This window comes from Pseudomonas sp. Hp2 (assembly GCF_006386585.1).
Lineage (GTDB): Bacteria > Pseudomonadota > Gammaproteobacteria > Xanthomonadales > Xanthomonadaceae > Pseudomonas_S > Pseudomonas_S boreopolis.
Genome location: NZ_VAHJ01000001.1, coordinates 1 through 57,347, shown reverse-complemented (window position 1 = coordinate 57,347; position 57,347 = coordinate 1). Strand labels below are relative to the sequence as shown.

The 57,347-nt window shown below is 68.4% G+C and carries 49 protein-coding genes and 3 tRNA genes; 35 read left to right on the top strand and 17 right to left on the bottom strand.

Features of this window, described 5'->3' with window-relative positions; genetic code table 11:
• Positions 1–10 precede the first annotated feature (10 nt).
• From surE to FD678_RS00245, 4 genes are read left to right on the top strand one after another with little or no spacing between them, the layout of a single operon-like run.
• Positions 11–790, top strand: coding sequence for a 5'/3'-nucleotidase SurE (surE, locus tag FD678_RS00260; protein WP_140718614.1), 780 nt, complete (start codon positions 11–13; stop codon positions 788–790).
• Positions 787–1,464: a protein-L-isoaspartate(D-aspartate) O-methyltransferase gene (locus FD678_RS00255; RefSeq protein ID WP_140718613.1), complete on the top strand. Its 678-nt coding sequence runs from the start codon at positions 787–789 to the stop codon at positions 1,462–1,464. The genes surE and FD678_RS00255 overlap by 4 nt, the downstream gene beginning before the upstream one ends.
• 17 nt (positions 1,465–1,481) lie before the next feature.
• On the top strand, positions 1,482–2,096 hold the full coding sequence (locus FD678_RS00250; RefSeq protein ID WP_140718612.1) for a YqaA family protein: 615 nt from the start codon (positions 1,482–1,484) through the stop codon (positions 2,094–2,096).
• Positions 2,093–2,866, top strand: coding sequence for a peptidoglycan DD-metalloendopeptidase family protein (locus FD678_RS00245; RefSeq protein ID WP_218569397.1), 774 nt, complete (start codon positions 2,093–2,095; stop codon positions 2,864–2,866). Before FD678_RS00250 ends, FD678_RS00245 begins: the two co-directional genes overlap by 4 nt.
• Before the next feature lie 574 nt (positions 2,867–3,440).
• Here FD678_RS00245 and FD678_RS00240 read toward each other — a convergent pair.
• Together FD678_RS00240 and yhbY are read right to left on the bottom strand one after the other, a co-directional pair.
• Positions 3,441–3,815: an Mth938-like domain-containing protein gene (locus FD678_RS00240; protein ID WP_140718611.1), complete on the bottom strand. Its 375-nt coding sequence runs from the start codon at positions 3,813–3,815 to the stop codon at positions 3,441–3,443.
• 8 nt (positions 3,816–3,823) lie between these two features.
• On the bottom strand, positions 3,824–4,129 hold the full coding sequence (yhbY, locus tag FD678_RS00235; protein ID WP_140718610.1) for a ribosome assembly RNA-binding protein YhbY: 306 nt from the start codon (positions 4,127–4,129) through the stop codon (positions 3,824–3,826).
• A 64-nt stretch (positions 4,130–4,193) separates the two neighbouring features.
• Between yhbY and rlmE the strand changes: the two genes are divergently transcribed.
• The 17 genes from rlmE to FD678_RS00150 all read left to right on the top strand — a co-directional run bounded on the left by rlmE (position 4,194) and on the right by FD678_RS00150 (position 20,699).
• A complete protein-coding gene (gene rlmE, locus FD678_RS00230) occupies positions 4,194–4,823 on the top strand; it encodes a 23S rRNA (uridine(2552)-2'-O)-methyltransferase RlmE (RefSeq protein WP_140718609.1) in 630 nt (209 codons plus the stop codon).
• 55 nt (positions 4,824–4,878) lie between these two features.
• Complete coding sequence (gene ftsH / locus FD678_RS00225; protein WP_177497466.1) at positions 4,879–6,810, top strand: ATP-dependent zinc metalloprotease FtsH; 1,932 nt, start codon at positions 4,879–4,881, stop codon at positions 6,808–6,810.
• Positions 6,811–6,930: 120 nt separating this feature from the next.
• Complete coding sequence (locus FD678_RS00220; protein WP_140718607.1) at positions 6,931–7,110, top strand: hypothetical protein; 180 nt, start codon at positions 6,931–6,933, stop codon at positions 7,108–7,110.
• Positions 7,110–8,006: a dihydropteroate synthase gene (gene folP, locus FD678_RS00215; RefSeq protein WP_140718606.1), complete on the top strand. Its 897-nt coding sequence runs from the start codon at positions 7,110–7,112 to the stop codon at positions 8,004–8,006. Before FD678_RS00220 ends, folP begins: the two co-directional genes overlap by 1 nt.
• Positions 8,007–8,061: 55 nt before the next feature.
• Positions 8,062–9,066 (top strand): tRNA (adenosine(37)-N6)-dimethylallyltransferase MiaA, encoded by a 1,005-nt coding sequence (gene miaA / locus FD678_RS00210; protein WP_140718605.1) that lies wholly within the window; start codon positions 8,062–8,064, stop codon positions 9,064–9,066.
• 87 nt (positions 9,067–9,153) lie between these two features.
• Positions 9,154–9,432, top strand: a complete 279-nt coding sequence (gene hfq, locus FD678_RS00205) for an RNA chaperone Hfq (protein ID WP_140718604.1) — start codon at positions 9,154–9,156, stop codon at positions 9,430–9,432.
• A 14-nt stretch (positions 9,433–9,446) separates the two neighbouring features.
• On the top strand, positions 9,447–10,760 hold the full coding sequence (hflX, locus tag FD678_RS00200) for a ribosome rescue GTPase HflX (RefSeq protein WP_140718603.1): 1,314 nt from the start codon (positions 9,447–9,449) through the stop codon (positions 10,758–10,760).
• Between the two features lie 129 nt (positions 10,761–10,889).
• Positions 10,890–12,197, top strand: a complete 1,308-nt coding sequence (locus tag FD678_RS00195; protein ID WP_140718602.1) for an MFS family transporter — start codon at positions 10,890–10,892, stop codon at positions 12,195–12,197.
• A gap of 102 nt (positions 12,198–12,299) precedes the next feature.
• Positions 12,300–12,794 (top strand): CinA family protein, encoded by a 495-nt coding sequence (locus tag FD678_RS00190; RefSeq protein WP_177497464.1) that lies wholly within the window; start codon positions 12,300–12,302, stop codon positions 12,792–12,794.
• A 40-nt stretch (positions 12,795–12,834) separates the two neighbouring features.
• A complete protein-coding gene (ubiB, locus tag FD678_RS00185; protein WP_218569396.1) occupies positions 12,835–14,517 on the top strand; it encodes a 2-polyprenylphenol 6-hydroxylase in 1,683 nt (560 codons plus the stop codon).
• A 62-nt stretch (positions 14,518–14,579) separates the two neighbouring features.
• Entirely contained in the window at positions 14,580–15,212 is a 633-nt protein-coding gene (gene lexA, locus FD678_RS00180; RefSeq protein WP_140718601.1) for a transcriptional repressor LexA, read from the top strand.
• Positions 15,213–15,383: 171 nt separating this feature from the next.
• Positions 15,384–16,415 (top strand): recombinase RecA, encoded by a 1,032-nt coding sequence (recA, locus tag FD678_RS00175; protein ID WP_140718600.1) that lies wholly within the window; start codon positions 15,384–15,386, stop codon positions 16,413–16,415.
• A gap of 146 nt (positions 16,416–16,561) precedes the next feature.
• Positions 16,562–16,915 (top strand): TfoX/Sxy family protein, encoded by a 354-nt coding sequence (locus FD678_RS00170; protein ID WP_140718599.1) that lies wholly within the window; start codon positions 16,562–16,564, stop codon positions 16,913–16,915.
• A 40-nt stretch (positions 16,916–16,955) separates the two neighbouring features.
• Complete coding sequence (gene recX, locus FD678_RS00165) at positions 16,956–17,432, top strand: recombination regulator RecX (protein WP_140718598.1); 477 nt, start codon at positions 16,956–16,958, stop codon at positions 17,430–17,432.
• Positions 17,433–17,530: 98 nt separating this feature from the next.
• Positions 17,531–20,179: an alanine--tRNA ligase gene (gene alaS / locus FD678_RS00160; protein ID WP_140718597.1), complete on the top strand. Its 2,649-nt coding sequence runs from the start codon at positions 17,531–17,533 to the stop codon at positions 20,177–20,179.
• Between the two features lie 137 nt (positions 20,180–20,316).
• Positions 20,317–20,520, top strand: coding sequence for a carbon storage regulator CsrA (gene csrA / locus FD678_RS00155; RefSeq protein WP_140718596.1), 204 nt, complete (start codon positions 20,317–20,319; stop codon positions 20,518–20,520).
• A gap of 86 nt (positions 20,521–20,606) precedes the next feature.
• Positions 20,607–20,699: transfer RNA gene (locus FD678_RS00150), tRNA-Ser, on the top strand.
• A gap of 49 nt (positions 20,700–20,748) precedes the next feature.
• On the opposite strand, the gene FD678_RS00145 is transcribed toward FD678_RS00150, so the two are convergent.
• Positions 20,749–21,453, bottom strand: a complete 705-nt coding sequence (locus FD678_RS00145) for a pirin family protein (protein WP_140718595.1) — start codon at positions 21,451–21,453, stop codon at positions 20,749–20,751.
• A 137-nt stretch (positions 21,454–21,590) separates the two neighbouring features.
• Between FD678_RS00145 and FD678_RS00140 the strand changes: the two genes are divergently transcribed.
• Both FD678_RS00140 and FD678_RS20355 read left to right on the top strand, forming a co-directional pair.
• A complete protein-coding gene (locus tag FD678_RS00140) occupies positions 21,591–22,526 on the top strand; it encodes a LysR family transcriptional regulator (protein WP_140718594.1) in 936 nt (311 codons plus the stop codon).
• Between the two features lie 429 nt (positions 22,527–22,955).
• Entirely contained in the window at positions 22,956–23,552 is a 597-nt protein-coding gene (locus FD678_RS20355; protein WP_218569395.1) for a thiosulfate sulfurtransferase GlpE, read from the top strand.
• A 36-nt stretch (positions 23,553–23,588) separates the two neighbouring features.
• On the opposite strand, the gene FD678_RS00130 is transcribed toward FD678_RS20355, so the two are convergent.
• The 9 genes from FD678_RS00130 to FD678_RS00090 all read right to left on the bottom strand — a co-directional run bounded on the left by FD678_RS00130 (position 23,589) and on the right by FD678_RS00090 (position 28,841).
• Positions 23,589–23,665 (bottom strand) — tRNA-Arg (locus FD678_RS00130).
• Positions 23,666–23,748: 83 nt separating this feature from the next.
• Positions 23,749–23,825: transfer RNA gene (locus tag FD678_RS00125), tRNA-Arg, on the bottom strand.
• Between the two features lie 116 nt (positions 23,826–23,941).
• On the bottom strand, positions 23,942–24,784 hold the full coding sequence (locus FD678_RS00120) for an alpha/beta hydrolase family protein (RefSeq protein WP_140718593.1): 843 nt from the start codon (positions 24,782–24,784) through the stop codon (positions 23,942–23,944).
• A gap of 84 nt (positions 24,785–24,868) precedes the next feature.
• Positions 24,869–25,561: a YoaK family protein gene (locus FD678_RS00115; protein WP_140718592.1), complete on the bottom strand. Its 693-nt coding sequence runs from the start codon at positions 25,559–25,561 to the stop codon at positions 24,869–24,871.
• A 22-nt stretch (positions 25,562–25,583) separates the two neighbouring features.
• Entirely contained in the window at positions 25,584–25,991 is a 408-nt protein-coding gene (locus FD678_RS00110) for a hypothetical protein (RefSeq protein WP_218569394.1), read from the bottom strand.
• 68 nt (positions 25,992–26,059) lie between these two features.
• Positions 26,060–27,457 carry a PhoH family protein gene (locus FD678_RS00105; protein WP_140718591.1) on the bottom strand — a complete coding sequence of 466 codons (1,398 nt, stop codon included), beginning with the start codon at positions 27,455–27,457 and terminating at the stop codon, positions 26,060–26,062.
• Between the two features lie 82 nt (positions 27,458–27,539).
• Positions 27,540–28,022, bottom strand: coding sequence for a peroxiredoxin (locus FD678_RS00100; protein WP_140718590.1), 483 nt, complete (start codon positions 28,020–28,022; stop codon positions 27,540–27,542).
• 31 nt (positions 28,023–28,053) lie between these two features.
• Positions 28,054–28,266: a hypothetical protein gene (locus FD678_RS00095; protein ID WP_140718589.1), complete on the bottom strand. Its 213-nt coding sequence runs from the start codon at positions 28,264–28,266 to the stop codon at positions 28,054–28,056.
• Positions 28,267–28,280: 14 nt separating this feature from the next.
• Entirely contained in the window at positions 28,281–28,841 is a 561-nt protein-coding gene (locus FD678_RS00090; protein WP_218569393.1) for a glycine cleavage system protein R, read from the bottom strand.
• Positions 28,842–29,001: 160 nt separating this feature from the next.
• On the opposite strand from FD678_RS00090, the gene dapA reads away from it, so the two are divergent.
• Positions 29,002–29,910, top strand: a complete 909-nt coding sequence (gene dapA / locus FD678_RS00085; RefSeq protein WP_140718587.1) for a 4-hydroxy-tetrahydrodipicolinate synthase — start codon at positions 29,002–29,004, stop codon at positions 29,908–29,910.
• A 16-nt stretch (positions 29,911–29,926) separates the two neighbouring features.
• On the top strand, positions 29,927–30,454 hold the full coding sequence (locus tag FD678_RS00080; protein ID WP_140718586.1) for a hypothetical protein: 528 nt from the start codon (positions 29,927–29,929) through the stop codon (positions 30,452–30,454).
• A 93-nt stretch (positions 30,455–30,547) separates the two neighbouring features.
• On the opposite strand, the gene fdxA is transcribed toward FD678_RS00080, so the two are convergent.
• The 5 genes from fdxA to FD678_RS00055 all read right to left on the bottom strand — a co-directional run bounded on the left by fdxA (position 30,548) and on the right by FD678_RS00055 (position 34,552).
• Complete coding sequence (fdxA, locus tag FD678_RS00075; RefSeq protein WP_140718585.1) at positions 30,548–30,871, bottom strand: ferredoxin FdxA; 324 nt, start codon at positions 30,869–30,871, stop codon at positions 30,548–30,550.
• A 126-nt stretch (positions 30,872–30,997) separates the two neighbouring features.
• Positions 30,998–31,876, bottom strand: a complete 879-nt coding sequence (locus FD678_RS00070; RefSeq protein WP_140718584.1) for a 2-dehydro-3-deoxygalactonokinase — start codon at positions 31,874–31,876, stop codon at positions 30,998–31,000.
• Positions 31,873–32,772 carry an SMP-30/gluconolactonase/LRE family protein gene (locus FD678_RS00065; protein WP_218569392.1) on the bottom strand — a complete coding sequence of 300 codons (900 nt, stop codon included), beginning with the start codon at positions 32,770–32,772 and terminating at the stop codon, positions 31,873–31,875. Before FD678_RS00065 ends, FD678_RS00070 begins: the two co-directional genes overlap by 4 nt.
• Positions 32,773–32,780: 8 nt before the next feature.
• Positions 32,781–33,929 (bottom strand): galactonate dehydratase, encoded by a 1,149-nt coding sequence (dgoD, locus tag FD678_RS00060; protein ID WP_140718582.1) that lies wholly within the window; start codon positions 33,927–33,929, stop codon positions 32,781–32,783.
• Complete coding sequence (locus FD678_RS00055) at positions 33,926–34,552, bottom strand: 2-dehydro-3-deoxy-6-phosphogalactonate aldolase (protein WP_140718581.1); 627 nt, start codon at positions 34,550–34,552, stop codon at positions 33,926–33,928. The genes dgoD and FD678_RS00055 overlap by 4 nt, the downstream gene beginning before the upstream one ends.
• 426 nt (positions 34,553–34,978) lie before the next feature.
• Here FD678_RS00055 and FD678_RS00050 point away from each other — a divergent pair, with 426 nt between their 5' ends.
• The 10 genes from FD678_RS00050 (at position 34,979) to xylA (ending at position 57,342) form a co-directional block, all read left to right on the top strand.
• Complete coding sequence (locus tag FD678_RS00050) at positions 34,979–35,935, top strand: LysR family transcriptional regulator (protein WP_140718580.1); 957 nt, start codon at positions 34,979–34,981, stop codon at positions 35,933–35,935.
• A gap of 370 nt (positions 35,936–36,305) precedes the next feature.
• The gene (locus FD678_RS00045) at positions 36,306–39,299 is read left to right on the top strand and encodes a TonB-dependent receptor (RefSeq protein WP_218569391.1); all 2,994 of its coding nucleotides are present in this window, start codon (positions 36,306–36,308) and stop codon (positions 39,297–39,299) included.
• A gap of 438 nt (positions 39,300–39,737) precedes the next feature.
• On the top strand, positions 39,738–42,374 hold the full coding sequence (locus FD678_RS00040) for a TonB-dependent receptor (RefSeq protein WP_218569390.1): 2,637 nt from the start codon (positions 39,738–39,740) through the stop codon (positions 42,372–42,374).
• A gap of 614 nt (positions 42,375–42,988) precedes the next feature.
• Complete coding sequence (locus FD678_RS00035) at positions 42,989–45,172, top strand: sialidase family protein (RefSeq protein WP_140718578.1); 2,184 nt, start codon at positions 42,989–42,991, stop codon at positions 45,170–45,172.
• Between the two features lie 16 nt (positions 45,173–45,188).
• Positions 45,189–47,111, top strand: a complete 1,923-nt coding sequence (locus FD678_RS00030; protein ID WP_140718577.1) for a sialate O-acetylesterase — start codon at positions 45,189–45,191, stop codon at positions 47,109–47,111.
• A 130-nt stretch (positions 47,112–47,241) separates the two neighbouring features.
• Complete coding sequence (locus FD678_RS00025) at positions 47,242–48,936, top strand: GH35 family beta-galactosidase (RefSeq protein ID WP_140718576.1); 1,695 nt, start codon at positions 47,242–47,244, stop codon at positions 48,934–48,936.
• Positions 48,937–48,983: 47 nt separating this feature from the next.
• On the top strand, positions 48,984–51,860 hold the full coding sequence (locus tag FD678_RS00020; RefSeq protein ID WP_140718575.1) for a TIM-barrel domain-containing protein: 2,877 nt from the start codon (positions 48,984–48,986) through the stop codon (positions 51,858–51,860).
• Positions 51,861–52,044: 184 nt separating this feature from the next.
• The gene (locus FD678_RS00015) at positions 52,045–54,426 is read left to right on the top strand and encodes a glycoside hydrolase family 95 protein (RefSeq protein ID WP_140718574.1); all 2,382 of its coding nucleotides are present in this window, start codon (positions 52,045–52,047) and stop codon (positions 54,424–54,426) included.
• Complete coding sequence (xylB, locus tag FD678_RS00010; RefSeq protein ID WP_140718573.1) at positions 54,423–55,916, top strand: xylulokinase; 1,494 nt, start codon at positions 54,423–54,425, stop codon at positions 55,914–55,916. Before FD678_RS00015 ends, xylB begins: the two co-directional genes overlap by 4 nt.
• Positions 55,917–56,007: 91 nt before the next feature.
• Positions 56,008–57,342: a xylose isomerase gene (xylA, locus tag FD678_RS00005; protein ID WP_140718572.1), complete on the top strand. Its 1,335-nt coding sequence runs from the start codon at positions 56,008–56,010 to the stop codon at positions 57,340–57,342.
• Positions 57,343–57,347 lie beyond the last annotated feature (5 nt).

Sequence of the window (57,347 nt, the reverse complement as noted above, 5' to 3'; positions counted from 1 at the left end):
GAGGAGTCCCATGCGAGTACTCGTAAGCAACGACGACGGCGTCGACGCCCCCGGCATCAACATCCTCGCCGAGGAGCTGCGCGGTGCCGGCCATGAGGTGACCGTGGTCGCTCCCGATCGCGACCGTTCCGGTGCCAGCAATTCGCTCACCCTGGACCTGCCGATCCGTACCAAGCGGATCGACCACTACACCTGCAGCGTCGCCGGCACCCCGACCGACTGCGTGCACCTGGCGCTGACCGGCATGCTGGAGTACGAGCCGGACATCGTGGTGTCGGGCATCAACAATTCCGCCAACCTCGGCGACGACGTGATCTATTCCGGCACCGTGTCGGCCGCGATGGAAGGGCGCTTCCTCGGGCTGCCCGCCGTCGCCGTGTCGCTGGTCACCCGCAACCACGAGGCGCACCACTACCGCACCGCGGCGCGCGCCGCGGTGGAGATCGTCAAGCGGCTCAAGGCCGACCCGCTTCCGGCCGACACCATCCTCAACGTCAACGTGCCGGACCTGCCGTGGCACGAGGTGCGCGGCTTCCAGGTGACCCGGCTCGGCAACCGGCACCGCTCCGAGCCGTGCATCCCGCAGAGCGATCCGCGCGGGCGCACCGTCTACTGGATCGGCCCGGCCGGACCCGAGCAGGACGCCGGGCCGGGCACCGACTTCCATGCGGTGCGCACGGGCCACATCTCGATCACTCCGATCCAGGTCGACCTCACCCGCTACCAGGCGCTGGAGAAGGTGGCGAGCTGGGTCGGCGGCCTGACGGCAGCCCTGGACGAGCCGGCATGACCCCGCGGTTGCGCCTGCAGCCGGCCGCGGTCGGCATCGGCATGACCTCGCAGCGCGTGCGCGACCGCCTGGTCGAGCGCCTGCGCGAGGCCGGCATCCGCGACGAGAGCGTGCTCAACGCCGTGCGGATCGTGCCGCGCCACCTGTTCATCGACGAGGCGCTGGCCTCGCGTGCGTACGAGGACACCGCGCTGCCGATCGGCCATGGCCAGACCATCTCGCAGCCCTGGGTGGTGGCCCGCATGACCGAGGCGGTGCTGGAGGTGGCGCCCAAGAAGGTGCTGGAAGTCGGCACGGGTTCGGGCTACCAGGGCGCGATCCTGGCGGCGCTGGGCCTGGAGGTCTATACGGTCGAGCGGATCGGCGACCTGTTGCGCCAGGCGCGCAAGCGGTTCCGGCACCTCGGCATGAACGTGCGCAGCAAGCATGACGACGGCCGCATCGGCTGGCCGGAGCACGGTCCCTACGATGCGATCGTGGTCACCGCGGCGGCGCCCGCGCTGGTGGACGCGCTGGTCGAGCAGCTCGCCCCGGGAGGGCGCCTGGTGGCGCCGGTCGGCGGTGCCGGCACCCAGTCGCTGGTCCAGCTCAGTCGCGGCCAGGACGGTAGTATCGAGCAGCAGGTTCTGGCGCCGGTCACGTTCGTGCCGTTGCTGTCGGGCATGCTGGACTGAATCCACGAGAATCCTTGATGAAGATATTCGGGCCGCTGTACGACCTGGCCATACGCTGGTCTCGCCATCGCCGTGCGCCGACCCTGCTGGGCGGGCTGAGCTTTCTGGAAGGGTTCATTTTCCCGGTTCCCCCCGAGGTGATGCTGGCGCCGATGTCGCTGGCGCAGCCGCGGCGCGCGCTCTGGTTCGCCACGGTGAGCCTGGCCGGTTCCCTGGGGGGAGCCGTGGTCGGCTACCTGCTCGGGCATTTCGCCTTCGCCGCGCTGCAGCCGCTGATCGAATGGCTGGGATGGAGCGCCAAGATCGACGAGCAGGTGGCGCACCTGCGCGCAGTGGTCGCCGAATCGCCCTGGCGGGCGTTCTGGCTGCTGGTGCTGGTGGGCTTCACCCCGATCCCGCTGAAGATCTTCACCTGGGCCTCCGGCGTGGTCGGCGTGCCGATGCTGCCGTTCCTGGCGAGCATGTTCGTCGGGCGCGGCAAGCGGGTATATCTGGTGGCCGGCGCGATCCGGCTGGGCGGCGCGCGCGCGGAGGCGGCGCTGCATCGTTGGATCGAGCCGCTGGGATGGATCGCAAGCGTGGTCCTGCTGGGCCTGGCGGGCTGGTTGGTATGGAGGGCTAAGTTCGGATGAAACAGAAGCTGGGCATGGATATCGGTCGGCACGGGGCATCGCTCCTGCTGGTGGGCGCGCTGGCGGCCTGCAGCAGCGCCACGGTGGTGCGTTCGCCTTCGGCGGGGAGCGCGGCCGCGTCGAGCGCGCCGAGGACCTCCGTCGCCAAGCCGGGGGCCGTCGTGACGGTGCAGCGCGGCGACACGCTGTACGCCATCTCGCGCCGCACCGGCATCACGCCGCAGGACCTCAGCGCCTGGAACAACCTGTCCTCGCCTGACACGATCTATCCCGGGCAGACGCTGCGGCTGTATCCGCCGGGCGCCGGCACCGCCGCGCCCAAGCCTTCGACGGCATCGTCCTCCACGGACGCGGCCACGCAACGCCCGGCGGCGCCGGTGGCCGCTCCGCCCAGCAGCGGTTTCAGCTGGCGCTGGCCGGCCGACGGCGTCGTGGTGGGCAGTTTCGTCCAGGGCGAAACCACCAAGCAGGGCGTGGACATCGCCGGCGCGAGCGGGCAGGCGGTGCGGGCGGCCGCCGATGGCGTGGTGGTCTATTCCGGCAACGGCCTGGTCGGCTATGGCGAGCTGATCATCATCAAGCACAACGAGCAGTGGCTGTCGGCCTATGGCCACAACCGCAAGCGCCTGGTCAACGAGGGCCAGAGCGTCAAGGCCGGGCAACAGATCGCCGAAATGGGCCGTAGCGGCGCCTCGCGCGACATGCTGCACTTCGAGATCCGCTACAACGGCAAGCCGGTCGATCCCTTGCTGTATCTGCCGAAGAAGTAGCCGGGACCGGGGACCCAGGGGGCGGAAAAGCGACAAGCCGGCCCCGGATCGAGTGTCGTTGTGGGAGGGACTTCAGTCCCGACGGGCTTTACTGGCCTGCTGTCGGGACTGAAGTCCCTCCCACAGAAAGCCCGAAAGACCGCAAAAAAGCATCGGGTCGCGTCAGTCAGGCCCGGGCAAGACGCGTCCCCGAGCCGCTCCCCCGCGCCCGAGCCGCCGCTCAGCCGGACAGGATCATCGCCAGCGCCACCTTATCTGCCGAAGAAGTAGCTCAAGCCGGGGCCCGGGTTCCGGGACAGCGACGGGCCTGCTCCGGGTCGATTGCCGTGGTGGGAAGGGCTTCGATGAAGCCGGGGCTCGGGGCCGGGGATCCGGACCCGGGCCAGCGGCAAGCCCGCCCCGGATCGAGTGTCGCTGTGGGAGGGACTTCAGTCCCGACGGGCTTTGCTGGCCTGCTGTCGGGACTGAAGTCCCTCCCACAGAAAGCCCGAAAGACCGCAAAAAAGCATCAGGTCGCGTCAGTCAGGCCCGGCAGGGCGCGTCCCCGAGCCGCTCCCCGCGCCCGAGCCGCCGCTCAGCCGGGCAGGATCATCGCCAGCGCCACCTTGCGGCCCTCGCTGGCGAGCACGTTGTAGGTGCGGGCGGCGGCGGCGTTGGTCATCGCCTCGATGCCGATGCCGCGGGTCAGGCAAGCCGCCATCACTTCCGGCGGCGGGAAGCCCTGGCTTTCACCCGTGCCCAGCAACACCAGCGCGGGCGCCAGCTCCAGCACCGGTCGCATGTGCGCGGCGGTGAGCTGGTCGAGCGCGGCCACCGGCCAGGCCTCGACCAGTTTCTCGGGGGTCAGCAGGAAGCTCCGCCGCAGGACCTGCTCGTTGACCTTGGCCTGGACGCCATCGGCCGAGCGCAGCGCGTAGGTGTAGTCGGGATGTTCCTGGTTCAGTTGCATGGAACCACTCAGGCGCGCGGCAGGACGATCTGGCGCTTTTCCTTGCTGGGCCGGTAGAGGATCGCGGTATGCCCGATCCGCTGGACCAGCGCGCTGCCGGTCTGCCCGACGATGTCGGCGATCATGGCATCGCGTACCTCGCGATCGTCCGCGCCGACCTTCACCTTCACCAGCTCGTGCCGCTCCAGCACCTCGTCCAGCTCCGCCAGGAACGCGGGCGTGACCCCCTTGCCTCCGGTCTGGAGCAGCGCCTTGAGGTCGTGGGCCTGGCCGCGCAGGAAACGGGTCTGGGCGGGGGTGAGAGCGATGGACATGCAGGAGAAAGGGAAGCCAAGGGGGTTCAGGGTATCATGACGCCCCCTCAGGTCCCCCAGCCCGATGTCCCGCAGCAAGAGCAGCCAGCGTTGGCTCAAGGAACATTTCTCCGACCCCTTCGTGAAGAAGGCCCAGGCCGAAGGCATGCGTTCGCGCGCGGCCTACAAGCTGGAGGAGCTGCTGGAGCGGGATCGCCTGCTGAAGCCGGACATGGTGGTCGTCGACCTCGGTGCGGCGCCGGGCGGGTGGTCGCAGCAGGTCCGCAAGCAGATGGGCGATCGCGGCCGGGTGCTGGCGCTGGACATCCTGGACATGCCGCCGCTGGCCGGCGTGGAGTTCCTGCACGGCGACTTCAGGGAGGAGGCGGTCCTGGCCCGTTTCGAGGAAATGCTCGGCGGCGAGCCGGTGGACCTTGTGCTGTCGGACATGGCCCCCAATAAGAGCGGTATGGATGCGGTCGACCAGCCGCGGATGATGCACTTGGCTGAATTGGCGATGGATTTCGCCGACAACCACCTGAAGCCGGGCGGGGCGTTCCTGATCAAGCTGTTCCAGGGCGTCGGGTTCGACGACTACGTCCGCGAGCTGCGCCGGCGCTACGACAAGGTGTCCATCCGCAAGCCCCAGGCGTCGCGCAAGCGTTCACCCGAGGTTTATGCCCTTGGCCAGGGCAAGCGTGCCCAGATCAAGTAAGCTGCCCCAAGAACCAATAGAGTAACGAGCGAGAGGGACACCGGAGCCAATGAGGATGAACGACTTGACCAAGAATCTGCTGCTATGGGTGGTCGTCGCCGTCGTGCTGATGGTGGTGTTCCAGAGCTTCTCGCCGCGGATGGCGGCCGGGGCCGGCAGCGACTCGATCAGCTATACCCAGTTCCTGGAGGACGTGGACAGCGGCCGGATCAAGTCGGTGGACTTCACCGACGAGAGCGGCTTCGCGGTCAACGCCATCCGTTTCAAGCGCAGCGACGGCAGCGAAGGGATCGTCTACGGCCCCCGCGACGACAAGCTGGTCGATGTGCTGTACGCCAAGAAGGTCGAGATGACCCGCGCCAAGCCGGCCAGCGGCCCGAGCTTCTGGTCGATCGTGCTGAACTTCCTGCCGGTCATCCTGATCATCGGCTTCTGGCTGTTCATCATGCGCCAGATGCAGGGCGGCGGCGGCGGCGCCAAGGGCGCGATGTCGTTCGGCAAGTCGCGCGCCAAGCTGCAGGGCGAGGACCAGATCAAGGTCACCTTCGCCGACGTGGCCGGCTGCGACGAGGCCAAGGAGGAGGTGGGCGAACTGGTCGACTTCCTGCGCGACCCCACCAAGTTCACCAAGCTGGGCGGCAAGATCCCGCGCGGCGTGCTGATGGTCGGCCCGCCCGGTACCGGCAAGACCCTGCTGGCCAAGGCGATCGCCGGCGAGGCCAAGGTGCCGTTCTTCTCGATCTCCGGCTCGGACTTCGTGGAGATGTTCGTCGGCGTCGGCGCCAGCCGCGTGCGCGACATGTTCGAGCAGGCCAAGAAGCATGCCCCGTGCATCATCTTCATCGACGAGATCGATGCGGTCGGCCGCCACCGCGGCGCCGGCCTGGGCGGCGGCCACGACGAGCGTGAGCAGACCCTGAACCAGTTGCTGGTCGAGATGGACGGCTTCGAGGGCGGCGAGGGCGTGATCGTGATCGCCGCGACCAACCGTCCGGACGTGCTGGACCCGGCGCTGCTGCGCCCGGGCCGCTTCGACCGCCAGGTGGTGGTCGGCCTGCCGGACGTGAAGGGCCGCGAGCAGATCCTGCGCGTGCACATGCGCAAGCTGCCGCTGGCCGACGACGTCGAGCCGCTGGTGATCGCGCGCGGTACCCCGGGCTTCTCCGGCGCGGACCTGGCCAACCTCTGCAACGAGGCTGCGCTGTTCGCCGCGCGCGGCAACGAGAAGGAGGTCCGCATGGACCACTTCGACCGTGCCCGCGACAAGATCCTGATGGGCGCGGAGCGGCGCTCGATGGCGATGAGCGAGGAGGAGAAGACCCTCACCGCCTATCACGAGGCCGGCCACGCCATCGTCGGCCGCCTGGTGCCCGAGCACGATCCGGTCTACAAGGTCACGATCATCCCGCGCGGCCGCGCGCTGGGCGTGACGATGTACCTGCCGGAAGGCGACAAGTACTCGATGAACCGCGTGGCGATCGAATCGCAGCTGTGCTCGCTGTACGGCGGCCGCGTGGCCGAGGAACTGATCTTCGGCGAGGACAAGGTCACCACGGGCGCCTCCAACGACATCGAGCGCGCGACCAAGATGGCGCGCAACATGGTCACCAAGTGGGGCCTGTCCGACGAACTGGGCCCGGTCGCCTACGGCGAGCAGGAGGACGAGGTGTTCCTGGGCCGCTCGGTGACCCAGCACAAGAACGTCTCCGACGAGACCGCGCGCAAGATCGACGAGGTGGTGCGTTCGATCCTGGACAAGGCCTACGCCCGCACCAAGCAGATCCTGACCGAGAACCTGGACAAGCTGCATTCGATGTCCCAGCTGCTGCTGCAGTACGAGACCATCGATGCGCCGCAGATCGACGCGATCATGGAAGGCCGCGAGCCGCCGCCGCCGGCGGGCTGGGGCAAGTCCGGCAAGGACGGCAACGACAAGGGATCGCCGCGGCCGCTGCCGCCGATCGCGGGGCCGGCCGAGCAGACCTGATCCGGCCGGTCGCCATGAACGGGAGGGCGCGCAGGCAGCTGCGCGCCCTTCGCTTTTGAGGGCATTGGGCATTCGCGCGCAGGTCGGCGAAAATGCCGGTCCATGCATCGCGAGGTCGCCATGTCGCCGCCATCCACGGAAACCCCGTCGTACACGCTGGAAATCGTCATCGCCACCTGCGTGGGCGCGACGCTGGGGCTGTTGACCGACAACATCCCGCTCGGCACCGGCGTGGGCATCGCGCTGGGCTGCCTGTTGAGCGTGATCAAGGTCGTCCGTACGCAGAAGAAGGACAAGTGATGTTCGATACCCGGCCGACGCTGGATTGCGGCGGGCGCCCGCTCGCGCTGGACCGCCCGCAGGTGATGGGCATCGTCAACGTGACGCCGGATTCGTTTTCCGACGGCGGGCGCCACGACACCCTGGACGCCGCCATCGCGCACGGGCTGCGGCTGGTGGAGGAGGGCGCGGCGATCCTGGACATCGGCGGCGAATCGACCCGGCCCGGCGCCGAGCCGGTCGGGGTGGAGGAAGAACTACGCCGGGTAGTCCCGGTGATCGAGGCCCTGGCCGCGCGGGTCGAAGTGCCGATCAGCGTGGACACCTTCAAGCCGGAGGTGATGCGCGCGGCGGTCGCCGCCGGCGCGGGCATGATCAACGACATCCGCGCGCTGAGGGAGCCGGGCGCCCTCGACGCGGCGGCGCAGCTGGGCGTGCCGGTGGTGCTGATGCACATGCAGGGCGAGCCGCGCTCGATGCAGCAGGCGCCCCACTACGACGACGTGGTCGCCGAGGTGCACCGTTTCCTGGCCGAGCGGATCTTCGCCGCGGAGATGGCGGGGATCGACAAGCGCCGGCTCGTGCTCGACCCGGGCTTCGGTTTCGGCAAGACCACCGCGCACAACCTGCAGTTGCTGGGCGAGCTGGAGCGTTTCGCCGGCTTCGGGCTGCCGATCCTGGCCGGGCTGTCGCGCAAGCGCAGCATCGGCGAACTGACCGGGCGCGAGGCGGCTGCCGAGCGCGTCCATGGCTCGGTGGCGGCGCACCTGATTGCGGTCCAGCGTGGCGCGGGCATCGTGCGCGTGCACGATGTCGCGGCCACCGTCGATGCGCTGAAGGTGCTGGCGGCGCTTCCGCCCAAGGCGGCAGCCACGGCATCCCCGGCCGCGGCGATCCGCTGGCCCGACGACGAATGAGCCTTCCCGCCTGCCGGCCGGCACGGCCCGGCGTGTAGGCCTTCGAATGGCGACCATGCACGACACCCGTCCCCTTGCCATCGCCTTGATGGGGCCGACCGCCAGCGGCAAGACCGCGGCGGCGCTGGCGCTCGCGCGGCGTTGGGGAGGCGAGATCGTCAGCGTGGATTCGGCCCTGGTGTACCGCGGGCTGGATATCGGCGCGGCCAAGCCGGACCGCGCGATGCTGGCCGCGGTGCCGCACCACCTGATCGATATCTGCGATCCGTGGCAGGCCTACTCGGCCGCGGACTTCGCCCGGGACGCGCGTGGGGCCATCGACGGGATCGTCGCGCGCGGGCGGTTGCCGATCCTGGCCGGCGGTACCGGCCTGTACTTCCGGTCGCTGCTGACCGGGCTTTCGCAGATGCCGCAGGCCGACCCCCAGGTGCGCGCCCGCCTGGCGGCGGAGGCCGACGCGCGCGGATGGCCAGCCCTGCATGCCGAGCTGGCCCGGGTCGATCCGGTCGCGGCGGCGCGCATCCACGCCACCGATCCGCAACGGATCCAGCGCGCCTTGGAGGTCTATCGCCTGACCGGGCGCCCGATCAGCGAGTGGCAGGCCATGCCGCCGCCGCCGCGCCTGCCGCTGCGGGTGCTCAAGCTGGTGCTCGCGCCGCGCGAGCGCGCCGTCCTGCACGCGCGCATCGAGCGCCGGTTCGACGCGATGCTGGCGGACGGATTCCTGGAAGAGGTCCGCGCGCTGAGGGCCATGCCGGAGATGACGCGGGTCGCCAGGCCGCTCGACCTGCCGGCGGTGCGGGCGGTCGGCTACCGGCAGGCCTGGGAACACCTGGACGGGCGCTGGGGCGCGGCGGAATTCCGCGAGCGGGCGATCCACGCCACCCGGCAACTGGCCAAGCGCCAGCTGACCTGGCTGCGCGGGGAGCTGGACGCGCGCTGGTTCGACCCCGAGAGCGACGCCGGACGCGTGGATGAGGCCGTCGCCGCATTCCTTTCACATCGACCCGGGGACCATAACGGGCTCCAGGACACTGCCAGCGGGCCCAAGGCCGTGTAACATCCGGGGTCCGGAAACCGGCTGGGGAAAAGCAGGTGTCGACCGGGCCCAATAAGAACAATCAATAATTAAAAAAGGGAGTCTTCAATGTCCAAGGGACAGTCCTTGCAGGATCCTTTCCTCAATGCACTGCGCCGCGAGCGGGTTCCGGTGTCGGTGTATCTGGTCAATGGCATCAAGCTGCAAGGCACGATCGAGTCGTTCGACCAGTTCGTGGTCCTGCTGCGCAACACCGTCAGCCAGATGGTCTACAAGCATGCGATCTCGACGGTCGTGCCGGCGCGCAACGTGCGCGTGGGGCCGGGCGGCGGTTACGTGCAGTCCGCGGGCGACGCTTCCAGCCAGGATGACGGCGACGTTGACTGAGTTCGAGGTGATGCGTGTTTGACCGTTCGCGCAAGGGCGAGCACGCGCTGTTGATCCAGCCCCACGCGGGCGGGCCTGCCGAGGAGGACGTGCTGGAGGAGTTCGCCGACCTGGCGCGCTCCGCCGGCGCGAGCGTGGCCGCGACGCTGACCGCGCGCATCGACCGGCCGAGCCCGTCCACCCTCATCGGCAGCGGCAAGCTGGAAGAGGTCAAGGCCGCCGCCGACGCCACCGGCGCCGACCTGGTGCTGGTGAACCACCAGCTCACCCCGGTGCAGGAGCGCAACCTGGAGAAGTACCTGCAGCGGCGCGTGATCGACCGCACCGGGCTGATCCTGGACATCTTCGCCCAGCGTGCGCGCAGCCACGAGGGCAAGCTGCAGGTGGAACTTGCGCAGCTCCGCCACCTGGCGACGCGATTGGTGCGTGGCTGGACCCACCTGGAGCGCCAGCGCGGCGGCTCGATCGGGTTGCGCGGCCCTGGCGAGACCCAGCTCGAGACCGACCGCCGCCTGCTGCAGAAGCGGGTGGAACAACTGCAGAAGCGGCTGGACAAGGTCGAGGTGCAGCGCACCCAGATGCGCCGCGCGCGCGTGCGCAGCGAGCTGCCGCGCGTGGCGCTGGTGGGCTATACCAATGCCGGCAAGTCGACCCTGTTCAACGCCTTGACCGGCGCGGAGGCCTACGCGGCGGACCAACTGTTCGCCACGCTGGACCCGACCGTGCGCCGCATCGCGCTGCCGGGCGGGCACGTGGTGCTCGCCGACACCGTCGGCTTCGTGCGCGACCTGCCGCACGAACTGGTGGCGGCATTCCGCTCGACCCTGTCGGAAGCGCGCGAGGCGGACCTGCTGCTGCACGTGGTCGATGCGGCCGATCCGTTGCGCGAGGACCGCATCCGCCAGGTCGACGAGGTGCTGCACGCGGTGGGCGCGGGCGAACTGCCGCAGTTGCTGGTGTTCAACAAGATCGACCGCATCGAGGGCGCCGAAGTGCGGCATGACGCGCAGGATGGCGTGCCGGACGAGGCGCGGCGCGAGCGGGTCTGGATTTCCGCGCGCGGCGGCGACGGCCTGGACCTGCTGCGCGAAGTGCTGGCGCGCCGGCTCAATCTCCAGCACGTGCAGGGCACGCTGCGCTTGCCGGCGTCGGCTGGCCGGCTGCGCTCGCGGCTGCATGCGCTGGACGTGGTGCGCGGCGAACGGGCCGACGAACACGGCTGGCTGATCGACGTGGACTTGCCGCTGGCCGAGGCCGAGCGGCTCGCCGCCGGGCGCGATGGCGAGCCGGTGCGGGCCTTGCTGCCGCAGCCGGCGCGGGAGTGGTAGCGCCCTGGGCATGCGCCCCGGGGCGGCAGGACCGGTAGGCGGGGGATCCGGGCGGCACGGCGTGCCGGGGCGTTCACTTCGCCTGGCGCATGATCGCCCGGAGTCCAGGGCCATCACGGAGTTCCTCCGATGTCCGAGCAGCCGGTCGCCGCGGTTCCGCACTACACCGCCGAGGAAAAACGCCATCGCGTGTTCGCGATCATGGTGGCGTCCTCGGGCAACCTGGTGGAGTGGTTCGACTTCTATGTCTATGCGTTCTGCGCGATCTACTTCGCCGCCGAGTTCTTCCCCAAGGGCGATACCACCGCGCAGTTGCTGAACACGGCCGGCGTGTTCGCGGCCGGGTTCCTGATGCGCCCGATCGGCGGATGGCTGTTCGGGCGCGTCGCCGACCGCTACGGGCGCAAGTCCTCGATGCTGATCTCGGTGTCGATGATGTGCGGCGGCTCGCTGATGATCGCGTGCCTGCCGACCCACGCCCAGATCGGCGCCCTGGCCCCGGCGCTGCTGTTGGTCGCGCGCCTGGTACAGGGGCTGTCCGTCGGCGGCGAGTACGGCACCACGGCCACCTACATGAGCGAGGTGGCGTTGCGGGGCCAGCGCGGCTTCTTCTCCTCGTTCCAGTACGTGACCCTGATCGGCGGCCAGTTGCTGGCGGTACTGGTGATCGTGGCGATGGAGGCGCTGTTGTCCGAGCAGGAGATCCGCGCGTGGGGCTGGCGCGTGCCGTTCGTGATCGGCGCGATCGCGGCGGTGGTGTCGGTGCTGCTGCGGCGCACGCTCCGCGAGACCCAGCGCGAGGACGTGCGCAAGGGGAAGGACGCGGGATCGCTCGGCGCGCTGTTCCGGCGCCACAAGGCAGCGTTCTTCACCGTGCTGGGCTACACCGCCGGCGGCTCCCTGATCTTCTACACCTTCACCACGTACATGCAGAAGTTCCTGGTCAACACGGTGCACCTGCCGATCAAGACCGCCAGCTTCGTGATGACCGGGGCGCTGTTCCTGTACATGTGCATGCAGCCGGCGTTCGGCATGCTGTCCGACCGCATCGGCCGCCGCAACAACATGCTGATCTTCGGCGCGCTCGGCACGCTGACCACGGTGCCGATCCTGACCGCCTTGCAGCATGTCGCCAACCCGGTCGCCGCCTTCGCGCTGATCGTGCTGGCGCTGGCGATCGTCAGCTTCTATACCTCGGTCGCCGGCATCGTGAAGGCCGAGATGTTCCCGCCGGAAGTGCGCGCGCTCGGCGTGGGGCTGGCCTACGCGGTGGGCAACGCGATCTTCGGCGGTTCGGCCGAGTACGTCGCGCTGGGCCTGAAGAAGCTGGGCCACGAGCCGGCGTTCTTCTGGTACGTCACCGCGATGATGGTGGTGACGTTCCTGGTCAGCCTGCGCCTGCCCAGGCAGGCGGCGTACCTCCACCACGACCATTGAGCATGAACGCCGGTGCGCCGCCGAAGGCGCCGCGGCCGCCGGCGGCAGACATGGCTTGCGAATTCGGTTAAAAGACGGGCCTGGTCCATCGGCGCGAGATCCATGCCCATTCCTTCCGATCCAGAGCTGCGCGTGCTTTCCGAAACGCTGGGGGCGCAACTGCTCGACCGGCGCGAACATCTCGTCGCGGCGGAAAGCTGCACCGGCGGTTGGATCGCCAAGGCGATGACCGATGTGGCCGGTTCCTCGGCGTGGTTCGATTGCGGCATGGTCGCCTACAGCTACGAAGCCAAGCAGGCGCTGCTGGGCGTGCGCCCGCAGACGCTGGAGACGCATGGCGCGGTCAGCCGCGAGACGGCGATCGAGATGGTGTCGGGGGCGCTGGCCAATTCCGGGGCGAGCATCGCCGTGGCGGTCACCGGCATCGCCGGCCCCGGCGGCGGCAGCGCCGGCAAGCCCGTGGGCACGGTCTGGATCGGCTGGAAGCGGCGCGGCGGCTACGCCAGCGCGGAAGTGTTCCACTTCGACGGCGATCGCGATGCCGTGCGCCGGCAGACCGTCGCCGCGGCACTGCGGGGTTTGAGCGCGCTGCTGTGAGCATCGACGGCCTGCCGCGGCAGCGTGGAGCTCGCGCCCGATGATGTGGGATGCGCTCGGCACGGTACGCGACCTGGGGCGGCTGCAGGAAATCGCCTCGGTGCTGATCCGCCATGGATTCGGCGACGTGGTGCGCCGCATCGGCCTGGCCGACGTGCTGGAACGGGCGGGGCGGCTGCTGCACTGGCACAACGGCGAAGGCATGTTGCGCATGTCCGCGGCCGTGCGGGTGCGGCGCGCCCTCGAGGAACTCGGGCCGACGTTCGTGAAGCTGGGGCAGGTACTGGCCACGCGCGTGGACCTGCTGCCGCCGGAATGGACCGACGAGCTTTCCCGCTTGCAGAACGCGGTGCCCGCGCTGCCGTTCGAGCGGATCCGCGACCAGTTGCTGGCCGACCTCGGCGTTCCGCCCGAGCAGGCGTTCGCGCGCTTCGACGAGAAGGCCCTGGCGGCGGCGTCGCTCGCGCAGACCCACCGTGCCTGGCTGCACGATGGCCGCGCCGTGGTGTTGAAGGTGCGCCGGCCGGGCATCCGCGAGGTGGTGGAAGCCGACCTGCGCTTGCTGGCGAGGCTGGCCGAGATCGTCGAGGCGCGCGCGCCGGACCTGCAGCGCTACCGACCGAAGGAGGTCGTCCACCAGTTCACGGTATCGCTGCGGCGGGAGCTGGACTTCGCCGCCGAGTGCCGCAACGCCGAGCGCATCGCCGCCAACTTCGCCGGCCATGCCGAGGTGGTCATCCCCGCCGTGCATTGGCAATGGACCTGCGAGAGCCTCAACGTGCAGGACTTCGTCGATGGCATCCCCGGGCGCGACCTGGCGGCGGCCGATGCGGCGGGCCTCGACCGCGTGCAGCTGGCCAGGCTCGGCGCCGGCATCGTGCTGAAGATGGTGCTCGAAGACGGCTGCTTCCACGCCGATCCGCATCCGGGCAACATCTTCTACATGCGCGACGGCCGCATCGCCATCATCGACTTCGGCATGGTCGGGCGCATTTCCGAGCAACGGCGCCAGCAGGTCGCGCAGCTGCTGTACGGCATGGTCGACCACGACGCCGAGATCGTCGTCGACGTGTTGCTGGAGTGGGCCGCGGGCGGAATCGAGGTCGACGAGATGCGGCTGCAGCAGGACATCGGCACCTTCGTCGATCAGTACCGCGGCGTGCCGCTGAAGGAATTGCGGATCGGCGCGATGCTGGCCGACATCACCGCGATCCTGCGCGAGCACGCGCTGACCTTGCCTGCCGACCTGGCGCTGATGATCAAGGCGTTCCTGAGCCTGGAGGGCATGGGGCGCCAGCTCGATCCCGATTTCGACATGGCCAGCGAGGCGCGGCCTTACCTGCAGCGGGCGCTGCTGCAGCGCTTCGCGCCCGGCCAGGTGCTGCGGCGGGGCCGGCGCAGCCTGACCGGCGCCATCGACCTGGTCGGCAACCTGCCGCGCGATCTCAAGCGGCTGCTGCAGGCGGCCCGCCGCGGCCGCCTGCAACTGCATGTGGAAACTCAGTCGCTCAAGGCCTTCGGCGCCCAGATCAACCGCGCCGCCAACCGCCTGACCATGGGCATCGTCACCGCGGCCCTGGTGATCGGTTCCTCGATCGTGATGAACAGCGTGGGCGGCATTTCCAGCCGGTGGCTGCTGGCGATCGGCGTGACCGGCTTCGTCGGCGCCGCCCTGTGCGGCATCTGGATCCTGATCTCGATCTGGCGCAGCGGCAGGGACTGACCGGCGGCGTCCGAGGCTATCGGGGCTTGCGACCGCCTGAATTAGTAGTAATACTACTAACCATGGACCTGACCGACACCCAGCAGGCGATCCTGGCGATGATCGCCGAACGCATCGAGTCCGATGGCGTGCCGCCGTCGCAGACCGAGATCGCGCGTGCCTTCGGCTTCAAGGGCGTGCGTGCCGCGCAATACCACCTGGAAGCGCTGGAGCAGGCCGGAGCGATCCGGCGGGTGCCCGGGCAGGCGCGCGGTATCCGCCTGGTCGCCCCGGCGGTCGAGGCCATCGAGCCGCCCCGGCAGCAGGACGATGTCCTGCGCCTGCCGGTGCTGGGCCGGGTCGCGGCCGGCCTGCCGATCGGCGCCGACATCGGTTCGGACGATTTCGTGGTGCTCGACCGGGTGCTGTTCTCCCCCTCGCCGGACTACCTGCTCAAGGTGCAGGGGGATTCGATGCGCGACGAAGGCATCTTCGACGGCGACCTGATCGGCGTGCACCGCACCCGCGATGCGTGTTCGGGGCAGATCGTGGTGGCGCGGATCGACGAGGAAATCACCGTCAAGCTGCTGAAGATCGGCAAGGATCGCATCCGCTTGCTGCCGCGCAATCCGGACTACGCCCCCATCGAAGTGCTGCCGGACCAGGATTTCGCGATCGAAGGCCTGTATTGCGGCCTGCTGAGGCCGAACCGTTGAGGCCGTCGCCCGAGGCCGGGCCGTGGGGTTTTCCCACGCTCGCGGCCGGCATGCACTGGTGCCGGCGGACCCGCCCGCCGATTAATTTCGATCGCGTCGCCGGCAGTCTCAGCCCTTGCGATACATCGACGCTAGATTGACCCCATTCCGATCACTGACGAGGAACACACGATGGACGAGAACAAGAAGCGCGCGCTGGCGGCTGCCCTGGGCCAGATCGAGAAGCAGTTCGGCAAGGGCTCGGTGATGCGCATGGGCGACCGCGTGGTCGAGCCCGTCGAGGCCGTCCCGACCGGCTCGCTGATGCTGGATATCGCCCTGGGCATCGGCGGCCTGCCCAAGGGCCGCGTGGTCGAGATCTACGGTCCGGAATCCTCGGGCAAGACCACCTTGACCCTGCAGGCCATCGCCGAGTGCCAGAAGCAGGGCGGCACCGCTGCCTTCATCGATGCCGAGCACGCGCTGGACCCGATCTACGCCGCCAAGCTGGGCGTCAACGTCGACGAGCTGCTGCTGTCGCAGCCGGATACCGGCGAGCAGGCGCTGGAAATCGCCGACATGCTGGTGCGCTCGGGCTCGGTGGACATCCTGGTGGTCGACTCGGTGGCCGCGCTGACCCCCAAGGCCGAGATCGAGGGCGAGATGGGCGACCAGTTGCCGGGCCTGCAGGCGCGCCTGATGAGCCAGGCCCTGCGCAAGCTGACCGGCAACATCAAGCGCTCCAATACGCTGGTGATCTTCATCAACCAGTTGCGCATGAAGATCGGCGTGATGATGCCGGGCCAGAGCCCGGAAACCACCACCGGCGGCAACGCGCTGAAGTTCTATGCCTCGGTGCGCCTGGACATCCGCCGCATCGGTTCGATCAAGAAGGGCGACGAGATCATCGGCAACCAGACCAAGATCAAGGTGGTCAAGAACAAGCTGGCGCCGCCGTTCAAGCAGGTCGTCACCGAGATCCTCTACGGCGAAGGCATCAGCCGCGAGGGCGAACTGATCGACATGGGCGTGGAGGCCAAGCTGGTCGAGAAGGCCGGTGCCTGGTACAGCTACGGCAACGAGCGCATCGGCCAGGGCAAGGACAACGCCCGTGCCTACCTGCGCGACAACCCGCAGGTGGCGGCCAAGATCGAGGCCGAGCTGCGCGAGAAGTTCCAGCCGGCCGAGGCTTCGCGCGACGAGGGCGAGGACCTGGACGACTGAGTCCCCGCGTGTTTTCCGCTCTGGGCGAGGGACGCTGTCAGTGACGTCCCTCGCCCGGGGCACTCCGGATGAGGCCAGGAGGACGGGCGCCAGGGAAGGCGCGCTTCCTGGTCCGAGCCGATCCGGTGTTGTTGCAGGGAACCGCCATGGCCACCGACCCAGGGTTCATCGAGTACATCCGCGAACAGGCGGACCTGCCGCAGCGGCTGACGTGCCGCAAGATGTTCGGGGAATACGGGTTGTACTGCGACGGCAAGTTCGTGGCCGTGGCCGCCGACAACTCCTTGTTCCTCAAGCCCACCGAGGCGGGACGCCGCCTGTTGCCCTCGATGACCGAGGGAAAGCCGTATCCTGGAGCAAAGGCTTGGTTCGTGGTGGACGAGGTCCTGGACGATCCCGATCTGTTGCGTCGATTGATCCTGGCCACCGCTGCCGAGTTGCCTGTTCCCACGCCAAGGGCCGGCGCGGCCGGAAAGCGACGTTCGCCTGGGACGGGATGAGCGAATGGACAGGGTGCCGCCCGGCATTGACGAACCAACGATGACTTCCAAGCCCGAGCGCAAACCGAGGACCCCGCCCACGCCGCTCCAGCGCGCCCTGGGGCTGTTGGTGCGGCGCGAACATTCGCGCAAGGAGCTGACCCGCAAGCTGCAGGCGCGGGGCGTCGAGGCGGAGGCTGCCCTCGAAGCGGTCGAGCGCCTGGCCGGGGAGGGGTGGCAGGACGATGCCCGGTTCGCCGAATCGCTGGTGCGCAGCCGTGCGGCCAGTGGCTATGGACCGCTGCATATCCGCGCCGAACTGACCACGCACGGGCTGGACGGCGATGCCGTGGCCACCGCCATGGCGGCTTTCGAAGGCGATTGGACCGAGAATGCCCGGGACCTGGTCCGCCGCCGGTTCGGCGAGGCCGGGCCAACCGATCTCGCCCAGCGCCGCAAGGCCGCGGACCTCCTGGCACGACGGGGCTTCGACGGCGACAGTATCCGGGCCGCGACCCGTTTCGATCCTGAGGACTGAACAGGCAAGGCCTGATACCCTTGGCAGTTTAGGTCGTCCCGATTCCGTGCCCGCCGGGAGTGCTGTCGTCCCGGCGGCGCCCGCCTACTGCCAGCCCCATGAACGCACCCGCCAAATTCACCACCTCCCAGATCCGCAGCGACTTCCTCGAGTTCTTCAAGGGCAAGGGCCATACCATCGTGCCGTCGGCACCGCTGGTGCCGGGCAACGACCCGACCCTGTTGTTCACCAACTCCGGCATGGTGCAGTTCAAGGACGTGTTCCTGGGCGCGGAAAAGCGCAGCTACGTGCGCGCGGCCGACGTCCAGCGCTGCCTGCGTGCCGGTGGCAAGCACAACGACCTCGATTCGGTCGGCTATACCGCCCGCCACCACACCTTCTTCGAGATGCTGGGCAACTGGTCGTTCGGCGATTACTTCAAGAAGGAAGCGATCGCCTGGGCCTGGGAACTGCTGACCCAGGTCTGGAAGCTGCCGGCCGAGCGCCTGCTGGTCACGGTCTACCACACCGACGACGAGGCCTACGCGTTGTGGCGCGACATGATCGGCGTGCCGGAAGCGCGCATCGTGCGCATCGGCGACAACAAGGGCGCCCCGTACGCTTCCGACAATTTCTGGCAGATGGCCGATACCGGCCCGTGCGGTCCTTGCACCGAGATCTTCTACGACCACGGCGAACACATCGCCGGCGGCCCCCCGGGCTCGCCGGACGAGGATGGCGATCGCTTCATCGAGATCTGGAACCTGGTGTTCATGCAGTTCGACCGCCAGCCCGACGGCACCCTGGTGCCGCTGCCGGCGCCGTGCGTGGACACCGGCATGGGCCTGGAGCGCCTGGCGGCGATCCTGCAGCACGTGCACAGCAACTACGAGATCGACCTGTTCCAGGCGTTGATCCGCAAGGCCGCGGAGCTGACCGGCACGGCCGACCTGGAGAACAAGTCGCTGCGCGTGATCGCCGACCATATCCGCGCCTGTTCCTTCCTGATCGTGGATGGCGTGCTGCCGTCCAACGAAGGGCGCGGCTACGTGCTGCGCCGGATCATCCGCCGGGCCTTGCGCCATGGCTGGATGCTCGGCGTGCGCCAGCCGTTCTTCAGCAAGATGGTCCCGACCCTGGTCGAGCAGATGGGCGAGGCCTATCCGGAACTGCCGGCGGCGGCGGACACGGTGGCGCGGGCGTTGCTGGCCGAGGAGGAGCGCTTCGCGGAGACGCTCGATGCGGGCATGAAGATCTTCGACGAGGTCGCGGCAAAGGCGGCCGACGGGGTGATCCCCGGCGCCGAGGCCTTCCGCCTGTACGACACCTACGGCTTCCCGGTCGACCTGACCGCCGATATCGCGCGCGAGCGCGGCATGAGCGTGGACATGGACGGCTTCGATGCCGCGATGGAGCGGCAGCGCGAAACCGCCCGTGCGGCCGGCAAGTTCGGCGGCGGCGTGCAACTGCCGGCCGAGCTGGTGGCGGCGCTGTCGCCGACGGTCTTCCTCGGGTACGACCTGCTGGAAGCCGACGGCCTGAAGGTGGTGGCGTTGTTGCGCGATGGCCGCCCGGTGGAGTCCGCCTCGGAGGGCGACGAGGTCATCGTGCTGACCGACCGCACCCCGTTCTATGCCGAATCCGGCGGCCAGGTCGGCGATACCGGCACACTGGCCGCGCCGGGCATGCGCCTGGACGTGACCGATACGCAGAAGTTCGCCGGGCAGTTCCATGGCCATGTAGGCCGCATCGCCCAGGGCAGGCTGAAGATCGGCGACGTGCTGTCCGGCAGCGTCGATGCGGAGCGCCGCGGCACGATCGTGCTCAACCATTCGGCGACCCACCTGCTGCACGGTGCCCTGCGCGGCCTGCTCGGCACCCACGTGGCGCAGAAGGGCTCGCTGGTCGCGCCGGATCGCCTGCGTTTCGACTTCTCGCACTTCCAGCCGGTGACGGCCGCGGAGCTTGCCGAGATCGAACGCCAGGTCAACGACGAAGTACGTGCCAACCACGCGGTGGTCATCCAGCAGATGGACATGCAGGCCGCGCTGGACGCGGGCGCGATGGCGCTGTTCGGCGAGAAGTACGGCGAACGCGTGCGCGTGGTGACGATGGGTCCCTCGGTGGAGCTTTGCGGCGGCACCCACGTGGCCCGCACCGGCGACATCGGGCTGTTCAAGATCGTTTCCGAAGGCGGCGTGTCCTCCGGAGTGCGGCGTATCGAAGCGGTCACCGGCCGGGGTGCCCTCGATCACGTGGCCGGCGAAGAGCGGCGCTTGCAGGAGGCCGCGAGCCTGCTGGGCGGCAGCGCCGCCGACGTGGTCGACAAGATCCGCCAGCTCGGCGAGCGGCAGAAGAAGCTCGAGCGCGAACTGGAAGCGCTCAAGGCCAAGGTGGCTTCGAGCGCCACGGCCGATCTGGCCGGTTCGGCCGTGGACGTGGCCGGCGCAAAGGTGATCGCGGTGCGCCTGGACGGTTTCGACGCCAAGGCGTTGCGCGAGGCGGTCGACCGCCTCAAGCAGCAGGTGCGGGACCTGGTGGTCGTGCTCGCGGGCGTCGTCGACGGCAAGGTCGCGCTCGTCGCGGGTGTGAATGGCAGCCCAATGGGCAAGGTCAAGGCGGGGGAACTCATCGCGCATGTCGCCGGTCAGATCGGTGGCAAGGGCGGCGGCCGCCCGGACCTCGCCCAGGGTGGTGGCGAGGACGGGCCCGCCCTTGCCACGACTCTCAGCGGAGTCACCGAGTGGGTCAGGCAGCACCTCTCCTGAATGTATCGGCGCCGCGCCTTGATGGTCGGTGGTGGTGCCGTTAACATTTCCAATCTTTTCCTCTGACTGTAGGGCGCTCCGTCCGGAGCGCCGATGCTGGCGGGGAAGTCCCTGCCAGTTCCTGGAGAACCACTGACATGTTGATCCTGACCCGCCGCGTTGGCGAAACCTTGATGATTGGAGATTCGGTCACCGTGACCGTGCTGGGCGTCAAGGGCAACCAGGTGCGTATCGGCATTACTGCGCCGAAGGACGTCGCGGTGCATCGCGAAGAGATCTACCAGCGCATCCAGCGCGGCGAAGAGCCGACTTCGCACGGTTCGGGCGCCGGCGAGGAATAATCTTCGCATTGAGGGTTTACGTTCGCCCTCGTTAACCGGTATTCTTCGCACCCCGCAGCGCGACGCCGCGGCGGGGACGAAAATCCGGAGTGATGCCCGAGAGGCCGAAGGGGCTCCCCTGCTAAGGGAGTATAGGGTCAAAAGCTCTATCGAGGGTTCGAATCCCTCTCACTCCGCCAGTTACGAACAACCCGCCTTCCGGCGGGTTGTTTGCGTTTGGGCGCGGCATCAGTTCAATGGCAGGTCGAACAGCAGGATCTCGGCATCCTGTCCCCCGGACAGGACGATGCGCTCCTCTGCGGTGACCTGTGCGGCATCGCCCTGGTCCAACCGCTGGCCGTTCACCGAGAGGCTGCCGCGCGCCACTTGCACGTAGGCGCCGCGGCCTTGGCCGAGCGCGTGCTCGAGCTGCTGTCCGCCGTCGAGGATCGAGGCGAAGATGCGCGCGTCCTGGTGGATCAGCAGCGAGCCTTCGGCCGCATCCGGGGAGGCGATCAGGCGCAGCCGGTTGCGCTTGTCCTCGGGCGCGAAGTGCCTTTCCTCGTAGCTCGGTTCGATGCCGTTGCGTTCCGGGAAGAGCCAGATCTGCAGGAAATGCACCGGTTCGCTGGACGAATGGTTGAACTCGCTGTGGGTGACGCCGCTGCCGGCGCTCATCCGCTGCACGTCGCCGTAATGCAGCACCGAGCCGCTGCCCATGCTGTCCTTGTGCTCCAGTGCGCCGGACAGGACGTAGGACACGATCTCCATGTCGCGGTGGCCGTGCGTGCCGAAGCCTTCGCCGGGCTGTACGCGGTCTTCGTTGATCACGCGCAGCGGGCCGAAGCCCATGTGGCGCGGGTCGTGGTAGTGGGCGAACGAGAACGTGTGGCGGGACGACAGCCAGCCGTATTCGGCGCGGCCCCGGGTATCGCTCTTGCGGATCTGAAGCATGGTGGTCTCCTTTCGATTCTGTCGATGGTGTCCGCGGAGCCGAACCGTTCGGTTCCTTTGGGTTGGCGAAAGTCTGTGGCCTTTCTCGCGGGAGGAAAAGCGAGTAGATTTGGGCTATACAATCGAAAAATTCGAACATGAAGATCAGCCTGGACGCTCTGCAGATCCTGGATGCCATCGATCGGCGGGGCTCGTTCGCGGGGGCGGCGAAGGTCCTGTTCAAGGTGCCTTCCACGATCTCCTACACGGTCGCCAAGCTGGAGGAAGACCTCGGCGTGCAATTGTTCGAGCGCTCCGGCCCCAAGGCATGGCCGACCGAGGCCGGCCGGGAGCTGCTGCGCGAGGGCCGGCACCTGCTGCAGGCCGCCCAGGAGCTCGAGCAGCGGGTGCGCCGCGTGGCTTCCGGGTGGGAGGCCGATCTCGGGATCGCGATCGATTCGGCGCTTCCGGGATGGCTGCTGGAACCCGACATCCGGGCCTTCTGCAACACCGCGCCGAACACGCGGCTGCGCGTGCAGAGCGAGGCGCTGTCCGGGACCTGGGAGGCGCTGCTGGACCGCCGGGTGGACCTGGTGGTCGCGGCCGGGGAGGGGCCGAGCGGAGCGGGGTACGTCGCCGAGCCGCTGGGCAGGATCGGCTTCGTGTTCGTCGTCGCGCCGGACCATCCGTTGGCGGCGTCGGGCAAGGTCTCTTCCGCCGACCTGGCGGCGCATCGCGCGATCGCGGTGGGGGACAGTGCGCGCCGGCTGCTGCCGAGGACGGTCGGGCTGCTGTCGGAACGGGACGTGCTGACCGTGGCGAGCATGCACGACAAGTACCTGTTCCAGCGATCGGGCCTCGGCTATGGCTTCCTGCCCCTGCCTTACGCGCAGGCGGCCATCGAGGCCGGGGCGCTGGTGCCGGTCCGGGTGGATGAGCGCAAGCCCGACGAGACCTTCTATCTCGCCTGGCGGATCGAGGAAGAGGGCAATGCGCTGGCGTGGTGGCGGCAGCGCCTGCGACGCCAAGGGCTGTTCGACGAATGGCAACGCCGGATCGCGGAAACGTACCGTTCCGTCGCTCGCGGCGGCTGAAGCGGGATAATCCGCATCATCGCGAGGGGCGTTGGAGTCGGTGATGCAGGCGTTGCTGGAGCAGTTCGGGCTGGCGCTCGTGTTCGTGAACGTGCTGGCGTTGTCGCTGGGCTTGCCGGTGCCCGCGATGCCGACGTTGATCGTGGTCGGCGCCGGCTTCGCATTGCAGGGCGGGGCGACGGCCTGGTTCGGCTGCCTTGCCGCGCTGGCGCTGTCCGTCGCGGCCAGCCTGCTGGGCGACCTGGCTTGGTACGCCGCGGGGCGGCGCTACGGCACGTCGACCCTGCGCTCGCTGTGCCGGCTATCGCTGTCGCGCGACAGTTGCATGAAGAAGACCGAGCGCTTCTATGGCCGCTGGGGCGTGCGCGTGTTGGCGGTCGCCAAGTTCGTGCCGGGGTTGTCGATGGTGTCGGTGCCGATGGCGGGCCGATGCAGGTGCGGCCGGCTGCGTTCCTCCGCTACGACGCGCTGGGCGCGGCGCTGTGGGCGCTGGTGGGCGTGGGACTCGGCGTGCTGTTCCATGGCCAGGTGGGGCGGGTCACTTCGCTGCTGGCCGAGCTCGGCTCCGGTGCGGTGCTGCTTGTCGTGGCGTTGCTGGTGGCCTACATCGGCTGGCGCGCGTGGCATCGCCGCGCGTTGCTGCGTTCGCTCGATGCGGCGCGGATCGACGTGGACGAGCTGCATGCGCTGTTGCAGGGCGAGGATGCGCCGGTCGTGCTCGACATCCGCGCGCCCGGCTACCGCGAACTGGAGCCTTTCACGATCCCCGGCGCGGTGTTCGCGGACGAGCGCCGGCTCGGCGACATCCTCGCGGCGTATCCGCCCGAGCGGAGCATCGTGATCTATTGCGCCTGCCCGGACGAAGTGTCCGCGGCCTGGCTTGCCGCGCAGCTGCGGAAGCATCGTTATCGGGACGTGCGTCCCTTGCGGGGCGGCCTGGCGGACTGGCGGAAGGCCGGCTACGACGTCGCCTGGTTGCAGGGCGCGAGCGGCGCCGGAATGCCGCGGCCGCTCGTGCAGGCATAAAAAAACGACCTGCGTTGCCGCAGGTCGTCTCGAAGATGGCGCGCCCGGAGAGATTCGAACTCCCGACCGCCTGGTTCGTAGCCAGGTACTCTATCCAACTGAGCTACGGGCGCGTTTTGAACTGGCTCGAAGCGTCTCGATCGCTTCGAAACAAAAAGACAGCACTGGATGCTGTCTTTTTTGTCGATCCTGAAGATGGCGCGCCCGGAGAGATTCGAACTCCCGACCGCCTGGTTCGTAGCCAGGTACTCTATCCAACTGAGCTACGGGCGCGTCGTCAGGAGCGGAATTATGCGGGTGTGAAGGGCATGCGTCAACCTCCTTGTCCGGCAGCCGGCAATCCTGGCCGTGGCGCTTGCGGGAGGCGAAGACGGATGTCCGGGCGGGCGTCAGCGCAGCGACTGCGCCAGTTGCTCCGCCACCGCTTCGGGTTGCCGCATCCAGCTGAAATGGTCCGCGCGCGTGCCCAGGCGCGCTTGCGCCAGGCGATGGACGCGCTTGGGCGCGGCACCGTGCAGCTTCCGCAGAAGGGCCTGCATGGAGCTTTCGGGGGCCAGCCAATCGTCGGCCATGAGCACCCCGGTGGTCGCGATGTCGAGCGTCCCCATGCCGGTTTCCAGCTCCGAGGGCAGGCCGGCGGCGGCATAGTGGTTGGTCAGGCCCACGCGGGCCCAGTCGCGGATCAGCCCGCGCGCCTCGGTGCCTCCGAAGCCGAGGCGCCTTCCCGGCAGCGCGCCCTGGCGCCTGGCCAGCCAGGGCAGGAAGCGATAGACCAGCGGCAAGGCGTAGCGCACCGGTGCCGGGAAAGCGCGCCAGTAGGGCGTGCCGGTGGCGACCAGCCACAGTCGCGAGATCCCTTCCGGCGAGAGCGCCGCGTGGCAGCACGCCAATTGGCCGCCGAGACTGTGCCCGCCGACGATCAATGGCGCTTCGCCTGCGTGCCTGGAAAGCGCGTTGCGGCTGGCAGGGAGGTCTTCGAGCAGCAGTTCGCGATAACCCCAGTCGTGTTCGCGGGACGGACGCAGCGAACTGCTGCCGTTTCCGCGCCATTCGTGCAGGAACACGGCAATGCCGTGGTTGGCGAGCGCGTCGGCCCATGGTTCGTAGTGGCGGGCCGCCACGCCCAGCGCGGGCAGCCATAGCAGGCGTGCGACCGGGGCCGGCGGCAATCGGCCGACCAACTGCCAGCGATGCCCATCGTCGGCCTGGAGATCGAGAATGATCGGCGTCATGCCGGCTAGCCTACCGAACCAAGATACCGGGTGCGAGCGCGCGCCTGGCGGGAGGCGCGCTCGAGACCGCGGCGTTGCCGCGCCTCAACGCACGCGAGGTCGAGGGTTCCGGGCACGGTGGAGCGTCCACTGCCGATGGATCACGTACCCGGCGCCGGTGAGGCCGGTGATGCAGGCGGGGACCAGCAGCGACAGGTAGTGAAGGCGCTGGAACAACCAGGTGCCGAACAGGCTGCCGCACAGGAAGCCGCCGATGATCAGGCCGCTCAACGTGAGCCGCCGCACCTGCAAGGGCATGCCGCGCAGCAGGTGACCGAGCCCGATGCCGAGATCGGTGAACATCCCGCTCAGGTGGGTGGTGCGGACGATTGCGCCACTGAACGTGGTGGCCATCGCGTTCTGCAGCCCGCAGGCCGCGGCTGCCGAGAAAATGCCCCAGGCCAGGTGCTGTCCGAGCAGCGGGATCGCCGCCAGCAACAGGAGCGATTCCAGCAGCAATACCACGCCATAGCGCCTGCCGAGCCGGAGCGTGCTGTCCTGGACGATCAACCCGCTCAGCATCGCGCCGAGGCTGAAGGCGATCAGCACGCCCCATAGCAGGCGGACTTCACTCCAGTCGCCTTGCGCCAGGGCCGCGCCGAGCAGGCTGGTGGTGCCGGACATGTGGCTGACCACCTGGTGCTCCACGCCGAGGTAGGCGATCACGTTGACCATGCCGGCCACGGCCGAGAGCGTGATCGCGCCTATCCATACCCAGCGTGGCAGGTGGATCCCCACGGCGCCCGTCCGCTCTTGGGCTTCAGTGCGGACCGTTGACTTCCACCTGCGAGAATTCGCCGGTCTGTGGATCGTACACGGCCCCCCAGAAGCTGCTCCCGCCGTCGCAGACGCGGATGGCGGTCCTGCCGGGATCGAGGTCGGAATGGTCGGGCAGGCGGAAGGCGTTGATGTAGATCAGCCGGCGCCCGCCGGATTCGATGCCCACGTACTGGCGATCCGATTTTTCCGGCGCGGCGATCGTGGGGCGCAACCGGCCGAGCGCCGCTTCCAGCTGGTCGATCTGCTGGCGGCTAGGGGCCCAGAAGCCGGTCACTTCCCCGATGTGGCGCCCCGGGCTGTCGCGGGAGCAGGTGTCCAGCACTTCCGCGGCGACGAGCGGGCGGGTGATCACCCACGATTGCCCGCTCTTGGCCTGGGTCGGCACCATGGCCGGCCCACGGGTGGCGCAGCCGGCGAGCAATGCGCCCGCGGCTGCCAGGCAAAGCGCTTGGCGGATCACAGGACCTCCGAAGCGTAGTCGGCCAGGCGCGAACGCTCGCCGCGGCGCAAGGTGACGTGCGCGCTGTGCGGCCAGGCCTTGAAGCGGTCGACCGCGTAGGTCAGGCCGGAGGTGGTCTCGGTGAGGTAGGGCGTGTCGATCTGCTCGACGTTGCCCAGGCATACGATCTTGGTGCCGGGGCCGGCGCGGGTGATCAGCGTCTTCATCTGCTTGGGCGTGAGGTTCTGCGCCTCGTCCAGGATCAGGTAGCGCGACAGGAAGGTGCGGCCGCGCATGAAGTTCATCGAGCGGATCTTGATGCGGCTGGCGAGCAGGTCGTTGGTGGCGGCCCGTCCCCAGGCGCCGCCTTCCTGGTTGTGCGTCAGCACTTCCAGGTTGTCGGTCAGCGCGCCCATCCACGGCGTCATCTTCTCCTCCTCGGTTCCGGGCAGGAAGCCGATGTCCTCGCCGACGCTGACGGTGGCGCGCGTCATGATGATTTCGCGGTAGCGCTGCTGGTCCATGGTCTGCGCCAGGCCGGCGGCGAGCGCCAGCAGCGTCTTGCCGGTACCGGCGGTGCCGAGCAGGGTGACGAAGTCGATCTCCGGGTCCATCAGGGCGTTGAGCGCGAAGTTCTGCTCGCGGTTGCGCGCGGCGATGCCCCAGACCGCGTGCTGGCCGGTGCGGTAGTCCTCGACCAGGCTCAGCGTGGCCTTGCCTCCGGCGAGCTTGGCCACGCGCAGTTCGACTTCGTCGTCGCCCGGCAGGTACAGGTACTGGTTCGGATAGAAATCCTCGTCCTCGGCGAGCCGGATCTCGTAATGGGTGCGGCCCTTGTCGCTCCAGCTGCGCAGGTCCTGGTTGTGCTTCTGCCAGAAGTCCTCCGGCAGCTCGAGCGCGCCGGTGAACAGCAGGCTGAAATCGTCCAGCGCCCGGTCGTTCTCGTAGTCCTCGGCCACCAGGCCGCTGATCGAGGCCTTGATGCGCAGGTTGATGTCCTTGGACACCAGCACCACCGGCACCTCGGGGTGGGCCTCGCGCAATTCCAGCACCGCGGCGAGGATCTTGTTGTCCGGCATGACGTTGCCGAAAGTGCGCCCGGGCTCGCTGGCGGTGGTCTGGAAGTACAGCTTGCCGATCCCGGACTGGCCCTTGAGCTGGATGCCCTGCGGGTGGCTGAGGGTGATGCCGGCCTGGATCTGCTCGGCGCTGGCGCTGCCCAGCAGTTCGTCGAGGAAGCGGCTGACCTGGCGGGCGTTGCGGCTGACTTCGGAGGTGCCCTTCTTGGCGTTGTCCAGCTCCTCGATCACCTGCATCGGCAGGAAGACGTCGTGCTCCTCGAACTTGAACAGCGCGGTCGGATCATGCATCAGCACGTTGGTGTCCAGCACGTAGATGCGCTTGCCTCGGGTCATCATCGGTTCCTGGGTGAGGGACAGGGGCAAGCCATCACGGCCTGCGGTGCAGGGTGATGGCGTTTGCAGGGAGCGGGTGCGATCACTTCTTGACGTGTGCCTTCAGGGCTTCGAGTACGGCTTCCGCGTGGCCGGCCACCTTGACCTTGCGCCACGCCTGCACGATACGACTGTCCGGCGAAATGAGGAAGGTGCTGCGCTCGATGCCGAGCACCTGCTTGCCGTACATGTTCTTCATCTTGATGACATCGAACGCCTTGCACAGCGCCTCGTCGGCATCGCTGACCAGCGGGAAGCGGAACCCCTGCTTGGCGCAGAAATTGTCGTGCGACTTCACCGAGTCGCGCGAGACGCCCAGCACGACCGCGCCGGCGCGCTTGAACTGGGGCAGCAGCGCGTTGAAGTCCAGGCCTTCGGTGGTGCAGCCCGGGGTGCTGTCCTTGGGGTAGAAGTACAGCACCAGCCAGTGGCCGGCCTGTTCGGCCAGGGTGGTGCCGGCGCCGCCGGACAAGGCGAGCGGAAGGTTCAGTACCGAGGCCGGCAATTCGATCCGTGATTCAGTCATGGCTCCTCGACCAGGATTGGGAAGCGGGGAATCAGTGGGGAGGCGGACCGGCGTCCACGCGGTCGCAGGCCGCCGCGCCCGGGCGGCAGCCTTGCCATGCGGACGCTGCGCCAAGCCGGCGCAGCGCGCCGGCGTCGATGTCGGTACAGGAGTGGCCCCACGGCATGGGGCCGTCGACGTTCCAATCGGTATCGGCGCGGGGGGCGGCAGGCAGCGGGTCCAGTGCGGATATCTCGATGGCCATCGCGGCTCCGGCGATCAGAACTTCATCGGGTCCATGATCGCGTCGAGGTTGAGGTGGTCGCAGAACTCGAGGAAGTCGTCGCGCAGCGCGGCGATGTGCATGTTCGCCGGCACGCCGATCGTCACCTGCGCCGAGAACATCTCCGCGCCGGTCTGCATCGCGCGGTAGCGCGAGCTCTGCAGGTTCTCGATGGTGATGCCCTGGCGGTCGAAGAAATCGGCCAGCTGGAACAGGATGCCCGGCTTGTCGGCGGCGATGACTTCGACGATGTAGGGAAGCAGGTTGGACTGGGTCTGCTTGGGACCGGTGCGGTACCAGATCAGCTTCAGTCCTTCCTCGCGCTCCAGGCGCGTGAGCATCGCTTCCAGCTTGGCGACCGAATCCCACGACCCCGTCGCCAGCGCGGTGACCGAGACGTCGCGGCCCACGGTGGCCAGGCGCGCGTCCACGAGGTTGCAGCCGCTGTCGGCGATGCGGCGGGTCACGGGCAGCAGGGGGGACTCCGGATGCGTCGTGTAGGCGTTGATCAGGAGGTGGTTTTCGTTCGGCGAAGGCCGGGGCGTGGAGTCGGTCAAAGGGGATTCCGGCATTGCGAGGTAAGGCTGAATGGCGGCCGGCAGGGCCCGGTGCGCTGTGCGCAGCATACTTGCCCGTGCTTTCGCGCCGCAAGTAACATGCGGGATGCCCCGAACCCGCCCCGGCGGGCCTTTCACCACGCACAGAGCCGTTTCCATCTTGTCACTTTCCGGCATCATCACCGCGCTGGCGACCCCCTTCGGTCCCGATGGCGCTCTCGATCTGGACGCCTGGCATCGCTTGCTCGACCAGCAACTGGATGCGGGCATCCAAGGCGTGGTCGTGGCCGGTTCCACCGGCGAGGCGGCCACCCTGTCCGACGACGAATACGACCTGGTCCTGCGCGCGGCGGTCGCCCGCGTGGCCGGGCGCGTGCCGGTGCTGGCCGGTACCGGCCTGTCCGGGACCGCCAAGACCGTGGCGCAGACCCGCCGCGCGGCCGCCAACGGCGCCGAGTACGCGCTGGTGGTGACGCCGCCGTACGTGCGCCCCACCCAGGAAGGACTGAAAGCGCACTACCTGGCCGTCGCCGAGAACGGCGGCCTGCCGGTGGTGCTGTACAACGTGCCGGGCCGCACCGGGTGCGACCTGCTGCCGGAAACGGTGGCGACCCTGGCCGGGCACCCGAACATCGTCGGCATCAAGGAAGCGCGCGCCGAGCCGGAGCGCATGCAGGCGCTGCTGGCGTTGCGCAGCGAGAGCTTCGCGGTGCTCAGCGGCGACGACGGCACGGCCGCGCGTGCCATGCTCGCCGGCGGCGACGGCCTGATCTCGGTCGGTTCCAACGCGCTCCCGGGCGCCTACCGCCGCCTGTGCGACCTGGCGCGCGCGGGCGATCGCTCCGCGGCCGAGGCTTGGGACGCGCGCCTGCGCGAGTTCCATGAGTTCTGCGGCATCGAATCGAACCCGATCCCGGTCAAGGCGTTGCTGCAGCGGGCCGGGATCGGCCATGGCCTGCGGCTGCCGTTGCTGCCGCTGTCCGAGCCGCACCATGCGGCCGCCGACCGCCTGGCCGCGCAGGCCAGGGCGTTGGAAGAACTTTCCAGCCGCGAACGCCTCGCGGCCTGACCCAGGAGATTTACCGATGCGTCATACCGTTTCCTCCGTCCGCGTGCTGTCGCTCGCGTTGCTGGCGACCGCCGCCGTCGCTGCCACGAGTGGCTGCAGCTGGTTCAAGAAGGGGGCCCGCGGCGACTATGCGCTGCCGGCCGAGCAGCGCCCGCTCGAAGTGCCGCCGGACCTGAACGTGCCCGACACGTCCGGCGCGATGAAGGTGCCGGCGCTGGCCTCGGCGGTGCAGGGGCAGGCCACGTCTTCGCAGCCGGCCGCCGCCAGCAACAACAGCGGTTTCATCGTCAGCGGCAGCAAGGACGCCGTGTTCGGCCAGGTCGGCGACGCGCTCGGCCAGATCGAGGGCGTGACCATCGCCAGCCGCGCGCAGATGCTGGGTTCGTTCGACGTGAGCTACGAAGGCAGCAACTTCCTGGTGCGCGTCACCACGGTCGATGCCGGGAGCTATGTCTCGGCGGTCGATCCGCGCGGGCTGCCGGCCACGGCCGAGGCGCCGGTCAAGCTGATCGCGGCATTGAAGGCCAAGCTCGGCGGCAACTGAGCCGCTCGCGAGAGCGTACGAAAACGGGCGCCGATGGCGCCCGTTTTCGTTTGCTGGAAGAGGACTTGCCGGTTACCGGCCGCCCTCGCGCGCTCAGCGCTCCAGCAGCGACAGCTTGCCCGGCTTGCCGTCCCAGTCGGCGGCATCGGGCATCGGTTCCTTGCGTACGGTCAGCACCGGCCAGGCCTTGGCCAGCTCCGCATTGAGGGCAACGAAGTTCTCCTGGCCCGCCGGGACGTCGTCTTCCGGGTAGATCGCGTTCGCCGGGCACTCCGGCTCGCACAACGTGCAATCGATGCACTCGTCGGGGTCGATCACCAGGAAGTTGGGGCCTTCATGGAAGCAATCGACCGGGCATACCTCGACGCAGTCGGTGTATTTGCACTTGATGCAGTTTTCGGTGACAACAAAAGGCATGAGGAGGTCCAGCGTTAAGCCGGGCAATTCTAGAACAGTCGGGCGGGCCAGGTGCGGATGGTTCTCAACGCCGGCACGAGGTTTCCCGGCCGGCGCCCGGCGCGATGGCGCCCTCCCGGCGGGAGGTCACAAGCCCCGTTGGCGCGCCAGCAGGTGCAGGCCGGTGGCGGCGAGGTCTTCGCCATGGCGCATGGAGCCCACGCCCAGAAGGCCCAGGGCGCGTGCGTAGCGCTGGGCCAGGCCCGAGCCGCCGACCAGGTGCACCACGTCGCCGATCGGCTGGCGGTCGCGGATTTCGTGGCCGATCAGGATGCCGGACAGGTAGGACGCCAGCGCGTTGGAGGGCAGGCGCTCGAACAGGCCCAGCGTGCGCGTGCCGAACAGGTGATGGCCGAGCCCGCCCGGCTCGCCGCTGCGCGCCACGCCCCGTTCGAAGGCGTCCTCGTGCAGGTCGTCGCCATCGCCGTCCATCAGCTTGCCCAGGATGCTGTGCCGGCGCAGCAGTGCGTAGAGTTCGCCGGTCATGGTCGTGGCGAAGTCGACCAGCCGGCCGCCCTCGACGCGCGCCCACTTGCAGTGCGTGCCGGGCAGGCAGACGGTGTGCCGGCCGGGGCCGAGCGTAGGCAGCAGGCCGACGATCTGGGTTTCCTCGCCACGCATCACGTCGGGTACGCCGCTGCGTTCGCGGGTGGCGACGCCGGGCACGAACCATAGGTGGCGGCCGGGCAGGCTGGCATCCTCGTGCCGTTGCATCGCCGCCGCCAAGGCCGGCGTGTCGGCCGGGCAGGGCAGGTACGGCAGTTCGATCCAGCCGTTGCGGCTGCCGATCATGCCGCACAGCAGGAGATCGCCTGGCCATCCGTCGATCTGCCCGCGCAACACCTCGGCGAAACGGCCGGCGCTGGCGAGGATGCCCTGGTCGCTGCGGCGCGCGTCGACGACCTGCCCCTGTGCGTCGAGGCGGTAGGCGCGCAGGCTGCTGGTACCCCAGTCGACGGCGATCATGCGAGGGCGATCCGGCTTTCGGGAAGACCGGCCGTGCCGGGGCTGCATTCGAACAGGCTGCCGGAGGAGGGCGTATCCGCCAGTTCGGACGGGGTGTGGTCCAGCCGGGAACTGATCACGTACAGGCGGTCCAGCGCGCTGCCGCCGAAGGCGCTGCAGGTCGGGTGCTTGACCGGCATCCGGACGATGCGGTCGACGCTTCCGTCCGGGCGGTAGCGCACCACGCGCCAGGCGCGCCATTGCGCGTTCCAGACGAAGCCTTCGGCGTCGACGATGGAGCCGTCGGGTTCGGCATCGCCCAGGTCGAGCGTGGCGAACACGCGCGGGTTGGCCGCATGCGCGGCGTCCGGGTCGTAGTCGCAGCAGAGGATCTGCGGACGTACCGAGTCGCAGTAGTACATCGTGCGGCCGTCCGGGCTGAAGCAGATCGAGTTGGGGATCGATACGCCGCCGAGCGGCAGCCGGCGCAGGCCGTGGCGCAGCGAGAACTGGTAGAACGCGCCGCGCCCGGCCTTCTCGGCATGCTCGTCCATGGTGCCGAACACGAAATTGCCATGGCGATCGGCGCGGCCGTCGTTGCTGCGGGTATGCGGGTCGCCGGGCTCGACATCGGCCAGGTGCCGCAGCGGCAATTCGCCGGCCGGTGCGTCCGGATCGGCCAGGGCGATCGATTTGGCCATGACCACCAGCAGGCGGCCGTCCTCGAGCAGGCCGAGGCAGCCAGGGCGGTCGGGCAGGGCCCACTGCAGGGGCCGCGCGCTGCCCGGGTCGTGGCGCCAGATCCGCTTCCCGCTGATGTCGACCCAGAACAGCGCCTGCCGGCGCTCGCACCAGATCACGCCTTCGCCATGGGTACAACGGCTGTCGACCGCCAGGGTCGCCACGATCGGTTCCACGCGGTCACCTACCATTCGGCGATGCTGCCGTCGGCATGGCGCCATACCGGGTTGTGCCAGTCGGGCGGGTTTTCGTTCGCACGCTTGAGCATCTCTTCGTCGATCTCCACGCCCAGGCCGGGCTTGGGCAGCGCGGCGATACTGCCGGCGGTGCACTGGAAATCTTCCTTGTTGAGGACGTAGTCCAGCAAGTCGGCGCCTTCGTTGTAGTGGATGCCGATGCTCTGCTCCTGCAGCACCGCGTTGTGCGAGACGAAATCCACGTGCAGGCAGGCGGCGAGCGCGATCGGGCCGAGCGGGCAGTGGGGCGCGAAACCGACGTCGTAGGCATCGGCCATCGCGGCGATCTTGACGCACTCGGTGATGCCGCCGGCGTGCGAGAGGTCCGGCTGCAGCATCGCGATGCCGCCGCCCTGCAGGACGTGCTTGAACTCGAAGCGCGAGTACATGCGCTCGCCGGCCGCGAGCGGGATCGAGGTGCTCGCCGCCAGGCGCGGATAGTGCTCGGCCTGTTCGGCGAGCACGGGTTCTTCGACGAACAGCGGCTTGTAGGGCTCCAGTTCGCGCAGCAGCACCTTGGCCATGGCCGGGCCGACGCGGCCGTGGAAGTCGATGCCGAAGTCCACGCTGTCGCCGAGCGCGTCGCGGATGCCGGCGATCTTGGCCACGGCGGCATCGACCGCGCGCGGGGTGTCGATCAGCTTCATCTCCTCGGTGCCGTTGAGCTTGAAGGTGTCGTAGCCCAGTTCGCGGTAGGCCTGCATCTGCGCGACGATGTCGGCCGGGCGGTCGCCGCCGACCCAGCGGTAGGTCTTCATGCTGTCGCGCACCAGGCCGCCGAGCAGTTCGTAGACCGGCACGCCCAGCAGCTTGCCCTTGATGTCCCACAGCGCCTGGTCGATGCCGGCGATCGCGCTCATCAGGATCGCGCCGCCGCGGTAGAAGCCGCCCCGGTAGAGGGTCTGCCACAGGTCGTTGATGCGGCGCGGGTCCTTGCCGACCAGGTAATGGGACAGCTCGTGCACGGCGGCCTCGACGCTGCGCGAGCGTCCTTCGATGACCGGCTCGCCCCAGCCGGTGATGCCTTCGTCGGTCTCCATTTTCAGGAACAGCCAACGCGGGGCGGCGTGATAGGTGGTGAGGCGGGTGATCTTCATCCCTGGGCTTCCTGGTAGGCCTGCACGAACGCGCGTGCCTGCGACTGGGTGGTTTCGAGAGGTTGTGCGGGCCGGTACAGCTCGCCGCCGATGCCGGCGCCGGCCGCGCCCTGGGCGAGGAAATCGGCGAGATTGGCAGGCGTGACGCCGCCGACGACGTAGACCGGCACGCTTGCCGGCAGCACCGAGCGCAGCGCACGCACGTGGCCGCCGCCGTAGGTCGCGGCCGGGAACAGCTTGAGCAGTTGCGCGCCGGCGTCGATCGCGTCGAACGCTTCGCTGGCGGTGGCGAAGCCGGCCAGCACGACCAATCCGCGCGAGACCGCGTGGCGGATCAGCGCGGGGCGCGTGTTGGGGGTGACGATGAAGCGCGCGCCGATGTCGGCCAGCGCGTCCACGTCTTCGTTGCGCAGCACGGTACCGCCGCCGATCCAGGCGCGGTCGCCGTATTCGCGTTGCGCCAGCGCGATGCTCTCCGCCCAGCGCGGCGAATTGAGCGGGATCTCGATCGCGTCGAAGCCGGCCTCGACCAGCGCACCGACGTGCGCGGAGGTCTCCTCCGGCGTGATGCCGCGCAGGATCGCGACCAGGGGCAGCTTGAAGGAGGCTGAGGCAGGGGTCATGGCATCACTCGCGGTGGAACGGGGGAACGGTCGCCATCGACCAGGACGTCGATGGCGCTCCGAAGGGCTTCGGCGCTGGCGATGGCCCGGCGGGCGGCCATGCGGCGGCAATGCCGGCGCCATCGGCGGCGCCGGTCACGGGGGCGGGCTTGCCGGCCAGCCGATCGCTCACGCGTGGACACCACGCGCAAGGCGCCGGCGACCCGATGACGGTCGAAGGGTTGGCGTCATGTCACTCCTCCTGATGTTCCTGGAAACCGGTCCGCCGAGGGCGGCTAAGGTTCCGCATTCATTCTCCTGCCGCAGAAAGGAGTGGGGCTCCAGCATCGGCGATGATTAGCCTCGCGCGGGCGAGATATGTGCTGCAAATGAATTTTTCGTCATATTCTATTCCCCTCGTGAATACACCAACGCAGCGAGTCCCCAATGGCAAGTCCCGGTACGCCCTGGTTCAATGCTTCCCGTCTGAAGACCCGTCAGTTGTTGCTGTTGCTGCACCTGTATGAACAGCGTTCCGTGCTGCGCGCGGCAGAAGCCGCCAGCATGACCCAGCCCGCGGCGTCCAAGCTGCTGGCCGAGATGGAGGACATGCTCGGGGTGAAGTTGTTCGAGCGCCATGCCCGCGGCGTCGAGCCGACCTGGTACGGGCAAGTGTTGATCCGGCGCGCGCGCGCCGCGATGTCCGAGATCGGCCGCGCCCAGGAGGAGATCGCCGCGCTCAAGAGCGGGCGGATGGGCCAGGCTTCGATCGGGACCGTGGTCAATCCCGGCAGCAACCTGGTGCCGCAGGCCATCGCCGAGGTGAAGCGCGAGTACCCGGACATCCTGGTGCGCGTGGAGATGGACTACAGCCGCCCGTTGGTGGCCAAGCTGCTGGACGGCCAGCTCGACATCGTGATCGGCCGCATCCTGGGCCCGGAAGGCGCCGGCGAACTGGAGTTCGAGCCGCTGGCGGACGAGCCGCATTCGGTCGTGGCCCGCGCCGGCCATCCGCTGGCGAACCGCAGCGGCCTGCAGCACGCCGACCTGCTGCGCTACGGCTGGATCCTGCCGCCCGCCGACAGCATCTTGCGGACGCGCCTGGACTCGATGTTCCTGGAGCACGGGCTGCACGCGCCGGGCAACACCATCGAGACGTCCTCGCTGCCGGTCACGACCAACCTGCTGCGCGGCAGCGACCTGCTGACCGCATTGCCGGCGGACGCGGTCGCGCCGCTGGTCCAGGCCAAGATGCTGACGATCCTGCCGATCGAGCTGGGGGTGCGCATGGAATCGTTCGGCATCATCCGCCGTCGCGACTACATCCTCCCGCCCGGCGCGGAACGCATCCTCCAGGCATTGCGGACCACCGCCCGCCGGCTCTATCCGGAACCGAGGGCGTAGGCGGGTGGCGATGCTGTCGCGCTCGAGCTTGTTGCATGGCGCAACGCCGATCTGCGAAAGGCGGGGACGGCCGCGATCCGTTGCGAATACCTTCCTCGATAAACGCGATCCAGGAAGTGGTCGTAAACGTTTTCCTTATCGATTTATGTCGGGGGATTTCGAAAACGTATATCTGTTGCAGTTTTTTTTATTGGTGTAGATGACAGCGCTGCCCGTAGGTTTGTAGCGGGCAGCGCCGGAGCGACGTGACGTCGGGTGCCGACCAGCAGGGGGGCATGCCGTGCTTGATGGGCCGGCATGACGAGGCGAGCCGAAAAAAGGTTCGCCCGTAATTCAAAACTGAATTGTCGTTTCCTGGGAGGGAATTGCGATGTCGATTCATTCGAGCCACACCGCGGTGGGGACGGGCGTGCGCCCGTGCGTCACCCGCCTCCGTCGTACCGCTATCGCCACCGGTATCGCGATGCTGCTGGCTTCCCCGGCATTCGCGCAGGAGGCCGGTACCCAAGATGCCAAGCAGGACGAAAAAGCCAAGGGTGGCGTCACCGAACTGGAGACGGTGAAGGTCACCGGCATCCGCGCTTCGGTGTACAAGGCGCAGGACATCAAGCGCGACGCCGAGACCTTCGTCGACTCGGTCACCGCGCTGGACATCGGCGCGCTGCCCGATCGCAGCGTCACCGAAACCCTCTCGCGCATCCCCGGCGTGACCATCGACCACTTCCTGTCCGTCGGCGATCCGGAGCACTTCTCGGCCGAAGGCAATGGCGTGCAGGTCCGTGGCATGACCCAGGTGCGCTCCGAACTGAATGGACGCGACAGCTTCTCCGCTTCGGGCGGTCGCAACCTGAGCTTCCAGGACGTGCCGTCCGAACTGATGGCCGGCGTGGACGTGTTCAAGAACCAGAAGGCCGACATGATCGAAGGCGGCCTGGGCGGCACGGTCAACCTGCGCACCTTCATGCCCTTCGATTTCCCGGGGCAGAAGATCGGCGCTTCGTTCAGCGAGAACTACGGCGACTTCGTCGAGAAGTACAAGCCGTCCGGCTCGTTCATGTACAGCAATCGATGGAAGACCCCGTCCGGCGGCGACTTCGGCATCCTGGTCGATTTCGCTCGTTCGGAACTGGCTACCCGCACCGATGGCTTGTTCGTGCGGCCGTTCTTCAAGAACAGGAACAGCGACCTGAACGGCGATGGCACCAACGAGGAACTCTGGCTGCCGCGCGGTGCCGACTGGCGCACGCTGGAATACGAACGCAAGCGCGAGGGTGCGTACCTGGCGCTGCAGTGGCGGCCGAGCAGCGATGTCGAGGTCTACGGCACCGCGTTCCAGAGCAAGTACAACGAACTCTGGTACGAAGACGCCATCTTCGTGAGCAACGATCCGACGCAGGTAGTGCTGGACGCAAGCCAGCCGTATGAGCTGGATGGCGACATATTCCGTTCCGGCCGGCTTACCCAGCCCGGCGGCGTTCCCATGGGAACCGATATCCGTGCCTCTCGCCGGGTTTCCAAGACCACCGATTTCTCGGCCGGCGTGAAGTGGGTGGTGAACGACGACGCCGAACTGTCGACCGACCTGCAGTACATCAAGTCCACCACCAACAGCCTGGACTCCACGATATCCCTCGGCGTCAACGTGCCGTACATCGACGTCGACCTGCGCGGCGGTGTGCCGTCCATCGGTCTGGACCAGAGCTATACGACGAATCCCGATAATTACTATTGGGGATTCACGATGGACCACCAGGACAAGAACGTCGCCACCGAGGTGGCCTGGCGTACCGACCTGAAGTACAACCTGGCCAACGACGACGGCAGCGGCTTCTTCAAGTCGTTCAAGACCGGCATTCGCCTGACCCGGCGCAACGCCACCAGCATCGATACCGGGTACAACTGGAAGGCGGTGTTCCAGACGTGGATGGAAGGATGGGCCCTGCCCGCGGGTGGCATGCCTGGGTTGAATTTGAACGACACCGTCAACGTCGGCCTGACGCACCTGAATACCTTCGATAACTTCTACCGGGGCGACGTCAATGCGCCGGGTTCGTTCTACGCCCCGATCCTGGCGACCGCTTTGGGCTATCCCGGCAGCTACCAAGCCATCCACGACGCCGCGCTTCCGTACTACCTGGAGGGCTACGACGGCTCCTATACGAGCACGCAGCTGGACGAGGCGCATACCAATCGCCAGCGCGAGGAGACCCAGGCCCAGTACTTCATGCTCAATTTCGGCGTGGACAGGCTGAACCTGGATGGCAACATCGGCGTGCGCGTGGTGCGTACCACGAATTCGGCTGGTGGCTACCTGGTCTACCCGAACCAGTCGCTGGCTCCTTACCTGGGCACCGGCCAGACCGAGCCCGTGGTCGCCAAGAACGAATACACCGACGTGCTGCCCAGCTTGAACGTGAAGTGGGAGCTGGCTCCGGACTGGATCGTGCGTTTTGCCGCGTCGAAGGCCATCGCGCGGCCGAACTTCAGCGACATGCAGGCCTACCAGATCCTCAACGCCGCGGTGAAGGAGGGCTACACCCCACCGACCGGCACCACCACCTTGCCGGTGGACAAACTGGACCTGACCGGCAGTTCCGACGACAACCCCTACCTCAACCCGATGAAGGCCAACCAGTTCGACCTGTCGCTGGAATGGTACTTCGACCCGGACCACGGCGGCATGGCCTGGGTCAACATGTTCTACAAGGACATCAAGGACTATTTCCGCCGGCAGTCGGAACTCGTGTCTTATCCCGGCGTCGACGGCAACAACTACGACTACCTGGTCTCCCGGCTGGTGAACGTCGGCACGGCCAAGATCCAGGGCGCGGAAATCGGCTGGAACCAGTTCTTCGATTTCCTGCCCGGTTTCCTGAGCGGCCTGGGCATGTCGGCGAACTACACCTACATCGACAGCTCGACCAAGGTGCCGAACGACCCCACCGTGATACCGTTGGATACCGATGGCTCGACCTACGGCAACCTGCCGGCGGATGGCCTGTCCAAGAACGCCTACAACGTGGCCGTGTTCTACGAGAAGGGTCCCTGGCAGATCCGCTTCGCCTACAACTGGCGCAGCAAGTACCTGTTGTCGGTGGGGCCGAACGGCTACAACGGCACCAACAACAACCTGGAAGGCGAGGAGGTCGCCTGGAAGCTGCCGGTGTACAGCGATGCCTACGGACAGCTGGACGGATCGATCTTCTACAAGTTCAACGACCACGTGCAGCTCGGCCTGGAGATGAACAACCTCAACAATGCCGAGCAGCGCACGATCATGCAGCAGAACGGAGCTGGGAGCCGGGTCACGTCCTGGTACGTGAACGACAGGCGCTACGCCATGACTTTGCGCGTGTCGTTCTGACCGGAGCGGCGGACCGGGCGTTCTTCCCGCGATCGCAAGCTGAACGAGGGCCCGCCTCCCGGCGGGCCCTCTTTTTTGGTGGAAATGCACGCGCATCCATGCTTGTCCATACGTGCAATGGTCGTTCAGATATGCAATATGCTGATATTTGTCCGTAAATATTTCATTGGTCCGGCCTGAAAACGGCTTCTATGCTCCCCGCCGACCCGTGACGGAAAGCCTCCGGCATTCCTCTTGCGCATTCAGGGTGCCCGCAACGGGCGCCTGCTCAGGCAGCGGTCATCACTACAACGAGGCAGGGCCGTCGCTGGCGTGACCGCTGCCGAAGATCAGTACACATGCATCCTGGGAGGGAGTTCCATGTCAGCACATCATGGCCGTGTTCCGGCCGGCCGCCTCGTGGCTTCGCGGTCCATCCGTGAAGTCCGCCGTTCGATCATGGCGGCCAGCATCGCCGCGTTCCTGAGCGCGAACGCCTATGCGCAGGAAGCTCCCGGGCAGGACGCCACCCAGTTGGATACCGTGCAGGTGACCGGCACGCGTTCCAGCGTCACCAAGGCGCAGCTGGTCAAGCAGAACGCCGAGCAGATCGTCGACTCGATCGTCGCCGAGGACATCGGCAAGCTGCCGGACAACAACGTCGCCGAGGCGCTGCAGCGCATCTCCGGCATCCAGATCTCGCGCAACTACGGCGAAGGCAGCTCGATCGCGATCCGCGGCCTGACCCAGGTGCGCACCGAGCTCAACGACCGCGACATCTTCACCGCCAACGACGGCCGCGGGCTGAGCTTCGAGGACGTGTCGGCCGAGCTGCTGGCCGGCGTGAACGTCTACAAGAACCCGTCGGCCGACATGATCGAGGGCGGCCTGGGCGGCACGGTCGACCTGCGCACGCGGCTGCCGTTCGACTACGACGGCCGCAAGATCGCCGGCAGCGTGCAGTACAACCACTACGACCTGGCCGACGACAGCAAGCCGGCGTTCTCCGGCATGTACAGCGACCGCTGGCAGACCGGCATCGGCGAGATCGGCCTGCTGGTGAACTACTCGCAGCAGACCAGCCCGTTCCGCCAGGACACCATCTCGGTCGAACCGTGGTACACGCAGACCGACCTGCCGGGCTACGAAGGCCAGGAAATCTCGGTGCCGCACGGTGCGGGCATCAACACCACGGTGGGCGAGCGCAAGCGCAAGACCGGCGCGTTCGCGCTGCAGTGGCGCCCCAACGACGACGTGGAAGTCACCGCGCAGGTGCTGCGCTCGGACTACGACTTCCGCTGGCACGATTACTCGTTCTTCGCCTATAGCGGCCAGGACGCGATGAAGGGCTACGACGACATCGTGGTCAACGACCGCAACGAGTTCGTCAGCGGCACCTTCCGGGATACGCCGGCCGATTCCAACACCAGCCTGACCACGCGCCACTCGGTGACCACCGACTACTCGCTGGGCGCGAAATGGACGGTGAATCCCAGCCTGACCCTGAGCACCGACCTGCAGTACGTCGATGCGACCACCAAGGGTACGCGCTACATCCTGGGCACCGGCATGACGGCGGTGCCGTTCTACACCATCGATTTCAGCGGCGACCTGCCGCGCCTGTCGGTAACCGATGCCAGCGGCGGCGCGGGCTACCTGACCGATCCGGCCAACTACACCGGCTGGAAGTTCCACCTGGACAACAAGGACGACAACAAGGGCACCGAGTTCGCCTGGCGCGCCGACATGGACCTGGCGTTCGACGGCGATTTCGCGCGCAGCTTCAAGGCGGGCGTGCGCTATACCGACCGCGATGCCGAGAACAAGGGCAATGTGTGGCGCTGGATGTGCTTGGCCAAAAGTTGTGGAGCGGCAACCGATTCGCCGTTCTCACAGTATCCGGCTGTGCAGTTGACGGCCAATCCGATCAGCGATTTCTTCCGTGGCGATTCGCTGGCGTTCGGGCCGACGCTTTCCGCCTCCGACGACGCGGTCAACAACTACGAACAGACGCTGGCGACGTTCGGGGCCTCGCCGCTGGTGTTCGCGCCCAACAACATCAACAGCCAGAACGAGAAGACCTACGCGGCCTACGGCGTGCTGCGGTTCGGTACCGACGGGGACATCCCCTTCGACGGCAACATCGGCGTGCGCATCGTTCGTACCGAGGTGAACTCGCAGGGCGTGCGCACCGCCACGGATGCGGAAGGGGGCGGCCTGCTGCCGATCGACGCCAAGCAGACCTACACCGACGTGTTGCCGAGCCTGAACCTGCGTTGGATGCTGACCGACCAGCTGCAGTGGCGCTTCGCGGCCTCGCGCGGCATCTCGCGCCCGGGCTTCGACAAGATGAACCCGAACCTGAGCTTGAGCGCTTCGGATACGGGGGGCGGCGTGACCCGACGCACGGGATCGGCCGGCAATCCCGACCTGGAACCGATGAAGGCCGACCAGTTCGATACAGCGCTGGAGTGGTATTTCGGCAAGGGTTCGATGATGTACGGCACGCTCTTCTACAAGAAGGTGAAGGGCTTCATCGCCGATGCCGTATTCGAGGAAGTCTACGATGGCCAGACTTGGGAGATCACCCGCCCGGTCAACGGCGACGAGGGCACGATCAAGGGCGTCGAGGTGGGCTACACGCAGTTCTTCGACTTCCTGCCCGGTTGGCTGAGCCATTTCGGCTTGCAGACCAACTACACCTACGTGAATTCGAAATCGCCCAGCCCGACCGCGACCGATACCAATGGCCAGTCGCTGACGGTGCCGCTGCAGGGATTGTCCAAGAACAGCTACAACCTGATCCTCAGCTACGAAATGCCGAAGTTCCAGGCGCGCGTGGCGTACAACTGGCGCAGCGACTGGCTGGTGACGACGGCGGGCAACGGCACGGACAATCTGCCGGTCTACAACAAGGGCTTCGGCCAAATGGACGCGTCGTTGCGCTACAACATCAACGACGTCTGGTCGGTTTCGCTCGATGGCGTGAACCTGCTCGATACCCGCAACGAGAGCTACCTGGGCTTCGAATCGCGCTACCGCGATTTCGTGATCAACGACCGTCGCTACGGCCTGACCGTCCGCGCCAGCTTCTGATCCGCGACATCGCGTTGTTCCAGCCCGGCTCGCCCCGCGCGCCGGGCTTTTCTCGTGTCGTGGACATCGCCATCGGTGCGAACGGGGTGGCGATTCGGCACGGGATCGCTCGGCGATCGTTCGCGACCGTAGGGGGGGACCTGCGATTCGGCGGGAAACCAGGCTTTCAGCGGCGTCCGGCGCGAGATTCCGCGCGTGGAAAGCCTATTCCCGAGGCTGATAGCTCGGCGTCATTTTTCTATTGGCCGGAAATGGGACAAGGGCCCTATGCTCGGATTTTTGCAGGCGCCGGCCTGATGGCCGGGCGCGCGCCGCGCGGGAGGCAGGTACGTTCGAACGAGCGCACCTGGGCGTCGGTGGCTGGTGCCTGCGTATGCAGTACATGTGTCCTGGGAGGGAATCATGTCGAAGCAGCATATCCACGCTCCGCGTTCGCGGAATGTGACCGTTCCCACGTGCCGCCGGAGGGCCGCGACGTGGCAGCGATGATCAACGGGATGGCCTCGCAGCGCAGGTCGTCCCAGAAACGCGCCGTAGGAAGTGCGTCTCCGGTCCGGCACGCCGAGCAGGCGGCCGGGCCGGTGTTTTTTCTTCGCCGCGCAGGCGGCCGGGCCATGGCCCTGCTGCTGGCCTGCGCGGCACTGCTGGCTCCGGCCATCGCCTCTGCATCGGCCGCTTCGACCGCCTATGCCTGGCGCAACGTCGCGGTGGGCGCGGGCGGCTTCGTCAGCGGCGTGCTGTTCCATCCGCGCGAGCGCGGCCTGGCGTATGCCCGCACCGACATCGGTGGCGCCTACCGCTGGGACGCCGCCGCCAAGCGTTGGGTGCCGCTGCTGGATTGGCTGCCGCACGACGATGCCAACCTGATGGGCGTCGAGAGCCTGGCGGTGGATCCGTCCGATCCGGAGCGGCTGTACCTGGCCGTGGGCACGTACCTGAAGCGGGGCAATGGCGCGATCCTGCGCTCGTCGGACCGCGGCCGCACCTTCCAGCGCGCCGACCTGCCGTTCCCGCTCGGCGGCAACGAGATGGGCCGGGGCAACGGCGAACGCCTGGCGGTGGACCCGAACGACGGCCGCGTGCTGTTCTTCGGCTCGCGCGGGGCCGGGCTGTGGCGCAGCGGCGATGGCGGCGCGAGCTGGAAGAAGGTGGAGGCGTTCCCGGCGGTCGCCACCGCGCCCGAATCCGGCACGCAGACCCGTTGGGCGGGCCTGCAGCCGGTCGGCATCGTCTCGGTGCTGTTCGATCCGGCCAGCGGGGGTCCGGGGAAGGCCACGCCCACGCTCTATGCCGCGGTGTCCACGCGCGGGACCAGTCTCTACGTCTCGCACGATGGCGGCGCCCGCTGGGCGCCGGTGAAGGGCCAGCCGAGCGGATTGCGCCCGACCCGGATGGCATTGGCGTCCGACGGCGAGCTGTACATCGCCTACGGCGACGAGCCCGGCCCGAACGTGATGAACGACGGCGCCCTGTGGCGCTACTCGCCCGCGGGCGGCGCCTGGCGCGACATCAGCCCCGTGCCGCAGTCCAGCGACCTGCAGCACGACGGCTTCGGCTGGGGCGCGGTGGCAGTGGACCCGGCCAACCCGAAGGTATTGATCGCCTCGACGTTCTGCCGCTACCAGCCGCACGAGGAAATCTTCCGCAGCGTCGACGGCGGCGAACACTGGACGCCGATCCTCGGCGACTCGCAGTTCGACCACAGCGTGGTGCCATGGACGGAGCAGGCGTTCCCGCACTGGATCGCCTCGCTGGCGATCGATCCGTTCGATCCGGATCGCGCGCTGTTCGTCACCGGTTACGGTCTGTGGGCTTCGCGCAACCTGACCGAGGCCGGCCGCGCGCCGGTGCGCTGGGGGTTCGACGACGATGGCCTGGAAGAGACCGCCGCGCTCGCCCTGGCAAGCCCGTCCGAGGGCGCGCACCTGATCAGCGGCGTGGGCGACATCGACGGCTTCCGCCACGACGACCTGGACAAGTACACCTTGCAGTTCGGCGGTCCGCGGCTGACCAACACCGAAGCGATGGCATGGGCCGGGCAGGCGCCGCAGGTACTGGTGCGCGCGGGGCGCATCCGCCATCACGAGGGCGAGGTGCGGGCGCTGTATTCGCAGGACGGCGGCCGCAGCTGGAAGGCGTTCGCCAGCGAGCCGCCGCAGGGCGAGGGCGCCGGCCGCATCACCGTCGGCGCCGATGGCAAGCGTGTGATCTGGACGCCGAGCAAATCCGATACCGCCTGGGTCACCGCCGACTTCGGCCAACGTTGGCAGGCGGCGAAGGGACTGCCGAACAACGCGGTGGTCGAGGCCGATCGTTTCGATGCGGGCACTTACTACGGTTTCGATCCTGCCAGCGGGAAGCTCTATCGCAGCGGCAACGGTGGCGTCGAGTTCAAGGAGGTCGCTGCCGGCCTCGGCGAGCCAGGCCCGTGGTATCGCGCGGAGCTGCGGCCTTCGCTGACCGATCCGGCGACGGTCTACATCGCGGCGGGCCAGCATGGCCTGCGACGCTGGTCCGCAGGTGGGCCGGAGCGCTTGCCGGGCGTGGAGAACGCGATGTCGCTGGGGCTGGGCGCGCCCAGGCCGGGGAGCAAGGCGCCGACGCTGTTCCTGTATGGCCAGGTGGGCGGCGTCACCGGGCTGTTCCGTTCGGACGACGACGGCAAGCGCTGGACCCGCATCGACGACGACGCCCACCGCTATGGCGGCATGCGCCTGGTCACCGGCGATCCGCGGCTGTATGGACGTGTCTACTTCGCCGCGGAAGGGCGCGGCGTGATCTACGGCGATCCGCGCTGAATTTCGAGGAGATCAGATGAACGTGCGTCTCACCTTCGCATCCCTCGCGCTGGCGCTCGCCGGCGCGAGCGGTGCCGCTTCCGCACAGCCGCAGCTGCCGCTGCTGTTCGCCGACGGCGCAGTGCTGCAGCGCGACCAGCCGATGCCGGTATGGGGCTGGGCGACGCCGGGGGCGAAGATCCGCGTGGCGTTCGACGGCCACCGCGCCGAGGCGACTGCCAATGCGCAGGGCGAGTGGAAGGCGGTGCTGCCCGCGCATCGCGCCGGCGGGCCGTACGTGCTGTCCGTCGAGGGCGATGGTGGTGCGTTGCAGGTGCGCGACGTGCTGGTCGGCGACGTATGGCTGGCCAGCGGCCAATCGAACATGGAATGGACGCTGGCGCAGGCGCGCGACGGCGCGCGGGAAGTGGCCAACGCCCGCGATCCGCAGTTGCGCCATTTCAAGGTGCCCAAGTCCTGGGCCGAGTCGCCGCAGCCGCGCCTGCAAGGGGGCGAGTGGAAAGTGGCCACGCCGGAGAACGCCGGCGCCTTCACCGCCGTGGGCTATTTCTTCGCGCGCGAGCTGCGCAAGAGCACCGGCGTGCCGATCGGCATCGTCAACAGTACCTGGGGCGGCAGCGCGATCGAGGCCTGGATGGACGCAGCCTCGCAGGGCCTCGATGCAGCGCAGGCCGCCGCGCGCCTCGCCGAGGTCCGCAGCAAGGACGAGCAGCAGATGGCGGCGACCCGCAAGCGCGTGGCGCGCTGGCCGCAGGCCGACGACGAAGGCGACGGCTGGGCCGCGGCCGATCTCGACGACGGCGACTGGGATAGCATCCCGGTGCCGGGATTGTGGGAGCAGGGCGGTTATCCGGGCATGGACGGCATCGCCTGGTACCGCACCACGTTCACCTTGAGCGCCGCCGAGGCGAAGGTCGGCATCACGCTCGGCATCGCGGCGGTCGACGACACCGACTTCACCTACGTCAACGGCCAGCAGGTCGGCCATACCGAGAACCGCTACGGCGATCCCCGGGCCTATGCCGTGCCGGCGGCGGCGCTGCGCGCGGGCGTCAACCACGTCGCGATCAAGGTGGTCGATACCGGCGGCGGCGGTGGTATCCACGGCGATGCCTCGGCGCTGTACGTGCAGCCGCGGGACGGAGCGCGGCGGCCGATCGACGGCGCGTGGAAGTTCCGCCCGGCCAAGGTCACGATCGCGGCCCAGGACGACAAGAACCAGGTGCCGACGCTGCTGTACAACGCGATGATCCATCCGCTGCAGCCGTTCCCGGTCAGGGGCGTGATCTGGTACCAGGGCGAGAGCAACGCCTACGAGGGCGGCGCATTGCGCTATCGCGACCAGTTCGCGGCGATGATCCGGCAGTGGCGCACCGAGCGCGGCCAGCCGAAGTTGCCGTTCCTGTGGGTGCAGCTGGCCAACTGGAAGGCCGGTTCGGACAAGGGCGACCTCAGCCCGTGGGCGCAGCTGCGCGAGTCGCAGTCCAAGACCCTGGCGCTGCCGGCGACCGGGCAGGCGGTGATCATCGACGTCGGCACGCCCGACGACATCCATCCGACCAACAAGCAGGACGTCGGCCATCGCCTGGCCTTGGCGGCGCGCCATGTCGCCTATGGCGAGTCGCTGGTGTACAGCGCGCCGGTGTTCGAGCGCGCTGAGTTCGCCGGCGGCCAGGCCCAGGTACGCTTCAAGGCGATGGGCAGCGCCCTGGCGGTGCGCGGCGGCGGCACGGACGTGCACGGCTTTGCCCTGGCCGGCGCCGACCGGAAGTTCCATCCGGCGCGGGCGCGCATCGAGGGCGACCGCGTCGTGGTGCGTAGCGACGCGGTGTCCGCTCCGGTCGCGGTGCGCTACGCCTGGAGCGAGAACCCGGTCGATGCCGACCTGGTCAATCGCGAGCAACTGCCGGTGTCGCCCTTCCGGAGCGACGAATGGTGAGCACCGCGAGCTCCGTCCGGAACGTTTCCCGCGCGTGCCGGGGGAACCCGGCGCCTCCGTGCCTCACGGCACCAGGTCTCCGCCAGTGCGGGGACGACGACTCATCGAACAACTCAGGAGCCGCCTGTCCATGACGAACTTCCATTCTTCCCGCGCCCGCCTGTTGCTCGGCGTGGCCTGCACGCTCGCGCTGGCGGCCTGCCAGCGCACGGAATCGCCAAGCGCGGCCGCAGCCGGCGCACGAGCACCGGACGGGCAGGCGGCGTCCGCCGACCCGGCCAGGCAGGCACCGATCCCGCAGTTCGTCAGCAAGGACGGCAAGCACGCGCTGCTGGTCGACGGCGCGCCGTTCCTGATCCTCGGCGCGCAGGTCAACAACTCCAGCAACTACCCCGCGACGCTGGAGCAGGTCTGGCCGGCGATCAAGGCGATGGGCCCCAACACGGTGCAGGTGCCGATCGCGTGGGAGCAGGTCGAGCCCGAGGAGGGCAAGTTCGACTTCTCGTTCGTCGACACGCTGCTCGAGCAGGCGCGCGCGAACGACGTCCGGCTGGTGCTGCTGTGGTTCGGTACCTGGAAGAACAACGGCCCGAACTACACCCCGCGCTGGGTCAAGACCGACAACAAGCGCTTCCCGCGCGTGGTGACCCAGGACGGCCGCACCCTCGGCTCGCTCTCGCCGCACGCGCCGGCCACGCTGGAGGCCGACCGCAAGGCGTTCGTCGAGTTCATGAAGCACCTCAAGCAGGCCGATCCGCAGCGCACGGTGATCATGGTGCAGCCCGAGAACGAGGCCGGCACCTACGGCAGCGTGCGCGACTTCTCGCCGATGGCGCAGCAGCTGTTCGAGGGCCAGGTGCCGGAAGAGCTGTTGAAGAAGCTCGGCAAGCAGCCGGGCACCTGGGCGCAGGTGTTTGGCAAGGACGCGGACGAATTCTTCCATGCCTGGTCGATCGCGCGCTTCATCGACCAGGTCGCCGAGGCGGGCAAGGCGGTCTATCCGCTGCCGATGTACGTCAACGCCGCGTTGCGCGGGCCGTTCAACCCCGGCCAGCCGGGGCAGTACGCCAGCGGCGGGCCGACCGACAACGTGCTGGACGTCTGGAAGGCCGCCGGACCGCATATCGACCTGCTGGCGCCGGACATCTACATGCCCGAGTACACCATGTACACCACGGTGCTGGACCGTTACGCGCGCCCGGACAACGCCCTGTTCGTGGCCGAGACCGGCAACCGCACCGAGTACGCCCGCTACCTGTTCCCGGCGCTGGGCCACGACGGCATCGGCTGGTCGGCGTTCGGCATCGACTACACGCGCTACTCCAACTATCCGCTCGGCGCCAAGCAGGTGAACGAGGAGACGCTGGCGCCGTTCGCGCTGAACTACAAGCTGGTGGGCCTGGGCATGCGCCAGTTCGCCAAGGCCGCGTCCGAGGGCAAGCTGCACGGCGTGGCCGAGCAACCGGGCGTGGCGGTGCAGGAAATCCCGCTCAACGAGCGTTGGGCCGCGACCGTGACCTACGGGGTGCCGCAGTTCTGGTTCCAGGGCGAGCCGCCGGGCAACCCCGAGCCGATCGGCGGTGCGCTGATCGCGGAGCTGGCACCGGACGAGTTCCTCGTCACCGCCGTGCACGCCCGCGTGACCCTGCATCCGGCGAGCGAGGCGACCGCCAACATGGTCTACGACCGCGTCGAGGAAGGTTTCTACGACAAGGCCGGGCAGTGGCAGTTCCAGCGCAACTGGAACGGCGACCAGACCGACTACGGCGTGAATTTCTCGAGCGCCCCGCAGCTGCTCAAGATCAAGCTCGCCACCTACCAATGATCCAGGCGCCCCAGAGCGTCCAGACCGCAACACAAAAGGGAGAGAACATGCGCAAGTCCACCCACGCGGCCGCAGGCCTGCAACCCACGCCACTGGCACGCAGCCTGGCGTTCTCGTTGATGCTGCTGGCCGGCGCGGCCGGCGCCCAGGAAGTGAGGAAGGCCGCCGACGGCGTCACCGTCGTGCCCAGCGCCAAGGGCGCCTCGCCGGTGCGGCTGCAGGTCGTGGATGCCGGCATCATCCGCGTGAGCGCCGACCAGGACGGCGATTTCCAGCGTTCGCCCAGCCTGATGCGCGTGCCGGTGCAGGGCGACACGGGCTTCACCCTGGACCAGCAGGGCGACGCGGTGACGCTGAAGACCGCCAAGGTCACCGCGACCGTCTCCACCACGGACGGCCACGTCAGCTTCGCCGACGCCAGCGGCAAGCCGGTGCTGTCCGAAGTGGCGGGCGGCCGCAGCTTCGCGCCGATCACCGTCGATGGCACCCAGCGCCTGCTGAGCACGCGCCAGCGCTTCGTCTCGCCCGATGGCGAGGCGATCTACGGTTTCGGCCAGCACCAGCAGGGCTGGATGAACCAGAAAGGCCGCAACGTCGAGCTGCTGCAGAGCAATATCGACATGGCGGTGCCGTTCCTGGTGTCCAGCCGCAACTACGGCATCCTGTGGGACAACAACTCGATCACCCGCCTGGGCGATCCGCGCGGCCTGCAACCGCTCGACAAGTCGCTCAAGCTGTACGACGCCAAGGGCAAGCCGGGCGCGTTGACCGCCACGTACTCGGTGGACGGCAAGGTCGTGGCGACGCGCCGCGAGAGCGAGGTCAACTACCAGTACATCAAGGACCTGGCCAAGTACCCGCAGAACGCCAAGACCAAGAACGGCCGCATGCAGGCCAGCTGGGAGGGCCAGATCGAGGCGCTCAGCGCCGGCGAGCACACCTTCTCGCTGTACGGCAGCGAGTACCTCAAGCTCTACGTCGACGGCAAGCCGGTGATCGATCGCTGGCGCCAGAACTGGAACCCGTGGCACCACGAGTTCGCGCTGCAGATGAAGCCCGGCGAGCGCCACACCGTCAAGATCGAGTGGGACCTGATCGACCCGAGCTACATCGCGCTGCTGCACCGCGACCCGCTGCCGGCCGCCGAGGCCAAGGACCTCTCGCTGTGGTCCGAAGCGGGGCAGATGATCGACTACTACTACGTCGCCGGCGACAACGCCGACCAGGTGATCGCCGGCTACCGCAAGCTCACCGGCAAGGCGGTGCTGCTGCCGAAGTGGTCCTACGGCTTCTGGCAGAGCCGCGAGCGCTACAAGAGCCAGCAGGAGATGGAGGACGTGGTCGCCGAGTACCGCAAGCGCGGCCTGCCGCTGGACAACATCGTGCTGGACTGGTCGTACTGGCCGGTCGACGCCTGGGGCTCGCACGACTTCGACAAGCAGTTCTTCCCGGACCCGGACGGGATGGTCAAGTATTTCCATGACCACCACGCCAACCTGATGATCTCGATCTGGCCGAAGTTCTATCCGAACACCGAGAACTACAAGGAACTCGCCGCCAAGGGCTACATGTTCACCAAGAACGTCGAGGCCGGCGAACTCGACTGGATCGGCAAGGGCTACCTCAACGCGTTCTACGATCCGTTCGCCACCGAGGCGCAGAAGATCTACTGGCGCCAGATCAACGAGAAGCTCAACAGCAAGGGCATCGACGCGTGGTGGATGGACGCCGACGAGCCGGACATCCATTCCAACCTGGACATCGCCACCCGCAAGGAGCGGCTGACGCCGAACGCGCTGGGCAGTTCCACCGAGTACTTCAACGCCTATCCGTTGCCGCATACCCACGGCGTCTACGAGGGCGACCGCGCCGCCGACGGCAAGCGCGTGTTCATCCTCTCCCGCAAGGGCTACGCCGGGACCCAGCGCAACGCCGTGGCGGTATGGAGCGGCGACATCGTCTCGCGCTGGGACGACCTGCGCGACCAGATCTCGGCCGGCGTGAACATCTCCATGTCGGGCCTGCCGAACTGGACCTTCGACATCGGCGGTTTCTCGGTCGAGAAGCGCTACGAGAACCAGGACCCGGCGCACCTGCCGGAATGGCGCGAACTCAACACGCGCTGGTTCCAGTTCGGCGCGTTCGTGCCGCTGTTCCGCTCGCACGGCCAGTTCCCGTACCGCGAGATCTGGAACATCGCGCCGGAGGGCACGCCGTACTACGCCTCGCTGGCCTATTACGACAAGCTGCGCTACACGCTGATCCCGTACATCTACACGCTGGCGGCGGATACGTACTTCAAGGACGGCGTGATCATGCGCGGCCTGCCGATGGACTTCCCGCACGATCCGAAGGTGGCCGACCTGAACGACCAGTACCTGTTCGGGCCGGCGTTCCTGGTCGCGCCGGTGACCAGGTTCGGCGCGACCTCGCGTCCGGTCTACCTGCCGGCCGGCACCAGCTGGATCGACTTCGCCACCGGCAAGCGCTACCAGGGCGGGCAGACCATCCAGGCCGATGCGCCGATCGAGCGCATGCCGCTGTTCGTGCGCGCCGGTTCGATCGTGCCCACCACCACCGTGCAGCAGTACGTGGACGAGAAGCCGGACGCGCCGCTGACCGTGGTCGTCTACACCGGCGCCGACGGCCAGTTCTCGCTGTACGAGGACCAGGGCAAGGACTACGGCTACGAGAAGGGCGAATACAGCCGCATCCCGTTGAGCTGGGACCAGGCCAAGGGCGTGCTGAGCATCGGCCAGCGCGAAGGCAGCTGGCCGGGCATGCCGGCCAAGCGCACGATCAACGTCCGGTTCGTGGACGGTCCGCGCGAGGATGCCGGGGCGCTGGAACCGAAGGTGGACGCGACCGTGCAGTACACCGGCAAGCCGCTGACCGTGGCGTTCAAGGGCGGCCAGGCGAAGTGATGCCTTCGATGCCGTTGCCGGCCAAGGACCGTCGTCCCCGCGCAGGCGGGGACCCGGCGGCTTTTGCGTCGCTGGCCGGAATGCCTGCGCGAAGGATGCCGGGTGGTCCAGGGCCATCGGCCCGGGCGGATGCTCGGGAAAACCTGCCGGGCATGGATTTCCTCCCACGACGAGCGTTGGCCTGATGAGCGTCGAACTGACTCGCCGCGAGCTGTGCAAGGCCCTGGGCGCCGGCGGTCTCGCGGCCAGCATGACGATGCGTGCCGGAAGCGTGGCGGCGGCGCCGGAACCGGCCGAGCTGCCGCCGGTCGCCCCGCAGGGCGCGCTGGCGCTCTGGTATCCCGAGCCCGCCAAGGAGTGGGTGGAGGCATTGCCGGTCGGCAACGGCCGGCTGGCGGCGATGGTCTGGGGCGGCATCGGGCACGAACGCCTGCAGCTCAACGAGGACACGCTCTATGCCGGCGGCCCATACGACGCGACCAGTCCCGACGCGTTGGCGGCGCTGCCGCAGGTGCGCGAGCTGATCTTCGCAGGCCGCTATGCAGAGGCCGAGAAGCTCGCCGACGAGAAGCTGCTGTCGCGCCCGCACAAGCAGATGCCGTACCAGCCGCTGGCCGACCTGCTGCTGGATTTCGACCGCGCCGACGGGATCGGCGACTACCGGCGCGAGCTCGACCTGGACAGCGCCCTGGCGACCACCACCTTCAGTTCGGGCGGCGCCAGGCACCGGCGCGAGGTGTTCGTATCGCCGGTGGACCAATGCATCGTGGTGCGGCTCTCGTGCGAGCAGCCGGGCGGGGTGTCGCTGCGCATCGGCATCGACAGTCCGCAGGCCGGCGACATCGCGGCCGATCGCGAGGGCCTGCTGTTCAGCGGCAGGAACGCGGGCTTCGCCGGCATCGAGGGCAAGCTGCGCTTCGCCCTGCGCGTGCTGCCGCGGGCCAAGGGCGGCACGGTGCGCGTCCTGCGCGACCGCATCCACGTCCAGAACGCCGACGAGGTCGTGCTGCTGCTGGCCGCGGCCACCAGCTACCGTCGCTACGACGACGTCGGCGGCGATCCGCTCGCGGCGACCGCGCAAGCGTTGCGGAACGTAGCCGGGTACGACTATCCGGTGCTGTTGCGGCGGCACCTGGCCGAACATCGGCGGCTGTTCCGCCGCGTCGCCATCGACCTCGGCACGAGCGAGGCGGCGGCGCTGCCGACCGACGAGCGCGTGCGCCGTTTCGCCCAGGGCGACGACCCCGCGCTCGCCGCGCTCTACCACCAGTACGGCCGCTACCTGCTGATCTGCAGTTCGCGGCCCGGCAGCCAGCCGGCCAACCTGCAGGGCGTCTGGAACGACCTGATGGCGCCGCCGTGGGAGAGCAAGTACACCATCAACATCAATACCGAGATGAACTACTGGCCGTCCGAGCCGAACGCGCTGCACGAGTGCGTCGAGCCGCTGGAAGCCATGCTGTTCGATCTCGCGCAGACAGGCGCGCGCACCGCCAGGGCGATGTACGGCGCGCCGGGCTGGGTGGTTCACAACAACACCGACCTGTGGCGCCAGGCCGGGCCGATCGACGGCTCCAAGTGGAGCCTGTGGCCGATGGGCGGCGTGTGGCTGCTGCAGCAGTTGTGGGACCGCTGGGACTACGGCCGCGACCGCGCCTGCCTGGAAAGGATCTATCCGCTGTTCAAGGGCGCGGCCGAGTTCTTCGTCGCCACGCTGCAGCGCGATCCGGCCACCGGCGCGCTGGTGACCAACCCGTCGATGTCGCCCGAGAACCAGCATCCGTTCGGCGCGGCCGTCTGCGCCGGTCCGGCGATGGATGCGCAACTGTTGCGCGACCTGTTCGCGCAGTGCATCGCGATGGGCAAGCTGCTGGGCGTGGACGAGGCCTTCGGCGCGCAGTTGGCGCAACTGCGCGCGCAGCTGCCGCCGCACCGGATCGGCAAGGCCGGCCAGTTGCAGGAGTGGCAGCAGGACTGGGACATGGAGGCGCCGGAGATCCACCATCGCCACGTCTCGCACCTGTACGCGCTGCACCCGTCCAGCCAGATCAACGTGCGCGACACGCCCGGGCTGGCCGCCGCGGCGAAGCGCTCGCTGGAGATCCGCGGCGACAACGCCACCGGCTGGGGCATCGGCTGGCGGCTGAACCTGTGGGCGCGGCTGCGCGACGGCGAGCACGCCCATCGCATCCTGCAATTGCTGCTGTCGCCGGACCGCACGTATCCGAACCTGTTCGACGCGCACCCGCCGTTCCAGATCGACGGCAATTTCGGCGGCACCGCCGGCATCACCGAGATGCTGGTGCAGAGCTGGGGCGGGACGGTGTTCCTGCTGCCGGCCCTGCCCAATGCGTGGCCGAGCGGGCGCCTGCGCGGCGTGCGCGTGCGCGGGGCGGCGACGCTGGACCTGGCCTGGGAGCAGGGCCGGCTGTCGAATGCGGTGCTGCACAGTGACAAGGGCGGGCGCTACGAGATTTCCTATGCGGATCAGGTCCTGGCATTCGGGCTCGGCGCCGGACGCACGCAGCAGGTGGGCTTCAAGAACGGTCGATTGGTGAAGCAATGAGTCTTTATGTAGGTCTGGACGTAGGCACGCAGAGCGTGAAGCTGGTGGCCTACGATCCCGAGGCGGGGGAGGTGGTGTCCACGCAGTCGTCGGCGCTGGCGCTGACGAGCGCGGAGGACGGCACGCGCGAGCAGGAAGCGGCGTGGTGGATCGAGGGGATCGTGGCGTGCTTTGCCGGGCTGCCGGCCGAGCAGCGGGCGCGGGTGCGCGGGATCGCGGTGTCGGGCCAGCAGCACGGGTTCGTGCCGGTGGCGGCGGACGGGACGGTGACCGCGCCGGTGAAGCTGTGGTGCGACACCAGCACGCAGGCGCAGGTGGAGGCGCTGATGGCGGCGGTGGGCGGGGTGCCCGGGGCGGTGGCCGCGGCCGGCAACCCGATCCTGGCCGGCTACACGGCCTCCAAGCTGCCGTGGACCCGGGTCCACCGGCCCGCGGCGTACGCGGCGATGGCCACGGTGATGCTGCCGCACGACTACGTGAACTTCTGGCTGACCGGCGAGCGCTTCATGGAAGCCGGCGACGCCTCGGGCACCGGCTGGCTGGACGTGCGCACGCGCACCTGGTCCGAGCCGATGCTGCGGGCGATCGACCCGGAGCGGGACCTGCGCGCGGCGTTGCCGCCGCTGGTGGAGCCGGGCACGAGCTTCGCGCTGTCGTCGGCGGCGGCGCAGGCGCTGGGCCTGCCGGCGGGGGTGCAGGTGACCACCGGCGGTGGGGACAACATGATGGCGGCGATCGGCACCGGCAACGTGGTGCCGGGGCGGCTGACGATGAGCCTGGGCACCTCCGGCACGCTGTTCGCGCATGCCGAGCGGCCGGTGGTGGACGCGGCGGCGCGCTGGGCGGCGTTCTGCGACTCCACCGGCGGCTGGCTGCCGCTGATCTGCACGATGAACTGCACGGTGGCGACCGAGGCGGCGATGCGGCTGGGCGGTCTGGACCGGGCGCAGGCCGAGGCGGCGGTGGCCGGCACGGCCCCGGGCGCGGACGGGCTGGCGATGCTGCCGTTCTTCAACGGCGAGCGTACCCCGGACCTGCCGGCCGCGCGCGGGATGCTGTTCGGCATGGAGCCGCACAACACCACGCCGGCGCACGTGTACCGGGCGGCGATGGAAGGAGCGACCTACAGCCTGCGCAACGGCTATGACGCCTTCGTCGAGGCCGGGCTGCGCTTCGACACGGTGCTGCTGACCGGCGGCGGCTCCAAGAGCGCGCAGTGGCGGCAGATGGTGGCCGACGTGTTCGGGCTGCCGGTGCGGGTGCCGAGCCAGCCGGAGGGTGCGGCCTTCGGGGCGGCGCTGCAGGCGCTGTGGGCGTGCGCGGGCGGCGGTGCGACGCTGGCCGAGGTGGTGCTGGCGCACCTGCAGTTCGACGAGGCCCTGGCGGCCACGCCCGATCCAGGCCGCACGGCGGCCTATGCGCAGGGCTACCGGAGCTTCCAGCGCTACCTGCAGGCGGTGACGCCGCTGTACCGCGGTGCGGTCTCATGAGTACCGCGGGAGGAGCCTTTGTCACTTCTACACACGATTTCCCCAGACGTTTCCCTTTCCCTTTCCCCCTGATCAGCAGCAAGGACCCGACATGAGCAGCAACGTTTTCATCGGCGCCAAGGAATATTTCCCGGGCATCGGCCGGATCAAGTTCGAAGGCCGCGACTCGGACAACCCGCTGGCGTTCAAGGTCTACGACGCGGACAAGAAGATCGGCGGCAAGACCATGGCCGAGCACCTGCGCTTTGCCACCTGCTACTGGCACACCTTCGGCAACGCCGGGGCCGACCCGTTCGGGCCGGGCACGCGCAAGTTCCCGTGGGAGGCCGGCACGCCGATGGCCACGGCCGAGGCCAAGGTCGATGCGGCGTTCGAGTTCTTCACCAAGCTGGGCACGCCGTTCTGGTGCTTCCACGACGTGGACCTGGCGCCGGACGCGGACGACATCGGCCAGTACGAGAAGAACCTCAGGCACATGGTGGCCCAGGCCAAGGAGCGCCAGGCGGCGACCGGGATCAAGCTGCTGTGGGGCACGGCCAACCTGTTCAGCCACCCGCGCTACATGAACGGGGCGGCGACCAACCCGGACTTCGCGGTGGTGGCGCGCGCGGCGGTGCAGGTGAAGGCGGCGCTGGAGGCGACGGTGGAGCTGGGCGGGGAGCACTACGTGTTCTGGGGCGGCCGCGAGGGCTATGCGAGCCTGCACAACACCGACATGAAGCGCGAGCTGGCCAACTTCGCGCGGTTCCTGACGATGGCGCGCGACTACGGCCGCAGCATCGGGCTGAAGGGCAACTTCCTGATCGAGCCCAAGCCGATGGAGCCGATGAAGCACCAGTACGACTTCGACAGCGCCACGGTGGCCGGCTTCCTGCGCGAGCACGGGCTGGAGAAGGACTTCAAGCTCAACATCGAGGCCAACCACGCCACGCTGAGCGGTCACACCTTCGAGCACGACCTGCAGGTGGCCTCCGACCACGGCCTGCTGGGCAGCATCGACGCCAACCGCGGCAATGCGCAGAACGGCTGGGACACCGACCAGTTCCCGACCGACCTGTACGACACGGTGGGGGCGATGTTGGTGGTGCTGCGCCAGGGCGGGCTGGAGGGCGGGTTGAACTTCGACGCCAAGCCGCGCCGGGAGTCGACCGACCTGCAGGACCTGTTCATCGCGCACATCGGCGGCATGGACGCGTTCGCGCGCGGGCTGGAGGTGGCGCACGCGCTGCTGACGGCCTCGCCGTGGGAGCAGTGGCGCCAGCAGCGCTATGCCAGCTTCGACAGCGGCGCGGGCAAGGACTTCGTGGACGGCAAGCTGGACCTGGCGGCGCTGGCGGGCCTGGCCGCCCAGCACGGCGAGCCGAAGCAGACCAGCGGCCGCCAGGAGGCCTACGAGAACCTGCTCAACCAGTACCTGTTGCGCTGACCGCG

Bases quoted from the DNA above. Each gene is read 5' to 3' on its own strand.
- FD678_RS00100 (WP_140718590.1), bottom strand. From the start codon at position 28,022: ATGACTGAATCACGGATCGAATTGCCGGCCTCGGTACTGAACCTTCCG.
- FD678_RS00095 (WP_140718589.1), bottom strand. From the start codon at position 28,266: ATGGCCATCGAGATATCCGCACTGGACCCGCTGCCTGCCGCCCCCCGC.
- ubiB (WP_218569396.1), top strand. From the start codon at position 12,835: ATGATGTGGGATGCGCTCGGCACGGTACGCGACCTGGGGCGGCTGCAG.
- FD678_RS00025 (WP_140718576.1), top strand. From the start codon at position 47,242: ATGACGAACTTCCATTCTTCCCGCGCCCGCCTGTTGCTCGGCGTGGCC.
- recX (WP_140718598.1), top strand. From the start codon at position 16,956: ATGACTTCCAAGCCCGAGCGCAAACCGAGGACCCCGCCCACGCCGCTC.
- FD678_RS00055 (WP_140718581.1), bottom strand. From the start codon at position 34,552: ATGACCCCTGCCTCAGCCTCCTTCAAGCTGCCCCTGGTCGCGATCCTG.
- FD678_RS00190 (WP_177497464.1), top strand. From the start codon at position 12,300: ATGCCCATTCCTTCCGATCCAGAGCTGCGCGTGCTTTCCGAAACGCTG.
- FD678_RS00105 (WP_140718591.1), bottom strand. From the start codon at position 27,457: ATGACCCGAGGCAAGCGCATCTACGTGCTGGACACCAACGTGCTGATG.
- FD678_RS00240 (WP_140718611.1), bottom strand. From the start codon at position 3,815: ATGCAACTGAACCAGGAACATCCCGACTACACCTACGCGCTGCGCTCG.
- folP (WP_140718606.1), top strand. From the start codon at position 7,110: ATGTTCGATACCCGGCCGACGCTGGATTGCGGCGGGCGCCCGCTCGCG.
- fdxA (WP_140718585.1), bottom strand. From the start codon at position 30,871: ATGCCTTTTGTTGTCACCGAAAACTGCATCAAGTGCAAATACACCGAC.
- FD678_RS00040 (WP_218569390.1), top strand. From the start codon at position 39,738: ATGGCGGCCAGCATCGCCGCGTTCCTGAGCGCGAACGCCTATGCGCAG.
- FD678_RS00080 (WP_140718586.1), top strand. From the start codon at position 29,927: ATGCGTCATACCGTTTCCTCCGTCCGCGTGCTGTCGCTCGCGTTGCTG.
- FD678_RS00140 (WP_140718594.1), top strand. From the start codon at position 21,591: ATGAAGATCAGCCTGGACGCTCTGCAGATCCTGGATGCCATCGATCGG.
- FD678_RS00245 (WP_218569397.1), top strand. From the start codon at position 2,093: ATGAAACAGAAGCTGGGCATGGATATCGGTCGGCACGGGGCATCGCTC.
- xylB (WP_140718573.1), top strand. From the start codon at position 54,423: ATGAGTCTTTATGTAGGTCTGGACGTAGGCACGCAGAGCGTGAAGCTG.
- surE (WP_140718614.1), top strand. From the start codon at position 11: ATGCGAGTACTCGTAAGCAACGACGACGGCGTCGACGCCCCCGGCATC.
- FD678_RS00220 (WP_140718607.1), top strand. From the start codon at position 6,931: ATGTCGCCGCCATCCACGGAAACCCCGTCGTACACGCTGGAAATCGTC.
- miaA (WP_140718605.1), top strand. From the start codon at position 8,062: ATGCACGACACCCGTCCCCTTGCCATCGCCTTGATGGGGCCGACCGCC.
- ftsH (WP_177497466.1), top strand. From the start codon at position 4,879: ATGAACGACTTGACCAAGAATCTGCTGCTATGGGTGGTCGTCGCCGTC.
- FD678_RS00035 (WP_140718578.1), top strand. From the start codon at position 42,989: ATGGCCCTGCTGCTGGCCTGCGCGGCACTGCTGGCTCCGGCCATCGCC.
- xylA (WP_140718572.1), top strand. From the start codon at position 56,008: ATGAGCAGCAACGTTTTCATCGGCGCCAAGGAATATTTCCCGGGCATC.
- recA (WP_140718600.1), top strand. From the start codon at position 15,384: ATGGACGAGAACAAGAAGCGCGCGCTGGCGGCTGCCCTGGGCCAGATC.
- FD678_RS00015 (WP_140718574.1), top strand. From the start codon at position 52,045: ATGAGCGTCGAACTGACTCGCCGCGAGCTGTGCAAGGCCCTGGGCGCC.
- FD678_RS00030 (WP_140718577.1), top strand. From the start codon at position 45,189: ATGAACGTGCGTCTCACCTTCGCATCCCTCGCGCTGGCGCTCGCCGGC.
- FD678_RS00045 (WP_218569391.1), top strand. From the start codon at position 36,306: ATGTCGATTCATTCGAGCCACACCGCGGTGGGGACGGGCGTGCGCCCG.
- FD678_RS00250 (WP_140718612.1), top strand. From the start codon at position 1,482: ATGAAGATATTCGGGCCGCTGTACGACCTGGCCATACGCTGGTCTCGC.
- FD678_RS00255 (WP_140718613.1), top strand. From the start codon at position 787: ATGACCCCGCGGTTGCGCCTGCAGCCGGCCGCGGTCGGCATCGGCATG.
- FD678_RS00170 (WP_140718599.1), top strand. From the start codon at position 16,562: ATGGCCACCGACCCAGGGTTCATCGAGTACATCCGCGAACAGGCGGAC.
- FD678_RS00110 (WP_218569394.1), bottom strand. From the start codon at position 25,991: ATGGTGCCGACCCAGGCCAAGAGCGGGCAATCGTGGGTGATCACCCGC.
- FD678_RS00070 (WP_140718584.1), bottom strand. From the start codon at position 31,876: ATGATCGCCGTCGACTGGGGTACCAGCAGCCTGCGCGCCTACCGCCTC.
- rlmE (WP_140718609.1), top strand. From the start codon at position 4,194: ATGTCCCGCAGCAAGAGCAGCCAGCGTTGGCTCAAGGAACATTTCTCC.
- FD678_RS00120 (WP_140718593.1), bottom strand. From the start codon at position 24,784: ATGACGCCGATCATTCTCGATCTCCAGGCCGACGATGGGCATCGCTGG.
- csrA (WP_140718596.1), top strand. From the start codon at position 20,317: ATGTTGATCCTGACCCGCCGCGTTGGCGAAACCTTGATGATTGGAGAT.
- yhbY (WP_140718610.1), bottom strand. From the start codon at position 4,129: ATGTCCATCGCTCTCACCCCCGCCCAGACCCGTTTCCTGCGCGGCCAG.
- FD678_RS00145 (WP_140718595.1), bottom strand. From the start codon at position 21,453: ATGCTTCAGATCCGCAAGAGCGATACCCGGGGCCGCGCCGAATACGGC.
- dgoD (WP_140718582.1), bottom strand. From the start codon at position 33,929: ATGAAGATCACCCGCCTCACCACCTATCACGCCGCCCCGCGTTGGCTG.
- FD678_RS20355 (WP_218569395.1), top strand. From the start codon at position 22,956: ATGCAGGTGCGGCCGGCTGCGTTCCTCCGCTACGACGCGCTGGGCGCG.
- hfq (WP_140718604.1), top strand. From the start codon at position 9,154: ATGTCCAAGGGACAGTCCTTGCAGGATCCTTTCCTCAATGCACTGCGC.
- lexA (WP_140718601.1), top strand. From the start codon at position 14,580: ATGGACCTGACCGACACCCAGCAGGCGATCCTGGCGATGATCGCCGAA.
- alaS (WP_140718597.1), top strand. From the start codon at position 17,531: ATGAACGCACCCGCCAAATTCACCACCTCCCAGATCCGCAGCGACTTC.
- FD678_RS00050 (WP_140718580.1), top strand. From the start codon at position 34,979: ATGGCAAGTCCCGGTACGCCCTGGTTCAATGCTTCCCGTCTGAAGACC.
- FD678_RS00020 (WP_140718575.1), top strand. From the start codon at position 48,984: ATGCGCAAGTCCACCCACGCGGCCGCAGGCCTGCAACCCACGCCACTG.
- FD678_RS00195 (WP_140718602.1), top strand. From the start codon at position 10,890: ATGTCCGAGCAGCCGGTCGCCGCGGTTCCGCACTACACCGCCGAGGAA.